The following is a 57,671-nucleotide window of genomic DNA, read 5'->3' on the forward strand; positions in this document are numbered from 1 at the left end:
GATACCTCCAAAGAGATTCTAAGAGAATCCTTAGATCCATCGGATTATTTAAAATTAAACAAGGATAATACGAAAATCCATGTGAAGTTAAAGCTTGCTGAGCTTTTGTTAGAGAAGAAAGAACCTACTACTTCCCAGAATCAATAATAACGCCTTTTACTGCCCACTGATATGTGGTGTATGCCTGATACAGCTCCGAGTATGCGCTTTCCTTCGCTCCCTCTGCCTGCAAATAACCCATCTGGGACTGAAGGTATGTAATTTTACTCAGCATACCCATCTGGAAGGAGCGCTCGGCCTTTCCTTTATCAAGCCCTGCCTTCTCAAATGAAGTAAGAGCGGCTTCATAGGCTGTTTTGGCCTGCTTTAGGTTTTGATAGAAGGACTGCACGGTGACTGCCACATTTTGCTCTCCTTCTGATACACTTGCCTGCTTTTGGGCGATACCCGTGGTGGTTTTATTGGAATTTGTTCGGCGCATATTGATAAGCTCATAATTATTGCCAATGGCCTTTGCTGTATCGGCTTCCAAATTAAGAGAAGCAATCTGCTGCAGATCCAGTTCCGGAAGACCTCCAATCTCAGGTGACGCATCTGCGGAGTAACCGGTCATCAGTCCCAGAGAACGACGAAGGCCATCAACCGTATGATTCAGGCTTAGAAGAGAGGATTGGGCGGAAAGCAGTTCCTTTTTCGCGGACAGCACATCCGTTTGTGTTGCTGTTCCGATCGTAAGGCCTAATTCCTGCGCCTCATAAGCAGAATTACTTAGTTCCGTTGCCTTTTGAAGGAGTGCCTGGTTTGCGACCGCACTGTTGTATCCTATCATAATCTGGTCAGCATAATACTCATATTTCCTTGAAGCCTCGGTGATTCCGGAATTGATGGCTGAATTAGGCTGTTTGAGCTTTTTAATAGTCCTTTGCATCTTATCCGTATTGGACTTGATTCCCTTTACCGTCCCCTCCAGTATCTTATACATAGGGATTCCATTTTCATCTGTCAGACCAGTTGGCTTTAGGGCTTTGGCCTGATCTTCAAGATTCTTTATGTTATCCTTCATCTCTATCCCTGTCAGCTCACCATAAACATATTCAAGATTTTCCACATTAGCATTGATTGAGTTCACCAGATTCTGCAAATCAGGATTATAATATCTTACCAAATTAGAGAGTTCTTCAAATTCAATGGTATTATCATTTAATTGATTCCACTGCTCTGTAGTTATCCCTTCTGGAATCGGTTTTTCTGCCTGACCAGGTCCAACAGCGCCATAGACCGGAAGAACCGATGAAGCAGTAAGCAGTGCGGCCAGACAAATTGGCCAAACTTTTTTATTATTCATCGTATCAGCCTCCTGCCGAAGCCAGCCCACTTATTGCATTATCATAGGTCTGGACTGCCTGGAACAGTGCAAGCTGGGCTTTCTTTAGAGAGATATTCTTCGTGTTGAATGCATTCTTCTGCTTCATATAATCAAGCCTGCTTAAGGTACCTACCTGCTGCTTATGTTCCGCTGTTTCCATGTTCTTACTTTCCAGTTCAAATTCTGCTGCCGCCTGATCATAGGCTGCCTTGGCCTGTTGAACGGATTGATAATTCTTTACAACTTCTGATTTAATGTTCTCCTCATTGCTGGAAACGGTCCGCTTTAACGTCTCTTTCGTTATTTCTGCCACAGCATTAGACAGCTTTCTCTTATTAATCTTAAAGGTATAATTATTTTCCAGCGCTGCATCCTTATCCGTCTCGGGATTCATAGAGGCAATGTGGTCAAAATTGACAGCCGGTATATCCTTTATCTCTGGAGTATCATTATATTTCCACCCCAGCATAACAAGAAGTTTTTGTCTCGTCTCTTCAAGACTGCCGCCAAGCTTCTCTACAGTCGCCTGGGTGCTTTGAACGCTCTCCTTCGCACCAAGAACATCCGATAAGGTAGCCATCCCAGCTCCCTGCTTTACAAGTGCTGACTGATATTGGGCCTCCATATATTCTAAGCTGTCCTTTGCGGATTCCAGCTCTAATTTCTGCTGAAAATATGATATCATTGAGGACTGGGCAGAAGCCACAAGATTGGCTTCCTGCTGATCATTGGTGAGCTGGTCGACTGCTAGATCTTCCGTCATTTTATCGGCAGTTTCATCGGCCTGAGCTGCTGTTACCTGTGCCTGAGCATCTGCCACTGCATCATCGCCTGTGATATTGCTTCTGGCATCAAAGGCTGCATCCCGGTAAGCCTGAGCATAATCATCGCGGGTGACTTTGTCGTCTTTTTTCTTATCATTAATATCAAGCTGATTTTTCTGAACCGTTACATTATATTCACGGATCAGGCCTGCCAGCTCATCATATTCCATCACATTGTCCCTCAGCTTTGCCCACTCCTCAGGAGTTCTTGCAAACTCCGGGCTGCCGGCCCAGGCAGTGGCTGCCGGTCCGGAAAAGGCAAGCACTGCCGAAAGACAGCACGCACTTATCAGTTTCCATTTTCTCATCCTTAATCCTCCTTATTTGGTAATTCTATCATATCACAGTTGTATCCCTGCCTGCAAACCACATTCTTCCATAACTGGTAATGAGGCAGGGACGTATTATTTATGAAGGTACTTTTTTCTCCTTTTTCTTCCGTCTCAAAATAGAATAGAGTACGGGGAGCACCAGAAGAGATAAAAAGGTGGAAGACGCAAGGCCTCCGATGTTAACAAGGGCAAGGCCCTGCATCATCTCTCCATTCTCTCCACCTCTTGCAAGAGGAATCAGAGATAAGATAGCGATCAACGCTGTCATAAGAATAGGGCGGAGTCGTGTAAATCCTGCTTCAATAACAGCACTTCTGGTATCCATGGTTTCATTAAACTGGTTGGCACAATCCACGTAAAGGATACCGGAGTTAAGAACCGTACCGATGAGCACCAGGAAACCAAGAAGCGAGGTCATACTGATGCTTACATTGGTTATGAGCATGAGCCCAAAAGCACCGATAAAGCTGAATGGGATGGTAGCCATAACCATGAGTGAGAAAATTGGTGATTCAAACTGGGCTGCCAATACCACGAATACCAGGAAAATAGCTGTTGCGATGGCAAGGAACAGTCCTCCGAACTCTTCGGACATGGATTCTGCCTCACTGTTCTGACCTCTGGTGATAGTATCGGATAAATATTTATTAACCACCTGATCATCAATTTCCTTGGTGGCCTTTTGTTTGTCTTTTTCTGTCTTAACCTTATCGGTAAAGGACCCGGTTACAGTAACCTGATACTGTTTATTCTTTCTTGAAATGGTAGCAGGGCTGTCTTCGTATCCAACAGAAGCAATGTCTGTGAGAGCCACAGAACCGCCGGTCGCATTGGGCACCATGATTCCCTCTACTTTATCAAGGGTATCATAGGAGTCATCGGGATATTCTACTTTAACGGATATCTCCTGACCATCCCGGTCAAAGTTGGTGGCTTCCACTCCGCTTAACATACTGTTAAGCATTCCGCCTGCAGTCACTGGTGCGATGCCCTCGGCAGCGGCCTTAATGGGGTCTACCTTGATTTTAATAACCGGAGCGGCATTTTCAAGATCAGAATGGACCTTAATAAGCTCTGGGCGAGCCGTAAGCTCGGATACCATCTGATCGGCTGTGCTTTTCAGACGTTCAAGCTGGGCGCCCTTTAAGATAACTTCATAGTCATTTTTCGAACCGCCAGACTCCATGCTGGAAGTTGATTTAAGAGAAACGTTACAGTCAGGAAGCTGACCCATCTCTTTCTTCCATTTGTTAATGATCTGTTTGGTGCTTAGCTTTCTGTCAGATTTCAAGTAAGCGGTCAGGGTTGCATCTGAGGTACTGTTTAAACTGATGGCCGATCCGCCATAGGTTAATGTATATGATTTTAAGTCTTCTTCCTGACTTACAATGGTCTCAATCTTTTGAAGAACCTTATCTACCTCTTCTATCTTAAGACCTGGCTTCACTTTTGTTGTAATGGAAATAGTACCCTGATCCACTTCTGGCATCAGCTCAAAGCCAATCTTTCCTGCCAGCATGAAGGAAGCGACTAAAAGGAGCACGGATACAATGAGAACCATTGCTTTCCTGTTAAGAAGCTTTCCAATTAAATTACGGTAACCGTGCTGAAGGGATTTTATAATACCACCTAATGGAGAGTTGTGTTTTTCCACTGGACGGTATTTGGCATAACAAAGTGGAACAATGGTCATCGCTGAAAGCAGAGAAGCCATCATACAAAATACAATGGTATAGCCAAGTGGCTTAAAGATCTGACCTGTCAGACCAGCAAGGAACACAAGAGGAATGAAAACAACGCACTTTGTAATGGTACCGCCTAAAATGGACTGGAGCACCAGCTTGGTACCCTCCACCGCAGACCCTTCATAATCCTCTTCTTTATGAGCTCTAAAGCAGCTCTCTAATACTACAATGGAATCGTCTACCATCATACCTACACCTAAAACGATGGCGCTCATGGTAATTAAGTTCATGGAAAATCCCATGGCCGACATTAAGATAAGGGCAACCAGTATGGAAACCGGTATAGAGCTTCCGACAATCAGGGAAGCCTTGATATCTCCAAAGAAGAGATAGATGATGACCATGGAAATAATAACGGCAAGGATCATAGTCTCTAATACACTGTATAAAGAAGCTTTGATCTGAGTGCTGGTGTCGTCAATGACCACGATGTCCATATTCTTATGATCTGCTTTTAAGGTTTCAATGGTCTTTTTAACCTGATTGGAAACATCAATGGCACTGCTCTTTTGCTGTTTGTTAATGGATAAAGTAATGGTATCTTTTCCATTATACCGGCCGATGGCATCCTGTTTCTTAACCGTATCGCCGATTTCTGCAATATCTTCCAGATAAATGGTCTTACCATTTCCAGCTACCACCGGAACTTTCTTAAGCTCTTCTGCTGTATTTACATCGACAGATGTACTAACCGCAAGATTTCTGCTTCCGACTCCTGTGGTTCCTGCCGGATAAGTGAAGTCAGCCGCTTGAATGGACTGTACAACGGCATTCATACTTAAGTGATACTGGTTTAACTTTTCCGGATTTAAACGGACCTTGATATAACCTTCCCGTCCACCATTGGTATCAATGCTTGCGATGGAGGAAATCTTTTCAAATTCCGGAACAATATCACTTTTAACAAAGTTATAAAGATTATCCTGTGTGGTATCATTGACCGCCAGAGTCATAACTGGCATGGCGCTGATATCAACCTCCATAATGGTAGGTGCCTTTACATCATCAGGAAGCTTTATGTTATCCATCTTCTTTTTTAAGTCAGAGTATGCCTTATCCATGTCGGTGCCGTACTCGTACTGCAGCATGATGATGGATACATTTTCTTTGGAAGTGGACTGAACATTTTTAATACCCGACAGAGTACCTACTTCATTTTCTATGGGCTTGGTAATTAAATCGTTTACATCCTCAGGGCTGGCCCCCTGATAAACGGTACTGACCGTAAGCATGGGGTAATTCATCTCTGGAAACAGTTCAAGCTTTGAGGAAAACACAGAGGATAAGCCGAATACAAGAAGGCTTATTACCACTAAGACGGTGGTGACGGGGCGCTTTAGCGCAAGTTTCGTTATTCCCATATCTCCGCCCCCTTACTGTGCTGATCCAGAAGTTTCTAATGCGGTTCCCTCTGTCTCGGTTTTGCTTTCAGGTGCGGTTTCTTCTGTTGTCTGATTTTCCTTGCTGCTTCCATCTGATAGGGTCACTAAAGAACCGTCGTATAATTCACTGGTCCAGGTAGCAACTACCTGATCATCAGCACCGATTCCTTCTTTGACCTCCATAAAGCTGTCATCGGCCAAACCTACAGTTACTGCATTCTTTTTCAGTTTTCCATCTGCATATGTATAAATAAATGGGTTTCCGCCTTCATAATAAACACTGTCGACGGGTACGGTCAGAACATTGTCTGCCTTCTGAGACACAACATAGAGCTTAACGGAGGTACCGGTTGCCAGAGTGTTGCCATCTGGTATGGATGCCTTTACTTTAAACAATCCGCTTGCCTGGTCGATCATGGTGCTGACCTCAGTGATGGTTGCTGCGCGGTCAGTTCCGTTCTTTTCCACTTTAATGGTATCACCGGTCTTAAGACCATTTACAATTCGTTCCGGAACATAAAAGTTAACCGCTTTTCCGCCTTCTCCGGAAATGACACAAAGAACTGTGCTTGGAGAAACCATATCATGTGCCTTTACATTAAAGCTCTCCACCTTTCCAGAAATAGGTGCTGTCACCTGGCTGCTTTCCAGCTGAATGTTATAACCAATCTTAGCATTATCATATTGAAGCTTTGCAAGCTGTACTTTATCTACCAGTGATTGATAATCTGCCTCAGCAACATCTCCCGCCTGATAAAGTACGGTCATTCTGTCTAAATTCTTCTTGGCATCCTCATAGCTGACTCTTGCGGTCTCCGCAGTGATCTTAGAGCTTTCTACCTGCTTTGTATCAATGACGCAAAGGAGTTGGCCAGCCGTTACCATATCTCCGGTCTGTACGCCTACATTGGTAATCTCACCGTTTGCAAGTGGTGTAACATAAACAATACTATCCGGTTCAATGGTACCTATCAGTTCGCTGCTTAACTGAATGCTTCTGTTTTCCGGTTTTACCACAGTAACGGCAGGGGGAACTTCTGCTACGATCTCATCCTTATTACCCCCTAGAATTCTTGGAATCAACAGACCTGCCACCGCAACGACTGCGATTACGGCTACGGCGATTGTAATCATCTTCTTCTTTGTCATATTTCACTCCTTCTGTCTCATAATCATTTTAAATTCTGTTTACGAATTCCATATTGTAAAATATCTAATTTTTCCCGGAAAACTTCCTTAATTTTCTCTTTATCTTCCGGATGTACATAATACCATTCCAGGCCTCTGGCCATTTCGAAAAAAATCATGGATATCAGCATGCCAAAGGTCTCTATGCTCTGATCTCTGAAATCAGATTTGTCAATGGATTCATACATGACCATAAGCATGGTAAATTGACCTGGTGACATATCCCGGGATAAATGATTGGTCACTCCATACATCTGAACACTATCTACGATATTCTTAACTAACTGCAGGATAGTCTCCTGTGAATCAAAAACATTTCCATCAAGAAGTGATTCCATGGTCTTCCAGAGATCTCCATGGTTCTTTTTCGCACTTCTCTCCCAGGCGCACTGAAAGTTCTCAGCAGCATCCTCAAATATGTAAGCCAATATATCATGCTTATCTTCAAAATATGTATAAAAGCTTCCCCTTGATATGCCAGCTTCTTTAATGATCTTATTAATAGAAGCTTTTTCAAACGGCACCCGGACAAATTCAGCCATGGCCGCTTGCTTTATGATTTCCTTTTTTTCCTTCGGAAGGTTATAAAATCGTTCCGTAGGCATTTCTTCACCTCACTTTTTCCCTCATCTATATTTGCGCAAAACAATGAGTCCGAATTGCAAAGCAGACTCTTATTCCAAAAAAAGAGTCTGGCACGCCAGACTCCCTTGCTGATGCATCGTCACATCAGTGATAATCTTTCTTAAGCGCAGCATGTGCTTCCAGCCCGTAAGGGCTTTTGTTCCACAGGACTTGTTTCCTATGAAACAAAAAGGTGATAACCTGCCACTTATTATAATGACACGTTGTCACCTTGTCAAGAAAGGTTATATTTATTTAATAAAATTTCTCAATCCTTTACTTTTTCCTGTCCAAAACTTCCTTTAATGCTTCATCGCTGTCCTCGATCCACACATCCTCTTCTTCTTCATTCAGACCAAGAAAGCGGGCAAGGGTCTCGGGTGAGCTGCCGCTGTTCCATTCATCCACATAATCATCAATGGCTTCAAACTCGATCTCACCTGTCAGATATTTTTCCTTAAATGTCATAAAAGCTCTCCTTTCCTTATTCCTGTTCTTTGATATTTTTAGAGACTGTAATTTCCTGATTGTCAATATGTTCCCGCATCGCTTCCTTGGCTTCTTCCACTTTGCGTCTTCTTACTGCTTCCAATATATGATCATGCTCCAGCAACAGAATCTGGCGCTTATCTTCATCCTTAATGTATTCCAGACGGTAGCGGTACATCTGCTCTCTTAAATTGTTGATCATCTGAATCAGTCTGTCATTGCAGGTCCCTTTATAAATGACATCATGATATGCTTCATCCGTTTCCGCAATCTCCATGGGATTTCCGTTTAACACAGCATTTTTAAATTCTTCCTGCCTCTGCTCCAGCTCTTCGACAGCATCCGGCAGCATTCTCTGGCAAGCAAGCTCGATGGCAAGCTCTTCTAAGGATCTTCGTACCTCTAATACGTCCCTTAAGCTCTTCTCAGAGATCTTTGCTACTTCAGCGCCCTTTCTGGGGATCATGAGTACAAGTCCTTCCAGCTCAAGCTTACGGATGGCTTCCCGTATGGGAGTACGGCTGACTCCAAGGCGCTCTGCAAGCTGAATCTCCATCAGACGCTCTCCTGGTGCCAGCTCTCCTTTTAAAATTGCCTGCCGCAGTGTGTTGAACACAACATCACGAAGTGGCAGATACTCATTCATATTGACCTTTAAATCATTGCCCATTGGTAACCTCCTTGGTATTATAAAAATTCGTTAAATAAACCTGCTTTGCCAGGTTCTTGCTCTTTCCATAACGCAGCTCTTCATATGCGTTTTCCGCTGCCCTGGGGCTTGTAAAAATGCCGAACACCGTAGGGCCACTTCCGCTCATCAATGCGTTTACAGCTCCAAGCTCCTTTATTTTTTCCTTAATCTGCGCGATGACAGGATATTCCTTAATGGTAACCGTTTCAAGAATATTTCCAAGGCGCTGGGACACCTGATGGATGTTATGATTCTCGATGGCCTCTATAATCCCGTCAATGTCCGGATGGTCCGAAGCTTCAAGCTTTTCCAGATTAAGATTATCGTAAACAAATTTGGTGGACACCCCTACCGCAGGCTTTGCAATTAACACCTGACATTGGGGCATATCCGGAAGAGGAGTAAGAATCTCACCGATTCCTTCCGATAAAGCGGTTCCCCGAAGCACACAGTAAGGAACATCTGCACCGATTTTTACGCCCCGCTCCATAAGCTCTTCCCTGGTAAGTCCAAGCTGGAACATCTTATTCACTCCAAATAATACGGCAGCCGCGTCGCTGCTGCCCCCTGCCATTCCAGCGGAAACCGGTATGAATTTCTTTAAATTGATCCGAATCCCGTGGGTAACATGAAATTCGTCCATTAAAAGCTTTGCCGCTTTGTATACCAGATTGTTCTCATTGACTGGTAAGTAAAACAGGTTGGTAACGATTTCAATGCCTGGTGTTTCTTTTAAGTAAATATCGATCTTATCATAAAGGCCCACGGTCTGCATGATCATTCGTACATCGTGGTATCCGTCTTCCCTTCTCCGCAAAACATCAAGCCCCAGATTAATTTTTCCATATGCTTTTAATCCCAGATGTCTTATCATAGGCAAACAGCCCTCTCTTTTGTTTCAAATTGTTTTTTTATATTATTTTGTATACAGTATTTAGTATATACCCAAATGAAGAAAAGTACAAGCGTTATTCTTTTAACGTATCATATGATGTTTACACGGTAAAAATTCTCAGTTATAAAGGGGCTGATTCGTTCTGTTTTGGCATTTTCACTATAATGAAAGTCTTTCGTAACCGTTTCTTGTATATCCTGCCCCGTACCATTTTTTCAAGTAATAAATATAAAAAAGACTCCAGCAGATATTCTGCGGAGTCCCTTTCAGTGCTGATTCAATTATAAAAATTCTTCCATTGCCTCTTCCATACGCATTAATGAAGCGGCATAATTTTGAAATGCTCTAGCTGCCTCGGCTTCCTTATTTCCTTTGTAGCAGATCCTGTGTTCCATACTGGCCCATAGATCCATGGACATGGTACGAAGCTGGATTTCCACCGGATAATATTCCATTCCATCCGTATGATAGACCGGTACACCGAACACTATGTGATAGCTTCTATAGCCGTTGGCCTTTGGTTTCCCAATATAGTCGCTCTCTTTTATAATTACAATATCATTCTGTTTTTTTAACAGGTTCACGACTCCATAAATATCTCTTACAAAGAAACAGATCACACGAAGACCTGCAATGTCTGTCAGATAGTTTCTGGCCGAATCGATACTGATTTCATGTCCATTGATTTTAAGTTTATTCTCAATGCTTTCCTTTTGCTTAATTCTGTGCTGGATGTGATGAATGGGATAATTCTGGTACTTCCTTCTGTAATCCTGATTCAGTACATCCACTCTGACCCTTAGGTTCTTAAGGGCATCCTCGTAAGGCTGGACAAAGCATAGGTACTCTTCCTCGGTCATATTCCACCTCCCTGGTAATTCCTTATCACGGAAATTAAGTATAACCTCTTTTTGTGTCTATATGGTGTCCAAACTATGAATTACATATCCTCGGAATCTTCTTTGGGATTTTCGTCACCCTTTCCCATTAAACTGCTGCTGATGGGTTCCTCATCATCCATAAAAAGCGGTCTCATCTCATCGGAATGCTCTTCTTTTTTAGGCATGTACTGCTCAAAAACAGGAGACAGAATGTATGAATTTATAAATGCGAGAAGCGGAAATCCAAACAGCATGAAAATCATGAGGACCGGAGGTATCACAAAGATAAATCCCGTGGCAATCAAGGCTGCGTTGATTACAATCATACCGATGGTACGGAATAAATGACGTAATGACATAAAGAACGCATTAAAAAAGGTTTTCTTTACGGTATTATAAAATCTGGACTGCAATGGAAAAATGTACATGAATACGGCTGCGTATACAATGGTCATAGCCAGGAATACGGTCAGCATTACTGTTTTTAAGGTTCCGGAACCAGTGTATAATCTGGCAAAGAAATACAGATCCACTCCAAGAATGGCACCAATGGCCAGAAGCACCAGCCAGATTGCTGTTGCCTGCTTGAAGTTTTCCTTAAATGATTTGAAAAAGGATTTAATGGTGTAACCGTCATCATCTCTTGCAAGCTTCAGTGTCACATAATATACAGCCGTGGTGGAAGCTCCAATGGTGAAAATCGGTATACTGAATATAAGCCATAAAATATTTAAGAGTATCAAATCTCCGAATTTGCCAATAAAGCGCCACACCGGATTATCATAATTAAAAAAACCTGATAGCATATGTCATTCCCCTTCTCTCTCTAGCGTCAAAAGTCATTATAGCGGATTTACCAATAAAAATCAAACATTCTTAATTATTTCATGGAAAATTTAGAATTATTTTTTAAAAATTCTCTGGTAATATGATATAATCAATAAAGAATTTGGAATATGATAGAAAAAGGAGCACATCATGACCCCCTACGAAGACAAGACCATTAAGGACACCATGCGTGAGGAACGAAGAAAGCTTAAGGATATGAACGGCAAGGACAAGCTCTGGTATATCTGGGAGTATTATAAGATCCCGATCATCAGCGTGGTGGTGGCCCTATTCCTTATCTTTTCCATTGGCTCTGCGGTTTATAACAACCGGTTTGAAACAGCCCTAAACTGTGTAATCTTAAACAGCCAGCTCACAAGCCAGACCACCTCTCCCGACGACTATTTTGATAAAGACTTTCGTCAATACATCAATCTGCCGGAGGATACGAAAATCGAAGTCAATTACTCTATGTCTCTTTCCTTTGACGAGTCAGCCATGAGCGATTTTACCTATGCGGAGCTGGCAAAGCTCTCTGCCATGATTACCAGCAAGGAGCTGGACGTCATGATTGCAAGGAAGGATTCCATTGACCACTTTGGTAAGATGGAAGGCTATATGGATTTAAAAAAGCTTCTCTCCCCGCAGGAGTATGAGAAGGTAAAGGATAAGCTTTATTTCGTAACCGTTGAAGAAACCGGAGAGAAGATGGCTGTGGGCATTGAGATCGACAAAGAGGATTTTGAGAAAAAGACCGGCCTTCTCGTTGATGGACCCATTCTCTCTGTTATGGTAAATTCCACTCATACAGACACAGCCCTTGGCCTGATTCGCTACATGTTCGGGCTGTAAGGGTAAAGCCCAAAGACTTTATAAGCCTTAAAGAGGGCAGATTATTTTCCTGAATCCTTGCATAGATTCTGGGAGATATCTCTTCACCGGCATAGGTGATGATCGCCTTGCACGCTTCTAAGCCATATCCCTTTCTACGAAAGGAAGTAAAGATGTGATATCCCAGCTCCACCGGGGTATCATTTTCTTTTATAAAGGGTAACAATTCTTCCAGACCGGAAAGCTCCATAGGGAAGATTCCAGCCTTTCCCACCAGCCGTCCTGTCTCATTCTCTGTGAGAGCCCATACGCCGTATTCATAAAAGCCGTACTGGCATCTGATATAGTCCTTTAAAGAATCAGGATGACAAAAGATTTCCCCGTTCTTTCCTCCATCGGCTTCATGAGGAATCTCTACGCTGTCTTCTTCTATGAATTCCCTTATGGTCAGCCTGTCTGTCCTTCTAATCTGCAAGGGAAGTCCGTATCTTCTTCTTACCACCTTTTCCAGAAATTCATCGTCTATGTCATCTACCGATTCCACCAGATAGGAAGCAGGGGAGAGAGACTGCCCCTCCTTTTTTCTGTCCCATAAGCCAATAACAGCCCTGCCTTCTGCATAAGCAGAACACAGGGCTTTGGAATCGTCAGACACGGTAATCTTATATTCAGTTCCTTCTATCATAAGTTCCCGTTCCAGAGTCATGGCCTTATACGGTTTCTGGTTCTGGATATTCTTCGCCAAAGGTTTCTGCTGTCATGGACTTAATCTTCTGCTCGCTCATAGGACGGTCGTTATAATCTGTTTTCACGTCAGCAATCTTGTCCACAATATCCATACCCTCAATCACCTTACCAAATCCAGCGTAAGCACCATCTAAATGAGGAGCTGGCTTGTGCATAATAAAGAACTGGGAGCCTGCAGAATCAGGATGCATGGCTCTTGCCATGGAAAGCACGCCTTCTGAATGCTTAAATGCATTGGCAACGCCATTCTGGCTGAATTCACCCTTAATGGAGTAGCCAGGACCACCGGTTCCTGTTCCCTGAGGACAGCCGCCCTGAATCATAAAACCATTGATGACTCTGTGAAAAATCAGGCCGTCATAAAATCCTTTTTTTACCAGACTTAAAAAGTTATTCACTGTGTTAGGTGCGATCTCCGGATAGAGCTCTGCTTTGATTATATCTCCATTTTCCATTGTAATTGTAATCACAGGATTTTTCATATTTTACTTCCTTTCCCGCCCTTAGGCTTACATATGTCTGTATTTTATCAAATCCTTTTGTTTTTGTCCAGTTGTTCATATTTTGTTTAAATTTCATTCAAAAACCTTTTACACAAACATCATGGTTTCTTCATGTTTCCTGGATATAATGACAGTGTAAAGAAAATTGCTAAGAAGATTTTTTTCATAATACGGGCTGGTAGCGAGATACCAGCCCTCCTCCCTTTTTTAGATATATTTTTGCCGAATGCATTGCATGGTTTAGCTTCCTCTAAACCATGCAATGTTTTTTATTGTAATTATAATATTTTGCTAAAGTCTATATTATATTCCGCCCAGATTCATAAGGGCAGGAAGGGTGGATGCATGTTCAAACAGCCCTGCGGTTCCCACCTGAAGATTGTCATAGGTCTTAAAAAAATATTCACAGGTGGCGGTGTTTATAAAGGCCGTATACTTGGTGTAATCATAGTGGCCCCGGCTGCTTATAACTGCTCCTTTTGGTATGGTGACACTCTCCATGACGTGAAAACAGGAAATAACCGCTTCGTTCCGGTTTTCCGGCATGGGAAGAAAGGATTTTAAATAGGCTGTGCGGGCGAACCGGGCTGGAGAGGTATAGCCGCCTGGAAGCACCTGGGTTCCTCCCGCCTGTCCGAAGGGGGTCAGCCGGGTATCTCCCCAATAGACCTCTTCTGTCTGGGCAGGACTTGCTTCCATGTAATTTCTTAAATTTGTCATATGCCAGCTAAAATCCGGGCTGTTTGCTAAAACCCCTATGGTATTTCTATAAACCTCAAGGCCATTCGATGTGATTTCTATTACGATGGAGCTTCCGCTTCGGTCTACCGCGATCCAGTGAAGAGGTGCTACCGTCTTTGTTACCGGGTCCATGGCACCAGTAATCCGCACCTGTTTCAGCTGTCTTTTCAGATCTTCCACATTGGCGCATTTCCCGAGTGCATAGTGGAGAAAATCAAAAGAAGCCACGGTTTCCTCTCTGCCGGTCTGTAAGACCCCATCATAATCCGCATAGCCGGCAAAGTAAAGAGCCCCCATGGCAAGCCCCATTTCATTGACACCATCAAAAAATCCCAGCAAACCTTCAAGCTCCTGACCGATGCCTATGAAGCGGTACCGGTCGCGAAATTTTCCTCCTGTCAGTATGTTGTTCCATTCATACCCCGATGGAATGATGTAAAGATGAGGATCGATATCGTAAGAGAAATCCATATTTCTTCCAAAAAATGTTTCCCCCTGCTTTGATTGCAGGCAAAATGCAGTACACACGGAAAACTACCCCCTTTTTCAATGTTTTTATGTATTGTTATTTGGGAACCTTGACTTCCTTCATGAGAACAATCAGTGCAATGATATTGGGAAGCGCCATAAGCCCGTTCCAAATATCGGAGAATTCCCATACGGTCTCAAGCTTTGCCAGACAGCCAAGGAAAACGGCGCCCAGATAGAGCATGGTGTAAATTTTACCTCTTAATATTCGCTGAAGAATGTAAAGCTTCTTTCTCTTTTTCAGGCTTTCTGCCAGATAACCCGCGGCCTGACGTCCCAGATAGTACCAGGCGATGATGGTGGCAAAAGCAAAGACCAGCATGGCACCGGATACCACATACTGTCCCAATGGTCCAAGTCTTCTGGAAAAGCTGTAGGCCGTGAGGGCAGCTCCGTCATATCCAGACCCAGCCGCATCTCCATCTGTCATGCAAAGAATGACAAAGGCAGTCATGGTACAGATTAAAATGGTATCAAAAAACACTTCAAACATGGCCCACATGCCCTGCTGTTCCGGTGTGGTATCTTCCGCAGCCCCATGAAGCACTGCCATGCTCCCAAGCCCCGCTTCATTGGAAAAAACGCCTCTGGATATGCCATATTGCAGGCTTCTGCTGATTCCATAGCCTGCGGTTCCTGAAAAAATAGAGATCGGCTGAAACGCATCTTTAAAAATACACTGAAAAATATATGGAATTTTATCAAAACAGGACATAATAACCACCATGGAAAACAGCATATAGATTCCAGCGGAAATAGGAATAAGACGCTCTGAAACAAATGCAATTCGGCTGATTCCTCCAAGAATGACTAAAAAGACCATTGCGGTCAGAAAAATCCCCATAGAAACAGAAGGAATGCCAAAGGAATATTCCATAGTCTCTGCAATGGAATTAGACTGTACCATGCTTCCCATTCCAAGAGATACCATGATACAAAGAAAGCTGTAGATCATTCCAAGATAAGGCTTTTTTAAGCCACGCTCTAAATAGACCATGGGACCGCAGACCCAGGCGCCCTTATGATCCCGGTACCGGTAGCGAATCCCCAGCATGGTCTCCGCATAGCCTGTCATCATACCAATGGCTGCAGATACCCACATCCAGAATATGGCGCCAGGTCCTCCGGCGGTAAGAGCCGTTGCAACTCCAACAATATTGCCCGTACCAATGGTAGCTGCCAGAGCGGTACAGGCGGTCTGGAACTTGGTAACCCCTTTTTTCTCATCCTCTTCCTCTCGTATGCTTCCAATGGTCTGCATCCACCAAAAGGGTAGTTTCCTGATTTGAAAAAATCCGGTTTTTATGGTATATGCAATTCCAATGCCAAGAAAGAGAAGGAGAAGCCATGGCCCCCATACCAGTTCATGTATGCGATGTATCATAGGATCATCTCCTGAATGCTTTCCTTAACACATATTCTTTGAAACTGCATAGTATGAAAATTTCCATTGATTTTCATACAAAATAAAACAACGTATGGTATAATCAAGTTATGCGTCATTGTACTTAAAAAATATGCGAGGTGAACAATATGCCCGGTTTTACGACCCATTATCTGCTGGGAGTTAAGGTTTTCAGTGATATGCCTAACAATCCTTTAAAGCGTATCATTTCCAAATACCGCTGGCTTTATCAGCTTGGTCTCCAGGGTCCGGATATGTTTTTTTACAATATTCCCATTCTGCGACACAGGGACTACCGAAACGTCGGCTCCTACATGCACGAAAACCATGTCCATGATTTTTTTGTCACCTGTTTGAGCCACCTCTCTCAGATAGAATCCAGACAGCAGAGAGAACAGGCCATTGCCTATATGAGCGGTTTTTTCTGCCATTACATCGGAGACTCCATCTGCCACCCCTACGTCTATGGCAGAATTGAATATGAGGTAAAAAACTCCACTAATTACCATCACGGCCTTCATGCCATGCTGGAAAATGATATTGATGCTCTTTTACTCATGAAATATAAGAAGAAAAAGCCCTCTCAGTTTAATCAGGCCGCGACCATCTGCTTAAACGGTCAGGAGATGCAGTTTATTTCTAAATTTCTGTCAGGGTGCATCAACGAAACATATTATCCTTTAAATTACCGAAACAACTTTCAGGTGACTCCCCGCATGGTCTCCAGATCCATACTTGCCATGCGCCTTGGCTGCCGGACACTTGCAGATCCCAGCAGCCGGAAGAAAAACAGCATAGAATTTGTGGAGTCTCTATTTTTAAGCAACCCGATTGCATCGAAAAAGCTGGTGACCGATGCTCCGCCGGACCCTGTGGTCACTATGAATTTAAATCATGAGACCTGGTGCAATCCTTGGAACCGGAGGCTGGCTTCCAAGGCTTCCTTCCCCGAATTATTCCATCAGACCATGATCAAATGCAAGGATGTATTCTACCTTCTTAACGAAGAGCTGAGTTCTCCTGTTCCATTAAAGAATTTAGACCATAACCGGCTTTTAAAAGAGCTTGGGAATTATTCTTATCACAGCGGTCTTGCCGTAGATCAGGAATAGCCGGCAAATAGAAGCACACAACAAAAAATGGATTAGAAATTGATTTTTATCAATCTCTAATCCATTTTTATTGTCTTATTTATGTAGTTACTTGGATGGGGCTGCCTGAGTTGTTTCGTCGGTCACGGTTGTCTCGTTTCCTTCTTCTGTCTCTTCTGCGTCTGTATCTTCCTCTTCATCAGCGGCCGTTGTCTCCATGATCTGAGCACCTTCTTTTGGTACGATGGTCTGGTCGGAGCCCTTTGGAATCTGCATGTCCACCAGCCAGTACTGCTTTTCTTTCATGGTGTAATCAGGCATAACAATCAGGTTTAGATCATACTCTTTGAAAAATCCGCCGAAAGATTTATCACTTGATCTTTCATAGGAAAAATCCTGGGTTGCCACTTCATCATTTAAAAATTTAACAGCAGCATTGGCAAACTCAACTGCCTGCTCCGGAGTGGTTCCGTGTTTTACCATTAAAGTCATGTCAATGGTCTTTTTCTCTTTGTCCAGGCTGTAATTTACACTGAGGGCCATGGGATACTGCTCATTGTCTACAAATTCGTCATCAATATCGGTGTTAATCTGGGTCCAATCCAGTTCAATGCCTTTTTGTGTTTCAAAAACCGGCTCTGCCGGACCTCCCGATGCAAGAATATTACTCTTTGTACATCCGGTTAGTAACATGGCTGACATTGCACATATCATGATTGCTTTGTTCTTCATCATAATTTCCTCCTTCTTGAACAAATTACATTATAGCGGATACGCTTATTTTTTTGTAGTAGTTTTGGAAAAAAGTCAGAAAATCTTCACAATTGCATCCAAATTTTACTGGCATGGATTCCTTCATTTTCCTAGAAATCCATGCCAGTCCATATTAATTGCTATTTATTTAAAAAATCTGTATTTCCGTACTGGAATGGGTAGGGTGCCGCATCTCCTCCGGAGGAAGCTTCTTATAATCTCCGTAAATCCAGGTGAGAACCTCATGAAAGCCTTTCGGTGCCATAAGCTTCGTATCCTCAAATTCCAAGTCCACCGTTTCCTCACACCATTCTTTTTGAAGGGTCACATAGAGGTAATCCGGCTGATAATTGCTGTAATAACGAAGTCTGCTGGTTCCCTTCCGGTCTTTGACTGCTGTCATAAGCTGGAGCTTTCTGAGTACCTTCATGGGGATCATTTTCCCTATAAGGGCTAAAATTCCAACGCATATCTTGTTGGTCAGGCTGTATTTGGAATAATCCAGCCGGTAACGATGGCCCATAGCCAGTCCGTAGATGACCGTATGAAGAAGCAGGGTCCATGTGGACGCAGCCTTTTTCTCCGGCAGCTCGTCAATGATGAACAGATCCACCCAAAGATGATTTAGCTTTCCCTCATAGTACTCCATCTCTTTGGTGTCCTCATGGGTCTTGCTGTTCTTATAAAGGATTCTTGGGGTGAAGTCGTAAAATACCTTGCCTCCCCGTAAATCCCCCGGCTCTAAAAGCTCCATGTGTTCCGGCAGCTCTCTGCGGGCTACCTTTAAGAATGCCTCGTAATTGGTTCGGGTAAATGCCACATCTGCATCATCATCCCAGGGAATAAAGCCTTTGTGCCTTACTGCCCCCAGTAACGTCCCTGCATCTAAGAGATACTTGATCCGGTATTTCCGGCAGATGCGGTCAATCTCCTTTAATATGGAAAGATTGGCCTGATGGACCTTTGATAAATCGTATTCTTCCATACTACCTCCATGTTTAAGCTTACTGCCTTACTGCTTCTTTGATGACCTTTGCCATGTAATCAATCATCTCATCGGTCATACCAGGATATACGCCTACCCAGAAGGTATCAGCCATGATACGGTCTGTATTGGTAAGCTCTCCCACGATGCGGAAGCCTTCGTTAGCCTCTCTCATCTGGTCAAAGCATGGGTGTTTTGTTAAGTTTCCTGCAAACAGCATTCTTGTCTGAACTCCCTTTGATTCAATGTACTGAACCACTTTGTTCCGGTCTACCCCTTCTTTACAGGTGATTAAAAAGCCGAACCAGCTTGGTTTTGAATTCGGGCAGGCTTCTGGAAGAATGAGCTTATCAGAAACCTCCTTCACGCCTTCATACAGGCGGTCAAAATTATGGCGTCTGCGTTCCACAAAGGATGGGAATTTATCCAGCTGGGCACAGCCGATGGCTGCCTGCATATCCGTAGTCTTTAAGTTATAGCCAAAATGGGAATATACGTATTTGTGGTCATATCCGACTGGAAGCTGACCGTACTGGCGGTCAAACCGGTGTCCGCATAAATTGTCTGTACCAGACGGGCAGACACAGTCACGTCCCCAGTCGCGGAAGGAACGGATGATCTTGTTTAACAGGGAGTTGCTGGTATAAACAGCTCCGCCCTCTCCCATGGTCATGTGATGAGGAGGATAAAAGCTGGAGGTTCCGATATCTCCAATGGTTCCGGAAAAACGCTCTTCTCCGTCAATGGTATACTTGGTACCAAGAGCGTCACAGTTGTCCTCTACCAGCCATAAGTTATATTTATCGCAGAATGCCTTTACCGCGGAAAGATCATATGGATTTCCCAGGGTATGGGCAATCATGACAGCCTTTGTCTTCTCAGAGCGTGCAGCCTCCAGCATGGTAACATCAATGTTATACTGCGGAATGGTCACATCCACAAACACGGGAACTGCTCCGTACTGAATGGCAGGATTCACTGTGGTGGGGAAGCCTGCTGCCACGGTGATGATCTCATCTCCCCGTTTGATCTGGCGCTCTTTTAAGAGAGGTGAGGTCAGGGTCATAAATGCCAGTAGGTTGGCAGAAGAACCGGAATTTACAAGGGAGCAGAAGCGGACACCTAAGTACTTTGCAAACTTCTTCTCAAATTCATCGGTATAATGGCCTGAGGTGAGCCAGAACTCTAAGGAGCTGTTCACCAGATTTACCATCTCTTTATGGTCATAAACACGGGAAGCATAGGAGATTCTGTCTCCCTCTTCAAATGGTTTTTTCTGATTATGAAAGGTATCGCAATATTCTTTTACAAGCTCTAAGATTTCTTCTCTGGCCTGATTTTCTGTTTTGTTTTCAAACATAATGTTTCCTCCTTTTGTTCTTTATGCAAAGAATTCTTCAATCTGGCGGTCCATGACCTCCAGCATGTCGGCTCCATCCAGATATTCTTTTGCCCACTGGACGGTCTTTTCCACCGCTTCTTTTACTCCGTATCTTGGGGTCCAGCCAAAGACGCTTTTTACTCTGGAACAATCCAGCTTTAAAAAGTTGGCTTCATGAGGGCCACCTTCAAAACGGTTTACCCAGGAGAGTCCATCTCCCCATGCCTGACAGAATAAATCGGTCAGATCACCGGTGGTCACACAATCCTTATCATCAGGTCCTACGTTATAGTATCCCTGATATGTGATATCTTCATACTGCTTCATGGCTATGGTCATATAAATGGCTAACGGTTCCAGCACATGCTGATATGGCCTTGTGGAATGAGGATTTCTTAAGATGATCTCCTGCTTTTTGGAAGCCGCCCGGATACAGTCCGGGATGATGCGGTCATTGGCGAAGTCTCCACCGCCGATGACATTGCCTGCACGGGACGTGGATATGGCTGTTTGTCCCTGGGCAAAGAAGGACTTTGCATAGCTGTGGGTTACCAGTTCTGAGCAGGACTTACTGTTGGAATAGGGATCGTAGCCGTCTAAGGGGTCATTTTCCCTGTATCCATACTCCCACTCTTTATTTTCATACACCTTATCGGTGGTTATATTCAAAAAGGATTTAACCGAAGGGGTCAGGCGCACACATTCTAATATATGAACCGTACCCATAACATTGGTTTCGTAAGTATAAACTGGCTCTTTGTAGGAATCCCGTACAATGGGCTGGGCGGCCAGATGAAACACGATCTCCGGCTTTGTTTCTTCAAATACCTTCTTAAGATGGTCCAGATCCCGGATATCACCGATTACGGAATTCATCTCATAGGAAAGCCCTGCGATGTCAAAAAGACTGGGATCTGTGGGAGGCTCTAAGGAGTATCCGGTTACCACTGCCCCTGCCTTAAGGAGCATACGGCTGAGCCAGGAGCCCTTAAACCCGGTGTGACCGGTGATGAGAACCTTTTTCCCACCATAGAATTCAGAGAATTCCTTCCATTTTAAACTTGTCCAATCTTTCATATTAGTTCTCCCATATCTTCCAGGGTGCCTGGCCGGACTGCCATAAGTCTTCCAGCTTCTTCATCTCCCGCTGCGTGTCCATGCACTGCCAGAAGCCGGTATGATGAAAGCTCATTAACTGGCCTTCTTTTGCAAGCTTCTGTAATGGTTCCTGCTCTAAGACTGTCGTATCATCTTTCAGATAAGAAAATACTTCTGGATTTAAGACCATAAAGCCTCCGTTGATTAAGCTGGCATCTGTTTCCGCCTTTTCCCGGAAGGAGTGGACCATATTATCTTCATTAATATCCAGCACGCCTTTTAGCTGTGCAATGTTAACGGTTGTCATGGTAGCTGTCTTTCCATGGCTCTTGTGGAAGTCAAGAAGGGCATCTAAATCCACATCACACACCCCGTCTCCATACGTGAGCATAAATGGCTCATCGCCGATGTAGGGCTGTATACGCTTGATTCTTCCTCCTGTCATGGTATTTAAACCGGTATCCACCAGAGTAACCTTCCATGGCTCAGAATAATTATTATGTACCTCCATGCTGTTATTGGCAAGATCAAAGGTCACATCTGAGGTATGAAGGAAATAATCTGCAAAAAACTCTTTTACCACATACTGCTTATATCCAAGGCAGATGACAAAATCATGAAACCCGAACTGGGAATAATACTTCATAATATGCCACAAAATCGGTCTCTCCCCAATCTCGATCATTGGCTTTGGCTTTAAATGGCTCTGCTCACTGATCCTGGTTCCAAGACCACCTGCTAATAAAACTACTTTCATGTTCTGATCCTCCTATCTATTCGTACTCCTTATAGGCCTTCCGGTAAAAATGCATGAGCAATTTTACAACCGGCTCCGGCCATATTTTTCTAAACATCTCTGCTTCTTCCCTGGCACGGCTGTTATCGGCAATGCATGCCTTTGTGGTCGCCTCCTGGTGAACCCGGTAAAACATCAAAGGCCGTTCCACACAGACAAAGCGTCCTGGCATTCCTGACAGCTTATATAAGGTATCCCAGTCCAGAGCGAACCGGTAGGGAGACGTAAACAACGGCTCTCCCAGTCTTTCCTTATGATAGGCGCATACCGGACAGCAAATGGAATTTCCAAAGATCAGGGCGCTTCTTTTCACTGCGGACAAATGACTGAAGCCTTTCAGCCGAAGAGGAAGACGGAGGATTCGTTTGATAAATTCTACCGCTTCAAACGTTGCCAGCTTGTTATCCTTAACCACAGCGTAGCCGCTGGTAAACAGGGTCATATCCGGGTACTTCTCTGCATATGCGGTCAATGTTTTTACATAGTCCTTGTGGTAACAGTCATCCTGATGGGCAATGGTGACAAAACGGGAATCCGCCTTATGATAAGCGAAATTCCAATCGTCTCTAATGTTGCTTTCCCCATAACGAATGAACATGGGTATGCCGTACTTCTCGCACAGCTCTTTAATAAAGGAGCTGGGGGTAGAAGTACAAAGCAAAATATCTGATTTTACGGTCTGGGCCTGTAAGGAACGTATGCAGGCTTCCAGATACGGGGAATCCTTATAGGCGCAGATTGCAAATGAATGTGGTGTCATATTTTACCTCTGATAATGCTTGTCTTAGTCTGGGTATGATTATACCATAAAAGATGTAAAACATTCCACCATATTCATTATTTTGAAAGAAATTGCCCCTGCAGGCCAGCTTAAACTTTGCCGGTCCGTGGGGGCAACTGTGTTTCCTTCTTCTTTCTTACCGTTCGATATATGCTTCAATCAGCTTTAAGGTCTGTTCCATACCGTCTACATGGGTCCGTTCGGTTCCGTGAGAAGCATGGACGCCCTGTCCGATTAATGCACCACGAATATCATTTCCGCCCCGGATGGCAGCCCCTACATCAGAGCCGTAATGAGGGAAGATGTCCACTGCAAAATCAATCTTATGCTCTTTCGCCAGAGATATCAGGCAGCTGGTCATCTCATAATCATAAGGTCCTGAAGAATCCTGAGCACAGATGGATACCTTATGCTCACTTCCGGTTAGATCATCTCCCAGGGCTCCCATATCCACGGCAATAAATTCTTCAATATCCTGAGGAATAAAACTTGCCCCAAAGCCAACCTCTTCATAATTGCTGATGACAAGCTTTAAGGTTCTCTTAGGTAATTTACCTGACTGGGAAATATCTTTTAAAACTCCTAAAAGCACGGCCACAGAAGCCTTGTCATCTAAGTGACGTGACTTGATATAGCCGCTTTCCGTATGGACGAACATAGGGTCAAAGCTGATGTAGTCACCAGTGGAAATATCAAGCTTTTTCACATCCTCCCCGCTGTATACCAGTTCATCTAAGCGGACTTCCATATTTTTCGGCTTCCGCTCCAGAGTCTTGGCATTGTCATAGGTGTGGAGAGATGGCTCCTTTGTGAGTATGGTTCCTGTGTAAGTCTTACCAGTTCTTGTATGAACCTTACAGTACATGCCCTCAATGCTTTCCATCATAAATCCGCCTACCAAAACAATGTTAAGCCTTCCTTCCGGTGTAATGGAACGCACCATAGCGCCTAAGGTATCTACATGGGCGGAAAGTCCTAATACTTCCTTTGACTGTCCCGGAACCTCAATAATCAGACCGCCTTTGCGGTTATAGGTGGAAGCGTAGCCAAAACTAAGGGCTTCCTCCTCCACAGCTTTCATCACTTCTTTTGTATAGCCGCTGGGGCTTGGAATGTTTACGATTTTCTCCAGGATATTTGTTACGTATGTCATAGTTTCCATTAGATATGGCCTTCTTTCTTTTGATTTAATTTCTTTCGTACGGCTCTTTCTGTCTATATTACCAGATTTTCTTTCCTATGGCTAGAGAATTGAAGCATCCATGGTTTACAAATCAATCAAATACTTATTTCTACCAGATGAGAGATACAAAACTATCTTTCAAATGATTTCAAATGATTCTTGATGAAAAGGGTTAGGGATAGACCTTTTTCACCATTATCCCATTCCTTTGAACTCACGATCAAAAACACATTCTAAAGGAAAAGGAGATCATAATTATGGCAGATTATAATAATGCAAATTACACATATGCTCAGGTCCTTGCAGGCAATGGCTATTACATGAAGGATGATAAGCTCCGTTACAGTGCAGGTGTAAAGACAATGCAGCAGAAATTAAATGCGGCAGGCTACAACTGCGGAACTCCTGACGGAAAATTCGGCAGCAACACCGATACTGCTGTAAGAAGCTTTCAGAAAGCTAAAGGTCTTACGGTGGATGGAAAGGCTGGTAAAGCAACTCTTAACGCTCTTGACGGAACAAACTCCGGTGGCGGGACTATCTATTGCAGTAACAGTTATTTGAACACCAAGCAAATGACGGTAAACGCTCAGTATATCCTGGATTATCTGCGAAATAAGGGTTGGACCAAAAATGCTATCTGCGGTATGCTTGGTAACATGCAGACGGAAAGTACCATCAACCCAGGTATTTGGCAGAGTCTAAAGGAAAACAACACCAGCGGCGGCTTTGGTCTGGTACAATGGACACCGGCAACAAAGTACATAAACTGGGCCAATAGCAATGGCCTGACGGTTGCCAATATGGATAGTGAATTAAAGCGCATTCTTTACGAAGTAAGCAATGGAGGGCAGTTCTATGCTACAACCACGTACAATATGACATTCTCACAATTCACCCGTTCCACACAAACCGCATATTACCTGGCGTGTGCCTTTTTACACAACTACGAAAGACCACAGAATGCTTCCCAGGATGAAACACGTGGAAACCAGGCAACTTATTGGTATAATACATTATCATAAAAATAGCGTAATGCACTCTCAATAAAAGACGGGGGAAACTGTTTCTGTTCAGTTTCCCCCGTCTTTTATAGGTTCTGTTATTTATTTTCCCAAAGGTTCTGTTTCAGCAGATAGAACTGCTGTATATCACTGTATTTAAGCTGTGCTTCAAAATGATCGCTTCCAGTTGCATGAACAGCAGGCAAACTTAACACAATGCCGTCAGGCTTTAGGAAGAATTTAACATTCCCCTCGATACTAAAGGGGTCTACCGTCTGATATTCCGGTGATTGAAGCTTCAGCATTTCTGGAAAACTGGCTTTATCATAGGAAGTAATGGGGCTCTCAGGAAACATGGCTTTCTCAAAAAATACTGCCTGAAAATCAGCATTGGTCGTATACAAATCTTTAAGATTCAGTTCTTTCATGGAATGCAGATCTACATTCATTGTAATTAAATTGCTGGTGCTATATGCTGCATCGTCAATGGAACTTGGCCCCCAGAAAATAATACTTACCACCTTATTATTGTTAAGTGTAACTTCGGATTGATAATCAATGTTTAATCTGGCATCACTTGAAAAAAGAGATGTATCTATCTGAGCCAGGCTTTGTACTTTATCATAGACCATGGCATTTAAGGCATCATTGTTCGTGAATTGAGGATATTGAATTTCAACTGAACTATTCTTATTTGGCGCTTCTGTATAAACAAGCATTGTAATACTATCATCTTTTGCTTTCGATTCCTCCGTATTACTGATAGACAATGTCTCTTTTGTACTAGTTTCCGTTTCCAATTCCTGTTTTTGCTTCTGTTCCTGCGTTTGTTCCTGCTTCTGCTCTACGGTTACCGTATATGATTCACCATCTGCTTTTTTCCCACAGCCCCCAATAAGGATACAGGAAAAAAATACAAAGCCTAGTAAACCCATTTTCTTTTTCATTGAAGTACCTCCACTTAATTTAATCCATTTATGTATGATCTCTCTATCATAATAATTACTTTCATATCTTATCATATAATGTAATAAATGCGGTATTACTTGTAAGTTTTCCCTTCCTGAATCGACTCTATTTTACATGGTATGAATCCCACCAGATAGAGCTTTGCACATAAAAAATGCGTTTTGAACAGGCCATAACAGCCGTTCAAAACGCATTTTATATATATTTATTAGATTATACTTCGAAAATAAGATCGCCGTAGCTTGGTAAGGGCCAAATATCTTTATCTACGATCATCTCAAGCTTATCAGCAGGTGCACGAAGAGCTGCCATAGCAGGAACTACCTCATCGTGGTATGCGGTTGCCTGCTCTTTGTTCTCTTTGATCGCTGAGCACTTATCTGTGATCTCTACCAGTGCGGATAAGGCTACCTTCATATCAGAAAGGTAAGCGCTCACTTCGATGAGAAGCTCTTCCTGTACGCTGGTGTCTGCATCAGGACATGCTGTCTTTATTTTTCCTAAGGAATCTGCCAGTATGGTAGTGTATTTTACAACGGCAGGAATGAGCTGCTTTCCAGCCATATCAATCATGGTTCTAGCTTCGATGTTGATAGCCTTGGTATATGCTTCATATTCAATCTCAACACGAGACTCTAATTCAGCCTTTGTAAATACCTTGAATTCCTCAAACATCTTAACAGCAGCGTCTGTAGCAAGAGCCGGAATTGCATCGATCATGGACTTTAAGTTTGGAAGTCCTCTCTTTTCTGCTTCTTCTACCCAGGTATCTGAATAACCGTTACCATTGAAGATAATTCTTCTGTGAGAGGCTAACTGTAGCTTGATTAAATCATGAACTGCGGTATCAAAGTCTTCTGCCTTCTCAAGAATGTCTGCTGCTTCTTTAAATGCCTCTGCGGTAATGGTATTTAACACTACGTTTGGAGAGGAAATAGAATCGGAGGAACCAACCATACGGAACTCAAACTTATTGCCTGTAAATGCAAATGGTGAAGTTCTGTTACGGTCTGTTGCATCCTTAGATAAATCTGGTAAGGTTCTAACACCTGTCTTTAAGGTGCCGCCTGCCTTGGAGCGGGTTGCCTCTCCAGTGCTACAAAGCTGGTCAACGACGTCTTCTAACTGCTCGCCGATGAATACGGAGATGATAGCTGGAGGTGCCTCATTGGCTCCCAGTCTGTGATCATTTCCTACATCTGCTGCAGACTCACGAAGGAGGTCAGCGTGTTTGTCAACTGCCTTTAAGATACAGGACAATACCAGTAAGAACTGAATGTTCTCATGTGGTGTCTCGCCTGGATTTAATAAGTTGATACCGTCATCTGAGGTTAAGGACCAGTTGTTGTGCTTACCGGAACCATTCACGCCTGCAAATGGCTTCTCATGAAGAAGACAATTAAGTCCGTGACGTCCTGCTACCTTCTTTAAGGTTTCCATAACCAGCTGGTTATGATCTACGGCAACATTTGCCTGTTCAAAGATTGGTGCCAGCTCGTGCTGTGCAGGAGCTACCTCATTATGCTGTGTCTTTGCCGGTACGCCTAACTTCCAAAGCTCTTCATTCACTTCCTTCATGAAAGCAGCAATTCTTTCGCGAATGGCTCCGAAGTAATGATCTTCCAGCTCCTGTCCTTTTGGAGGCATAGCACCGAATAAGGTACGGCCAGAGTAAATTAAATCTTTTCTCTGTAAATATTTATCGTGATCCACCAGGAAGTACTCCTGCTCCGGTCCAACGGAAGGGGTAACTCTCTTGGCTGTAGTATTTCCAAATAATCTTAAGATTCTTAAAGCCTGCTCATCAACAGCCTCCATGGATCTTAAAAGAGGAGTCTTTTTATCAAGTGCTTCTCCTGTATAGGAACAGAAAGCAGTAGGTACGCAAAGGGTAACACCAATTGCATCTTCTCTTAAGAATGCAGGTGAAGTACAATCCCAGGCAGTATAGCCTCTGGCTTCGAAGGTTGCTCTAAGTCCTCCAGATGGGAATGAGGATGCATCCGGCTCTCCTTTTACCAGTTCTTTTCCGGAGAATTCCATAATGACCTTTCCTTCGGAAGTCGGTGCAGAGATAAAGGAATCATGCTTTTCTGCAGTAATACCGGTAAGCGGCTGGAACCAATGGGTGTAGTGAGTGGCACCTCTCTCAATTGCCCAGTCCTTCATTGCATGTGCAACTACATCAGCAATGGAAGGATCTAACTCTGCGCCATCCTCAATCGTTTTCTTTAACTTCTTAAAAACGGACTTTGGTAAACGCTCTCTCATAACGGTTTCGTTAAATACATTCTTGCCAAACTTTTCGGCTACGTTCACAACTTCACTCATAAATTCTCCATCCTCTCATATGAATTACCACTTAATAAAATTAAGTCAGTTCGCCCTTTTTTAGTCTCCTCAATAACTGAATATGCATAAAAAACAGAAAAGGCGCCCTCCCTTTGCAAGGAGAACGCCATCGTTCTTAATTAAAATAAATCATTTTCCTAAAAAAATCAAGTACTTTTTCAATTATTTTTGAATTAAAAACAATTATGCTTTTCCAACAGAACCAAATAATTCCATCTTCTCTTTTACAGTACCCTTAATTGCCTCTACACCTGGAGCAAGAAGTTTTCTTGGGTCAAAGCCCTTGCCTTCTAAATCCTTACCTGCTTCGATGTACTTACGGGTTGCCTCAGCAAAGGTAAGCTGGCACTCTGTATTAACGTTGATCTTTGCAACGCCAAGGCTGATGGCTTTCTTGATCTGATCTTCCGGAATGCCTGTACCACCGTGAAGAACTAAAGGCATATCGCCTACTTTGTCTTTAATTGCTGCTAAAGTATCAAAGCTTAAACCAGCCCAGTTTGCCGGATATTTTCCGTGAATATTTCCGATTCCTGCTGCCAGCATAGTCACGCCTAAATCAGCTACCTGCTTGCACTCGTCTGGATCTGCACACTCACCCATACCAACAACGCCGTCTTCTTCTCCGCCAATAGAACCAACCTCAGCCTCGATAGACATTCCCTTTTCTGCACAAACCTTTACAAGCTCAGTTGTCTTTTCAACATTCTCAGCAATTGGGTAGTGGGAACCATCGAACATGATGGAAGAAAAACCTGCTTCGATACATTTATAACATCCTTCATAGGAGCCGTGATCTAAATGAAGTGCTACCGGAACTGTAATCTTCATCTCTTCGATCATCGCTTTTACCATAGAAGCTACTGTTTTATAACCAGTCATATATTTTCCAGCACCTTCGGAAACACCGAGGATAACTGGGGATTTTAACTCCTCTGCTGTCTGCAGAACTGCCTTTGTCCACTCAAGGTTGTTGATGTTGAACTGTCCGACTGCATACTTTCCGTCTCTTGCCTTTTCAAGCATCTCTTTCGCTGAAACTAACATATCTCGAACCTCCATCTATTTTTAGTTTTTATTTATTCATTATATACCATTTTGTCCTATTTGGAAAGTTTATTTTAAAAAAGATTGTTTTTTTTATAACAAAGTTACATTTTGCTTTCATACGGTCATTGCTTTATAATGGTATTAGAATAAATACAACATGGGAGAAATGTTATGAATCAGAAGACAGAAGAAGATAGGAACCTGTTTACCAGAAAACAACTGAGAAAGCTGATTTTCCCCCTGGTCATCGAGCAGTTTTTGGCCGTTGCCATGGGTATGACGGATACCCTTATGGTGGCAGTCATCGGAGAAGCTGCCGTATCAGGCGTATCCATTGTTGACACCATTAACATTCTTTTGATCGGTCTCTTTGGTGCCATGGCAGCCGGCGGATCAGTTGTCGCAGCCCAGTACATTGGACGAAAGGATGAAAAGAACGTTGCAAAAGCTGCCGGACAGCTTTTTCTGGCCGTGGGAGGACTTTCTCTCATCCTTATGGCAATCGCCCTGATATTCAACGAGCCGCTTTTGCGCCTTGTCTATGGAAACATCAGTCAGGATGTTATGGATAATGCAAAGGTCTATTTTTTCCTGTCCGCCTTGTCTTACCCGTTCCTTGCCTTTTATAACAGTTCAGCCGCGCTTTTCCGCTCCGTAGGCAATTCCGGAGTATCCATGCGGGTATCTCTCATTGCCAATGTAATGAATATCGTGGGTAACTTTATCTTTATCTTTGGACTCCATATGGGTGTGGCAGGATCCGGAATCTCCACCCTGATTTCAAGAATTTTCTGTGCTGTTATCATGCTGGTTCTGTTAAAAAGGCATGCAGGATTAAGCGTTGACTTCACCCTTAAGGTGGATAAGGGAATGCTTCGAAGAATTCTTAATATCGGTGTACCAAATGGTGTGGAAAACAGTATCTTCCAGCTTGGAAAACTGCTTTTATCAAGCCTGATCTCCAGCTTTGGTACCGTTGCCATCGCCGCCAATGCAGTAGCAAGTACTATCTGCGGTCTGGAGACCATTCCCGCGACTGCCATCGGCATTGCCATGGTCACTGTGGTCGGACAGTGCGTGGGAGCCAGAGAGCTGGATCAGGCAAAGAAATATATGGGCAGACTGTTAAAAATCGCTTATCTCTGTCTCATCGTATTAAATCTCTCGATTATTCCATTTTTAAACGGAATAACGGCGCTGTTCCAGCTTTCCCCGGAAACCAGCGCCTTAGCGGTAAAACTTATGCTCTATCACAGCATCTGCTGCATGTTGATTCATCCACTGGCCTTTTGCCTCACAAACGGCCTGCGTGCCGCTGGAGACGTCCGCTTTACCATGGTGGTATCCATCTGCTCCATGTGGATCTGCCGTATCGTTCTTGCTTATTTCCTAAGCCTTCACCTTGGGCTTGGACTCATGGGCATCTGGATCGCCATGACCATCGACTGGCTGGTCCGCGCCATCTTCTTCTCCAGCCGTGTGCTGGGAGGAAAATGGAAGCGGTTCGCCCTTCGTTCTCTGAATTAATTTAAAAATCCTAAAACAGCTTCTTTCATCTGATCCGCATCGCAAACCGTGGTATGACGTACCTCGGCGGTGCGGATTTCTTCTACTGCCTGAGGAATCGCTATCCCGGATACTTGGGAGAGGTGGTCAATAATCTCAAACTCATCCTTTGTTTCCTGATCTCCTTCTATTGCTTCCAATACACTTCTTGAAAACTTATATGGACTGGCAGTTGAGACGATAACAGTTTTTGTATCATCCTTTGCCTCTTCTTTATAACTATTGTATACCGTCGAGGCGACTCCAGTATGGGTATCGATTAAGTAGCCGGTATCTTCAAACAGCTTTTTAATAGCAGCTTTATTTTCAGCTTCTGACGCAAAGCCTCCTACAAAGCCCTTCATCACATCTCTCATCTCACTTGTTACAGAATAACTGCCGCTTTCCCCCAGAGCCTTCATAAGGTCTGCATTGGCTGTAGCGTCACAGCCTGCACTTAAGTAAATGAGTCTCTCTAAATTGCTGGAAATCAAGATATCCATGGAGGGAGAGGTGGTCAGTATAAAATCCCGGTTTCTGTCATAAGTTCCTGTCTGGAAAAAATCAAAGAGAACTTTATTTTCATTGGACGCACAGATTAAGGTCTTAATGGGTGTTCCCATGACCTTTGCAAAATAAGCCGCCAGAATGTTTCCGAAGTTACCGGTTGGCACGGTTACATTGATTTCTTCCCCTTCTTTAATCTCTTCATTTAAAAGAAGCTTTGCATAGGCATAGACATAGTAAACGATCTGGGGAACCAGTCTTCCGATGTTAATGGAATTGGCAGAGGAAAGCTGATATCCTTTTTCTTCCAGAAGCTTTGCAAACTCTTTGTCATTAAAGATATTCTTTACTCCTGTCTGGGCATCGTCAAAGTTTCCGTGAATGGCAGCCACATGGGTATTCTCCCCTTTTTGTGTCACCATCTGCAGTTCCTGTACCGGACTTACTCCATCCTTTGGATAGAACACAATAATCTCAGTTCCTTCCACATCGGCAAAGCCTGCCATGGCCGCCTTCCCTGTATCGCCGGAGGTAGCGGTAAGAATTACGATTTTGTTTTTTACCTCATTTTTTTTCGCAGCGGTAGTCATCAGATGGGGCAGGATAGAAAGTGCCATATCCTTAAATGCAATGGTACTTCCATGATATAATTCCAGATAATAAGCACCATCTGCTTTGGATAGAGGTGCAATCTCTTCCGTATCAAATTTGCTGTCATAAGCCTGATTGATGCAGCTTTTTAATTCGGCTTCGGTAAAATCCGTAAGGAACAGCTTCATTACTTCATAGGCTGTTTCCTGGTATGTCATGAGGGAAAGCTCCTTCATGGATCTGTCAAGCTTCGGAATAAAGCTTGGCATAAATAAGCCGCCGTCTGCTGCCAGCCCTTTTAAAATTGCCTGGGAAGCCGTTACACCAGCCTCGCCGCCCCGGGTACTTTGATAGGATAATTCCATAGTATCTGATTCCTTTCCTGCTTTGTCATAATTTAGAGTGGATAAAAACCTTGCCAGCATTGTAGCACACTTTATGAAATGGCGCAAGCAAAAAGTATTCTTTATGCGGACATATGTATTTGTTGCAAAGACATATGTCCGAGCTTTCCATTTGCCCCTTTCTATGGTAAGATACTCCCATGGATACAGAAAGGATGAACTTATTTTTATGAAATATGAACATATGCAGAAGGGTATTTTCCTTAGCCGTCCCAACCGTTTTATTGCCAATGTTTTAATATCTAATAAGAACGGACAGGAAGAAACTGTCATCTGCCATGTAAAAAATACAGGACGCTGCAGGGAGCTGTTGATTCCTGGAGTGACCGTGTTAGTCCAGTTTCACCCGGAAGCTGCCCTCCTTGGAAGAAAAACTCAGTATTCCTTAATTGGAGTATGGAAGGAGCGGGAAGACGGTCCACTTCTTATTAATATGGATTCCCAGGCACCAAACCAGGCAGCTTATGAATGGCTTTTGTCTGGAAATGCTTCTCTTCCTTATGGTAAAGAAAATATTGAGACAGCCAAATTGGTTGAAGGGTTACAAAATGTAAAACGGGAGGTCACATACGGACAGTCCCGGTTTGATCTTGCTTTTCAATCTGCTAATCCTGAGTTCTCCGCATTTATGGAGGTAAAAGGGGTGACTTTAGAGGAAGATGGCCTTGCCATGTTTCCCGACGCACCGACTCTTAGAGGTGTAAAACATGTGGAGGAGCTGGTAAAGGCACGTAAAGCAGGTTATGAAGCTTATATTCTTTTTGTCATACAGATGAAAGAAATGACAGGCTTTGAACCAAACAGAAAGACTCACCCGGAATTTGCCAAGGCTTTACTGGAGGCAAAACGGGGAGGTGTTCATATACTTGCTTACGACTGCATTGTAACAGATACCTCTATGACACTGGATAAACCGGTTCCTGTTTTATTAGATGAATAAACAAAAAGTCTGGCTAAGGATCACTCCTTCTCCAGACTTTTTTATGGTACGTTTTTAAAACTTACGGCCCCCGCCTCCCATGGTCCGCCCGGAGGAGGAATGAGTGGTGCTTCTTCCAGAAAAACCACCGCCGGAGCTGCCACCTGAGTTTCCTCCGTTATTTCTTGGTATGATAACATGGGTCACCGTCTTATTAATGAGATTATCGGTCTGCTGGGAATAGCGGAACTGGCTGGCGCCTCGGTAAGCCTTTAAATAATTCCCTGACCGATTTCTCTCCTTTTTCATGGAATACTGCCCAGACACCGTAAGACAGGCAGTTGCCCCGGCAAAAAGTGCAATTCCCAAAGCTGCTGCCGCTTCATACCAGCGGATGCTTCTGTAAATACTGATTTCTCCCGTTTCCTTGTCATAATTATACTGACCTCCAGGAATTCCCGCCCGGTAATACTTCATAACTCCATCTAAAAAGGCCTGGGCACTGGAAGCATATTCCCCCTGACTGGCACTCTCATAAGAGCTGTCTAAAATGGCATTCCAGCGCTGATCCGTTAAAAAACGGTTCATCTTACCCACTGGGAGAATGTACATTTCCCGGTTATCCATATCTATTAAAAACAGAACACCTCTGTAATCAGAGCCAACACCGTAAGATCCATTGATATAATAATCCTCGGCATACTGCTTTGCTGACTTACCATTCGTATCACTTGCGGTCACGATTAAAACATCCATGTTCATTTCTTTTTTCATGGATGTGATCTGGGACTGAAAGCTATCGATTTCTTCTCTGGTAAAAAGCCCTGCATCATCAAAGACCCGCGTTTCATCCCCAAGGGAATTAATGGCCATAAAGCATGAGGAAAATAAGAGAAAAACTACAATAAAAAGGGCTGTTGGCATCCCTTTTCTCATCCACTTCCATGTTACATTCATCATATGAAATACCCCACGATCAGCATAGCAGCAAGCACCGGAATGAAGATCTCTAAAAACAGAAGGAGAAGCTTTCCTTTATCCACCGGCAGCTTTCCACAGACCTTTCCGGTCTGCCCGTTTATGGTAAAATAATACATTGCATTCTTTGCCCGGTCAAAATAAGTAAGAGCCCATACGGGAAGGAGCGCGTATTGCCATTGCTCCTCTGTGAAATCAAAGGATTCATCCTGCACCCTCAAAGTATCATAGGAAGTTATGCTGTTTTTTAAGGAGTCTCTGGCAAAGGACCGTACCTCATCTTTCACTTCACTGGAAAAATCAGTCTCTCCCATATCTCTTCGCTCTGCAACAAAGCCTGATAAGTACCCCATGGTAAATGGCTTCATGACATCGGTATCAAAAGGAAACACTCCTTCTGTCAGCTCTTTGCTGGCCTTTTTTAATGCATTTCGGGGTACGTATTTTATGGGCATAAGCCCCTCTCTTTTTACTTCATAGGTCTGTGTTTCCGTATACCTGTAATTTCCGCTGACCCAGATGCGCAGGCGGTCTGCCCTGGCTGTTAACCGTCCATTGACCCGGCAGCTGTAAAGAAGATAAGGGAAATATACGCCGGAGATCTTTTCGATCTGATCTTCACTGTAAAATGCCTTTGGCGTAAATCTCTTTTTCTTCATCCAGCTTCGAAACATCTCCACTGCCTTTTCCTTTTCAATAGAAAAAGGAATGACATAATCCGGATGGTATTCACCGGAAAGACGGCCGGTCAGAATGACCGGATTGTGACAATAGTAGCAGAAGGTTGCTGCGGTAGTCTCATCGGTCACTACCTCCGCTCCGCAGCTGGGGCAGGAATAAAGGACCGGCTCTCCCGGGTTTTCTCCGGCTCGTTCTGCCTGGTTCTCCTCTTCCTTTGCCGCTTCCTTTGCCTTTTCTTCTTCCTTTGCTTCCTGCTCCGTAAATTCTGAAAGGCAATATTCACAGGCATACGTTTGAAGCTTGGGATTAAATTTTAAGGGGCCGCCGCAGTTCGGGCAATGATAGGTTATGATACCGCTCATGGCTTTGGCTTGCCGCACTGGGAGCAGAAGTTTCCGGTATTGGACTCACCGCATTCGCACTTCCATGGTCCGGCTGGCTTTTTATTTCCGCACTGTGGGCAGAAATTTCCCGTATTAACGCTTCCGCAGCTACAGGTCCAGCCCGCTGCAGCCTGAGTGCCGGAAGGAGTATTATTTCCTGCCTGCTGTTCCTGATTGATCTTCATCTGCTGAAGGTTGGCGCTTGATGCAGCACCCAGGATACCGCCTCCTACATTCATTCCCATGCCCATTCCAAGATAACCCGACATGGAGCCTGCGGAATTGCCTCCTGCTGCCTCCATACCTCTGGCAGCGGCTCCCTGGACGTATCCCTCTCTTACCGACGGATCACCAAGCATGGCTCCCTGGTTTCTCATATGAATTAAGTCCTTGGATTCCTCGTCATAGGTTATGCTTGCAATTCCCACGGACTGAATGGCCATTCCTCTCCTTGCCTTCCACTGTTCGTCAAGAACATCTGACATATACTGTCCAAGCTCTCTTCCCTTTGATGCTACGTAAGAGATTCGTATTCCATCTGCGGACATCTGATTGATGGAGGACTGTAATGCCTCTAAGAACTCAGAGAGATACTGGGTGTTGATATCATCCACTTCCACACTGACAGCGTTTCTTGGTATGACTTCCGCAAAGAATAACAGAGGATCTGTTACCTTAAAGGAATACGTTCCATGAGCACGCAGGAATAATTCTGCATTATAAAACTGGTCGAAATAATTAATGGGATTAGGGGTTCCAAACTTTACCCCTTTTATTTCCTGAAGATTGATAAAAAATACTTTTTGAGCCGTAGGCGTCTTTCCGCCATAACGGACACGGTCAAAGGATTCCTTTAGAGCTTCTTCAAACTGACCATTAAAAAGAGAGGGGAGGGAAGAATTTTTTACAGTAAAATAGCCTGGTTCTCCGGTATAGTCAATCACCTTTCCACCGTCCACTAAAATCATGAACTGATTGGGGTAAACATGAATGACAGAACCATCTGAAACGGTGTTATCTGTTCCCCTTGTATTGGAGCCTTTTCTGATTTTTACTCCGGAAGAAAATACGGTCTGGTCTCCCATATCTCCTGCTTCTATGACTTCAAGCCATTGATCTGCCAGTGAACCGCCTAATGCGGTTGTCAGTGCCTTTACAATTCCCATGTCTGTTCCTCCTCAACTGTTAGATTCCTCTATTATACTATAGGATTGGTAAATACGCCATCAGGCATTCCTCATCATAACAATTTCCTTGGCGTATCCTGATAAGTCATTGGGTGTTTCTAAGTAAAATGGAAGTTCTTTAAGAACCGGATGAGTCACAATCCGCTTTAAGGCCTCGGCTCCGATATAGCCTTCTCCTATTTTTGCATGGCGGTCCTTGTGGGCTCCTAATGGGTTCTGGCTGTCATTTAGGTGAATGGCCTTTAAACGGGAAAGACCGATGACTTCATCAAAATGGTGAAGCACACCATCAAGATCATTTACAATGTCATAGCCACCATCCCACACATGGCAGGTGTCGAGACAGACTCCCATTTGCTGGTTTAACTCCACCCGGTCAAGAATTTCTCTTAATTCCTCAAATTCCCGGCCTACTTCACTTCCCTTACCTGCCATGGTCTCTAACAGGACCGTGGTGTGAAACTCCGGAGTAAGTATCCCATTGAGCATATCTGCAATAAACTGAATTCCTGTTTCAACGCCCTGTCCCACATGGCTTCCCGGATGAAAATTATAGGAATTCCCCGGAGTGTATTCCATTCGCATCAGATCATCCTTCATGGTATCCCTGGCGAGGGTACGGAGATTCTCATCTGCGGAGCAGGCATTTAACGTATAAGGCGCATGAGCCAGAATCCGGCCAATGGCGTTTTCTTCTGCAAAGAGAAGAAAACGTTCCACATCGGCCGGATTCATGGCTTTGGCTTTGGTTCCTCTTGGATTTCTTGTAAAAAACTGAAACGTATTTGCATCAATGGCCTTGGCATCCTTACCCATGGCAAGGTAGCCTTTGGCCGATGATAAATGACATCCTATTGTTAACATAAAACCTCCTGTTACTTGGTGTTTTTCATTCGTTTTCCGTTGGAAGGGCTGATAGCCTTCACCGCAATAAAAAGGAATATAGCTGCCAGGACAAGCTGGATGAAAATGCTTAAAACTACCCAGTGATCCATAATTCCATTTTGAGGGTGAGGACCGAACCAGTTGTTAAGACTCTTTAATACCTGATTATCTCCAGCCTGGGTGTTTATCATTACATAAAATGTTGCCACAGGATTTAATAAAAGAAGATACAGGAATGAACCGGAATTTGCCTGGTCTGCAATGCCGCTGACCGAGGATGCATAGGTATTGACCACATTTAAGCGGGCAATGGATAAGGCAAATATATTGATGGCATAGGTACCGGCCGCAATCATCACCAGCACTCCATAGCTTACTACTGTAGCAATGGTAGAACGCTTAAAAATAGAAGAAAAGCAGATTCCCATGCTTCCGCAAAGAAGAGCCACGGCAAGATAGCATAAAAGCAAAATAAATATATCAGAAGCGGTCACGCCTCCATATACAAATGAGACGGAAAGAAGGGGAAAGCTTGACATGACCATTAAAAACATGGTTCCAAAGGAAGCCATTAATTTTCCCCAGATGATCTCCCATGGCTTCATGGTGGTGGTGAGAAGAAGATCCAGGGTCTGGCGTTCTCTCTCCCCGCTGACACTGGCCGCTGTAAGAGCCGGCATGATGAACATGAGCATGACGAATTCCACCACTGCTACGAAAACGTATATGTTAATAAAGGATGAATACTGAATCTCAGCTGTCATCTTCACCTGTTCCACCACGGAGTACATATTAAGAAGAACTACCAGGGCCAGTATGGAATTAAACAGCACAAGAATGAGGGCCAGACGGAAGCTTCTGGAGCTGACCGTTATTTCCCGTTTATAGACCGGGTTCGTTTTCATGTACAAGCACCGCCTTTTCTTTATCATGATCGGTTATCTGCATGAACAGGGTCTCTAAGCTCCCCTGCTCTCTGTAAAACCCGCGGATCAGAACCTCCGCATCCACAAGCTGTTGTAGGAGAAGGGCCTCATCCTGTTCATCGCCAATGAAATTCACCCGGATATCCTGATCCTTCACGGCTATGGTCTGAACGCAGGGCTGGCTCTTTAAGATGGAAAGAGCCCTTTCTTTATTGCCAAGAACTGCGATGATTAAGGGATTGGTGGCATTGACCCTGTGAAGGATCTCTTCCATGCTTCCTCCCAGTACCATCTTCCCCTGGTCAATGATTCCGATGTCCGTACAAAGCTCTGATAGCTCCGACAGCACGTGGGAGCTTATGAATATGGTCTTTCCCTGATCCTTTAACTCTTTTAAAATCTCCTTGAATTCAAATCGGGTCCTTGGGTCCAGACCGGAAGCAGGCTCGTCAAGAACCAGAAGAAGGGGATCATGGATTAAAGCCCTTGCCAGGCACAGACGCTGCTTCATACCTCTTGATAAGCTGTCTACATAAAAGTTTACCTTGTCTTCCAAGCCCACCTGCTCTAAAAGGGTCATATACCGGTTTCTGGCTTTAAGCCCATCAAGTCCATAGCAGGAAGCAAAAAACTCCATGTATTCGTTGACCCTTAAATTGTCATACACGCCGAAAAAATCAGGCACATAACCAATGCTTAGCTTTAAATCATTTAACCCTCTGGTCACATCGGTACCACGGATGAGGACCTGGCCGCAGTCTGCCGATAAGAGTCCAGTCATGATCTTAATGGTGGTTGTTTTCCCCGCACCGTTTGGCCCCACAAATCCATAAAGGGAACCTTCGGGAATCGTTAGGTCCAAACCATTTAAGGCATGGAACTTACCGAATTTTTTCCATAAATTTTTGATTTCTAACATCATTTATCCCTTCCTGTAACCGTGAGCATTGGCAGTGTTATATACCAGTTCTTTCCTTCCGCATCGTCGCTTACATATTTAACGGTAAGGGTATTGCCCGGTGATAAATAGGGGGTCAGCTCCCCAGCTGTATAGACCAGCTTTCCGGCAGTCATGACATCGTAATTCCCTGTGTCGTGATTGTAAAAATAAATATCCCCCTTAAACAGGTTGATGTAGGAAGCGTTATCATTGTTTGTAAAGTCCGCGGAAGGATTTTCAAAGGACAATTTGTCAATCTCAAGGTCATTTCCCAGGAAATACTCCAGGGCTACCGGATCGACCGCATAGGTTGCGTTGGAATCAGAGTAATACTGCCCGCTGATTACTTTTGGCGGTTTTATCAGTGCCGAATGAGAGACGACTCCATACTTCCTCGTGTTTACATCCAGAGTGGAGGTGAACATGGACATTCCAAAGGTCTCATAGTTTCCTTTGGTAAGGAACTGGCTGTCGGTCTGATTGCTGCTGAAGGCTACAATTCTGGCTTCCTGATTATAGGCCGTGGAATATTTATCCAGATAAAAGCTTAAAATATTGGTTCTTGATAAAGCCAGCATATAATCTGGATTGTCAATATCTGCCTTTGGATACTGATAGCTGCCTGTTACTCTGGCTGATACGTTAAAGGCGTTATTAATGGGATAATTAATGACCGGAGCACCATCTAATTTAACGGTCTCCCCAGGCTTTAATTCCTCTAGCAGAATCATCTTACCGTACATAAGAACTCCCACCTTCTCTACGGGGAAGGGGTATTCATTGGTCACAGTTCCGTAGACCTTTCCGTCTGACAGCGTAATATCACCAAGAAGTCCTCTATGATCCGTATTGGGAGCCCTCTTTTGCAGGGAGAAATATTTGGGTGTAAATGCTGCTGCGTTCTGAACGGAAACCTTTGTGTCGCCATTTCCGTATCCCACTCTTACTTTATAATCTTCATCTCCAAGGAACTTGGGGACAGGAGACATGTCATAGTTGTTGCTCCTTGTAATCGGCAAAATCCTATAAGAAGGGTCCAGTGAAATGGTATAAGCATTGTTATAAGGAGTCCTCATATTAATATAGGTATATTCATCCACATAATCCTTGGTGGAATCCAAAATAGTGGCATAGGTAAAGAAGGTATCCTTAAATCGGGTCTTAATTCCCGTCAAGTATATGACTGAGGTAAAGATAAAGGAAACCACCACTACTGCGGTCCTGTAATATCCTCTTCTCTCCTTCTTTTTCAAATAGAGATAAAGCACGGGTCCCACCAGGATAATATAGCCCAGGATTAATACGATATAAAGAGCAAGCTTTGGAAGCTTATCTACATTGCCTGTATTGAGCATGTTTTGAACGGACCAGAACTGGCCGGAATTTCCGCTATATAGATATGAGGATAAGTTGTTTAACCTGGTATCTCCCAAAATGGTGGTAAAAAGCTTATCCACATAGGAGCGGTGGGTCTCACAAAATGCGGAAATGTCTGCAAAATCATAGGCAGCCACTCCAACGGTACCTTTTCCCTTGGATACGGAGCTAAGGACGGAAAACTGGTCATTGGAAAAAACCCCTGTACCTCCCTTTAAGGAAACATCAGCGCACACAAGATTTAAAAAGGAGTCACCAGGTCCATTGGTGGAATATTCCACCCCCATATCCACAGACCGTTCCGCCGGAGGTGCATATTGCTTCTCCAAAAGGTCCGATTGGAACGCAAAAAGCGTATCATCTGCTCTGGCTCCAGTGCCAAGAAGAAGGGTGCCGCCTTCCTTAACCCACGCCCAAATCGCTGACATCTGCTCTTTGGAAAGCTGTTTGGTATCGTAATCGGTGATAACAAGGACATCAAGAACATCCAGTCCGATTACATGATCCGGCATCTTTTCCGTCTTCATGTTAAAGGTCTTGATACGGACAGAGCTGTAATTGACTCCCACTCCCTCCATATAGGAAAGCTTTTCTGCATTATCCGATAAAATGCCTACAAAGAGTTCTGCTGTTTCCGGAGTGATATTGGTTTTTAATCGTTTTCGAATCAGCTCATTTCCACTTTGATCTAAAAGCTTCACATAGAGGGTGTCTGCCCTCCCCGCGGGAATATCCAGGGATTGATCAAGGATTTCCATCCCTTTTAAGCTTACCGGATAATCATACTGGTAAATATCAAAATCCGATTCCATGGCCTCCACCCGAAGGGTGCCGGAAAATGGGGTGTCCTGGTCGCTTTTTACTGTTACATTCACGGGTACAAAACGTCCGCTTTTTGCATTTCCATCATATCCATAGGAAACATCCATGGAGATTTCCGATTCAGAAACCGCATTAAATTCATTTTCCTGAGAATTGGCATCTGTGGCTACCATGCCGAAAGCAGGCAGCTTCATGCTGCCTGCTATGGTAAGCGCTATGGCAAAAATCAGGGATATCTTCTTGAAATTCATCCTGTATCATCCTATCTTTCCAAAGTTCTCTTTGTTCACATCAAAATCAACCTTAAGCTTAACCGAAAATACAGTGCCGGACAAATCACTGGTTACGTCAATGGATCCGCCGTGCATATCTACAATGTTCTTTGCAATGGCAAGGCCAAGACCTGTTCCTCCTGTATCTGTGGAGCGGGACTGCTCCACCCGGTAGAATTTATTAAAGATCAGAGGCAGTTCGTCTGCTGGAATCACATAACCGTAATTGACCACAGAGACTGTCACCTGCTCTTCGTTGCCATTCACTTTTACCAGAATCCGTTTCCCATCGGCTCCGTATTTGATGGCGTTGTTGATAAGATTGTCAAACAGGCGCGCCAAAAGATTTCCATCCGCTGCGATTACCATAGCGGGGACATTGCTTTGAAGCTCGTAGGATAAGTTCTTATCCACAAAGCTGGGATAAAACTCCTCTAAAAGCTGGCTTAAAAGCTTTATCACATCCACTCTTGATACGTGCATGGACATCTTTCCGTAATTTAGTTTTGTAAATCCGAATAAATCTTCAATCAGCTTTTCCAGCCGTTTTGTCTTTACGTATGCGATTCCTATGTACTTTTTCTGAACCTCAGGATCAAGCTTCGTATCACCGGATAAAAGCTCTAAGTAACCGTTGATGGAAGTAAGAGGAGTCCTTAAATCATGAGCGATGTTGGTAATCAGCTCATTCTTCGTCCGTTCTGCCTCTCTTTCCTTATCCATCAGCTCTTTTAAATCGCCCACCATCTTATTTAAGCTGGCTGCCATTATGGAAAATTCATCATCCCCTTCGATATCTACCGTAATGTTTAGATCTCCTTCGGAAATGCTGTGCATGGCGCTAGATATCTTGGCAATATATCGCATGGATTTTTCCTGTAATAAAAGAAAGGTGACCGTAAAAATACCGATTCCAAAAACAACATAAATAAGAATCACTACGGCATCAAAGGTGGTAAGAAGCTCCACAAAGGCATTGTCCCTGTCTGTATTACGCATATACGAAGCGATGAGGGAAATATTGGTTACAAGAAAAAGTTCTATCAGGATCGTGACCACAGCACTGTAAAAAATGTTGGCTACGACCCTGGCATGAAAACGGCGATTGATATCACTTTTCAATTTTGTATCCTACCCCCCAAACAGTGGTGATGATCTTATTCTGTCTGGTGTCTTCCTTCATCTTGCCGCGCAGACGTCTGATATGTACCATTACGGTGTTGTTGGCTTCATAAACCTTTTCGTTCCAGACCTTTTCAAATATCTCATCGGTACTGAACACCCGGCCCGGATTGGAAGCCAGCAAATATAGAATGTCAAATTCTATGGGAGTCAGTTTAATCTCTTCTCCGTAAACGGTTACCTTATGATTATCCTTATTAATGGTCAGCCCGCGAATGGCAATTTCATTCTTGGCTGCTTCATTTACCGAGCTGTTTGGGTTTAACTGGGTATAGCGGCGAAGCTGTGATTTTACACGTGCCGTAAGCTCCAGCGGATTAAACGGCTTTGTTACGTAATCATCTGCCCCGGTACCAAGGCCAAGTATCTTATCTAAATCAGTGGATTTTGCACTTAGCATGATAATGGGGATATTATTTGTCTCTCGTATCTTCCTGCACATGGAAAGTCCATCCATTCCAGGCATCATGATGTCTAAAAGAACCAGATGAATCTGATGCTTTTCCAGTATCTCAAGGCCCTCCTCTGCGTGGTTTGCCTTATATACTTTATATCCATCACTAACCAGATAGATTTCAACCAGATCTGCAATCTCCTTCTCATCATCCACAACCAGTATGCTTATTGTCTCGGACATGAAAAAATACCTCCCTTGTCGTTATGTAAGCGGCTCTTCTTTTTACACAGAAAAGCCTGCATCCATTCTACCACAAGAAAGGTATCTTTGCCTTACTATTTTCTTACAAAAATCCTATAAAACGGTAATTGACACCTGAATTTTCCAGTTAGCTCTGGCCCTCATTGGGGATAAATACCCGGCTTGCCTGAGGGTTTAATTTCTTAAGCTCAGCCTTGACTAAAAGCTTTGCCTCCTCACAGAAATCCTCCTGGCTGTTTCTCTGGACCCGGCCTCTCCGGTCCGGTTTTTCATAGGTTCCATCGGGTAACAGAATGTGGGATTTTACATTATCCTCTAATTGTATCAAAAGGACCTTGATAATCCTTTCTTTTAAATCCTCATCTTCTACCGGGAACATGATTTCCACTCGTTTATCTAAGTTTCTTGGCATCCAGTCTGCACTTCCCAGGTAAAGCTCCGGGCTTCCATCATTATCAAAATAGAAGATTCTGGCGTGCTCCAGGAAATTTCCGATTATGGAGCGTACCGTAATATTTTCACTTAATCCGGGGACGCCTGCTCTTAAACTGCAGATTCCTCTTACAATGAGCTGAACCTTCACTCCGGCACAGGAAGCCTCATAAAGAGCGGCGATAATATCCTTATCACAAAGAGAATTCATCTTTGCGATGATATGGGCCTGTTTTCCTGCTTTTGCATTCTTTGTTTCCCGGCGGATCATCTTTAAAAACCTGGCTCTCAGCCAGATAGGGGCGACCACCAGTTTATTCCACTGCAAGGGCTCAGAATAACCGGACAGCATATTAAAGACTGCCGTGGCATCCTCTCCAATCTGAGGATTGCAGGTCATTAACCCAAAATCCGTATAAAGCTTTGCTGTGGAATCATTATAGTTTCCCGTTCCCAGATGAACGTACCGTCTGATTCCATCTTCTTCTCTTCGAACTACCAGGGTAATCTTTGAATGGGTCTTTAAGCCTACCAGCCCGTAAATCACGTGACAGCCTGCTTTTTCAAGTTTCTTTGCCCAGTTAATATTATTTTCCTCATCGAAACGAGCTTTTAATTCCACCAGTACAGAAACCTGCTTCCGATTATCAGCGGCCTCTTCCAAAGCAGCTACAATGGGAGAATTTCCGCTGACCCGGTAAAGCGTCTGTTTGATAGCCAGAACTTCAGGGTCTTTTGCCGCTGCCTTTACAAAATTTACGACAGGGTCAAAGGTCTCATATGGATGATGAAGCAAAATATCTCCCTTTCTGATATTGGTAAAGATATCATCCTCATTCATTAATTCCGGCACCTGCTGGGGGACATAGGGAACTGCCTTTAAGTGTTCGAATCCTTTCACTCCATACAGCTTCATTAAAAAGGTAAGATCCAAAGGGCCACTGATTAAAAAGATGTCACTGGAGCTGATGGTAAGCTCCCTTTTTAATATTTTCAAGAGACCTTTATCGATTTTTTCTTCCACCTCAAGGCGGATGGCCTCGCCCCACTGTCTTTTTTTCAACTGCTTTTGAATCTCTTCTAAAAGGTCCACAGCTTCTTCTTCATCAATGGTCAGATCCGCATTTCTCATGACCCGGAAAGGACTGGCTGTGACTACGTTGTAATTTAAGAACAGGCTTCCCATATTCCGCTCGATAATTTGTTCCAGCAGGATTACCTTTTGCTCTTCCCCTTCTTTTTTCGGGAACTTAACAATCCTTGGAAGCACGCTTGGAACCTGGACCATGGCAAATTCCAGTTCTTCTTCCCCGCTCTTTTTCTTAAGAAGCGCTGCAATGTTTAAGGACTTATTCCGAATCAGGGGAAATGGTCTGGAGGAATCCACTGCCATTGGGGTGAGAACCGGATAAACATCACGTTCAAAATAGTTGTCTGCAAAATTTCCTTCTTCTTCATTTAGATCTTCATGATTTACAATGACTTGAATTCCATTTTGCTTTAAAGCTGGAAGTAAGGAGCGGTTATAGGTGGAATATTGGAGAGCTACCAGCTCATGAGTCTTCTCACTGATTTTTTCCAGCTGCTCTCCTGGTTTTAAGCCTGCAATATCAGGCTTTGTATATTTGGCATGGACCATGTCTTTTAAGGAAGCCACACGGACCATGTAGAACTCATCTAAATTGGAGGCTGTGATGCCTAAAAATTTAATTCTTTCAAGCAAAGGAAGGCTCTTATCTCTCGCCTCACCAAGAACCCGGTAATTAAACTCGATCCAGCTCAGCTCCCGGTTAACATAATTATTCGGATTGTTAAATATTTCATTGATGTCTGCCATCAGGTCAACCTCCTCTTCTGCTTTAAGACTGGCCTTATTCCAAAAATCTCTTCAAAGAATTCCGCCTTCTGGCTAAAGGAAACAGATTCCAGGGTAATATCTCCCTCATAGGAAGTGGTCACCAAAAGCTGCCCGTTTTTCACATTCATACGGCTGTCTGACAGCTTTTGTTTATGGCTTCGATCCATGGAATTGGCAAGCCTTAAGATGGCGGTCAGCTTTGCCATGAGAATGGTAATATCCTCTTTGGATAGTTCCCCTTTTGTATTTCGAAACAGCTCTTCATTTAAATGCATCCGGCTGTAATCAAATTCCACTCCGTTATACCGGACCACATTGGCTATGATTTCCCGTTCCATATGGGACAATCCAATAATCTCTGTGGACATAATAATATTATAGGCAGATTCGCTGGGTTTTTTCATGGAAATAAATTTTCCGCAGGCGTGTAAAATAGCTGCAATCTGTAAAAGAAGCCGTTCTCTTTTTCCCATGCCGTGATATTTTTTCATGCTGTCGAAAAGATCCACCACATATTTTTCCATAATAGAGGTATGTGGGCCATGGCATTTGTACCGCTTTGCCATATTTCTGGAGGCGGCTAAAATGTCCTCGGAAAAATCGTGATGAAATTTCACTGCCTTCGTTTCCTCGGCATATTCGGCTGCTATGCTGTCACAAAGACGTATTCCCGGAATCCAGAACATATCTGCTCCCGTGATTTCTAACACGCATTTAAAGATAATGGCGGCAGGAACTAAAAGGGCGGCATATTCTGCATTGACTCCGAACCGTTCCTGAATCCCTTCCACTGACATCTTTAACAGCTTTTCGTAAAATTCCCCATACTCCTCCGCGGTAATCCGTTCCACTGCCTTGCCGCCATTGCTGCCTCTGGAAAGATAGAGTATGCTCTCCCCGATCCCAATCAGACTTTTTATCTGCCGGTCCTTTAAATAAACCTTTCGGAAGGTATAAAGCTCATTATCCACCATCTCTTCAATGAGGGTGTTCTGCATTTTGGCACTGACCTGTACGTCAGCCATCATTTCCCGAATCCGCAGTACTCCAAGCATCAGGTTCTGAGTGGAAACAAGGGCATCCTTATCAAAGAGAGATACCTGCATGCTGCCAAAGCCCACATCAACAATGGCAGTTCCTTTTTCTATGATTTTGCTGAACTCCGCATCTTTTGATGCGATGGCTTTATAGCTGATGAAACGCTGCTCAGAATTGCTTATGATCTGTACCTCTATTCCGGTCCTGACACGGACCTGATCCAGTACGATCTGGCTGTTTTTAGCCTCCCGTAAGGCACTTGTGGCATAAGCACGATACCCAATGACCTTATACGACTGCATGATTCCGGCAAAGTCCCTGATTACGCTGCACATCTCTTCCACCAGCTCATAGCTGATTTTACCATTGTTGTAGGTATCCCTGCCAAGGGCGATAACATGGCGAACATGATCGATCTTATTGATTCCATTTTTGACAGATATCTCATAGATGCCCAGCTCCAGTTCAAACGATCCCACATCGATGGCAGCAAATATCTTGATTGCCATACTTGTCCTCCTTACCGCCCATGTAGCGGGCGTTTATACCTATTTTACTCTATCCCAATGATTATTGTGTTAAATCCAGGTAAAATCTTACAACTTTCTTCAAATTTCTTCCCTTTTTCCTAATATATGAGTGATGAACTGACTGGCCGTTCTTCCAGATAGACCTCCATGCTGAAGTTCCCATATATTTGCCTTGGCATAAAGCTCTTCCGGCTGTATCCCCAGATCATAACGGTCTGCCAGCTCCTTTACGATATTTAGAAATTCTGCTTTGTCCGGAGAGCCATAATAGATGGTAACGCCAAAGCGGGCAACCAAAGAAAGCTTTTCCTGGACGGTGTCATTGTTATGTAATTCATCATCCAGTTGTCTCTTATCGCTGAACTTCTCCCGTATCAGATGGCGGCGGTTGGAGGTGGCATAAATCAACACATTGCCCGGCCTGATTCCAAGTCCTCCTTCGATGATCGCTTTTAGATACTTATATTCCAGCTCCGTATCCTCAAAGGATAAATCGTCCATATAGATGATGAACTTGTAATTCCGGTCCTTTAACTGCTCCTGAAGCTTTGAAAGCATCTGAAACTGGTGTTTGTAGACTTCTATAATTCGGAGGCCTCTGTCATAATATTCATTTAAAATGGCTTTGATGCTTGAGGACTTGCCTGTACCGCTGTCCCCAAATAAAAGTACATTGTTTGCCGCCTTCCCATCTAAAAAAGCTTCTGTATTTTCCACAAGCTTCTGCTTCTGGCGCTCATATCCAATGATGTGAGAGAGGCGTACCGGTTCTATATTGGTGATGGGAAGGATTTTAAGCTCCGCTCCCTCGTCTTCGATTCGAAATGCCTTATTTAAGGCAAACTTTCCCACTCCGAACCCGCGGTAGAAGTCAGTAACTGCTTCTTTAAATTCCTGCACATCTAAAGTGCTTGAAAGTACAGCAGCAAGTGACAGAATCTGATCCCTGGTCTCACTGTCATAAACTCCATTCCCTTCATCTGGAGCCTCATAGCTTTTTAAGGCTGACCAGATACTTAAGCCGGAACTCCCATCTAAAAGGCTTAAATCATACTGAAACAGCTCCCGGAAGATGGAAAAATCATGGACTGCCAGTTCATTTAATGTGCCTTTTATAGGCCCGGTGATTTCACAGGCAGTGCTGTATGGGTTTTCATGGTTTACCAGGCATAATGTTAAAAAGCAATGCCAAAGATTCCCATGAAACCCATAAACAGACGCTATCTGGGTCAGCCGTCCGGCGCAGGCATAGGAATCCGGCATTGCTTTTTGAGACTCCTCTCCTGAATGGGAAATGAGTGCTGCAATCTGGTCAAAAAGTTCTCTAAATTCGAAATTGCGGTAAAGGATCAGTTCCTGGGATTTCATAAATTTCCTCCTCATGTAAAGTTTAAGTCCGGTCTGAATCAGACCGAACTTTAAATGTACTTAATAATTTCCTAAAATTCTTACATTGCGTCCTTCCTCACAAATGCCCTTTAAAGCATTCTGAATGGATGCATGGCTTAAATTCCCTTCAATATCTACAAAGAACCGATACTCCCAGTTTCTGCCCGGGACTGGTCTGGATTCAATCATGAACATATTGACTCCGTTATAGATAAAGTTACTTAAAATATTATAGAGGGAACCGCTTTTATGTGGAAGCTCAAAGCTTAAGCTTATCTTTCCTGCCTCCTCCTGGTATACCGCTTCCCTGGAAAGAATGATAAACCGGGTGGTATTATTTTTGTTGGTGTTTATCTGAGGTCTTAATACCTTAAGCCCATAAAGCTCTCCAGCGGTCTCACTGGCTACGGCTGCCTGGGTAAGGTCTCCTTCTTCAATGACTTTCTTTGCCGCCACTGCTGTATTTTCAACGCTGATCTGTTTCCAGCTACGGTTAGAATTAAGAAATTCCTGGCACTGCATCAATGCCTGAGGGTGAGAAAATACGGTCCTGATATCCTTTTCCTCCGCTCCAGGCAACCCTAAAAGCGCATGATTTACGGTTAAAAAGGTTTCAGCCACAATGTAGTTTTCGTATTTCATTAACAGATCATAATTATCCGTGACAGCACCTGCAGAGGAATTCTCAATGGGAAGTACGGCATAATCAGCATTCCCAAGCTCCACTTCTTTCATGGCGTCATCCCATGTGGATACATGATACAGGCTGGCCCCATTTCCAAAATAATTTAAGGCAGCTCCATGGCTGTAAGCACCTTCCACTCCCTGATATACCACTCTTACTCCGTTTAGCTTTAAATTCTTTACTGGCCGAAAGGAATGATTGGCCTTAAGCCCGTTTTCAGCCATTTGCTTATACTGATAATTCCGGCTGATGGTCATCATCTGGGTGAAAAGCTCTCTGACTGCCTGCTTTAAGAACTCCCCTTCCACCATTCCGGTCACTGAGTCTATCTTCTGCTGTTCCCGCTCTCCGTCATAGACCGGCTTTCCAGTGCCGATCTTAAATTCTGCCACTTCCCTGCACAGCTCCATGCGTTTCTCAAAAAGGGCTACCATCTCCTGGTCAATTCCGTCAAGCTGTTTTCTGATTTCCTGCAAGTCTAAATTCTTCATAGGTCTTATTTTCCCTTTATCCGTTGTATGATGATTCCTGGCTGCTCACTTGTCCCAACTGTTCCTTAATCATATCCTTAATCCGCTTTTCGGCATAGGCTCCCGGAAACTTACGAAGCTCAGGCTCCAGCTCCTTTAAATAGAAAGGCTCGCCAAATGTAATGGTCACCTTAGACGGCCGGATAAAAGGAAGGTGCTGTTCAAAGACCTCCGCAGTTCCGGTCATTGCTACGGGGATCACTGGACAGCCGCTTTTCTCAGCTATTTTAAGACTTCCTTCCTTAAAGGACAGAAGTTCCGTGGGATCTTCATTTTTGTTTCTGGTTCCTTCGGGAAAGATCCATACCGATACACCATGTTTCACTTGTTCGATTCCTGTAAGAATGGTTTTTAAGCCTTCTTTCAAATTCTTCCGGTCAAGAAATAAACAGTTCACATATTTCATCCAGGTTGAGAGGAGTGGTATTTTTTCCATCTCCTTTTTGGCTACGAAACCCATAAGGCCCGGAACCGTTACATAGCCCACCAGAATATCAAAATAGCTTCTGTGATTTCCCACATAGAGAACGGCACGGTCCGTTGGAATATTTTCTTTTCCATTAACAGTAACCTTCACACCTGCCATAAAGAGAAGTGCTTTAAAAACTCCCCGCACCACTGCGATACTCTGCTCATCTCTTAAGCGGGGATTCTTCTTTCCTGTCATCCATTCAAAAAGGATTACCGGAATACTGAAAATCAAAAATAATATGACTGTTGCTGCTACTAAAATAAAACGTATCATAGATCTCGTCCTCCATTTCATCTATTATATAAAATGGTGACTTTAATTACAATACTACCTCCATCTCTTTTTTGTGATTTGTTCAAACAACAGTCCTGTGAAAAACCAAAGAGGTGCAAAATCCAGACGGATCAGCCCGTCAATGTTAGTGCTCCGCCCCGTATAATCCCAAGGACAGATTCCTGTGCTCCTTAAGAATGTCCCTGCGATATATTCGGCTAAAAAAATAAGAACCATATAAAGGAATCCATGCCGGATCGCCAGATCTGCAGGCCTTGCAGAAAGTCTCTGCCCCGGGCTCACCCACTGGTCAATGATACCTCCAATTGGCCCAAGGAGTGCTCCTAAGCCGTAAATTGGAAACATTAACAGAGAAGTCTGTCCCATGAGCCGCCAGTCATGGCGTAATAAAGATTCCGTCGAGGTAAAAATAACCTCCAGGCACCAGCCTGTCATTCCGCATTTGCAGAAGTTAATGGGTAATTGTTTGATATCGATTTTTGTTAGTGTCTTCATAATCTTCATTATGCGCCGGTTCTTTTAAAATTATGTTCGGCGAAAAATGAATTCTATAAAAGAGGAGACAAAAGTCTGCTGCCCTGTTCCTTAATCCGGATAACGATACTTCTTTCTCCATAACTCTCTCTTGTGATTTCCTTGCACACCTTAAGATCTTCTATAAACAGTGCCTCCAGCTCCTTCGTTGTCTCTTCATCATAAATGACTGCATTGACTTCAAAATTAAGCTCAAAGCTTCTGATATCCATATTAGCCGTCCCAAAGGAGCTGACCTTTCCATCGGTCATCACCCCTTTTGCATGAAGGAAGCCATTTTCATACGTATAGCATTTGGCTCCTGCCGAAAGGAGGTCCCCTACATAGGAATAAGAAGCCCAGTAAACAAATGGATGGTCTGGTTTGCAGGGTATCATAAGTCTTACATCAACCCCGGATCTGGCTGCAATGATCAAAGCAGAAAGTACCGCATCATCGGGAACAAAGTAGGGAGTCTGAATATAAATATGATCCTTTGCCTTTGAAAACAGCCGGATGTAATTATCCCGAATCTGTCTGTTTCCTGCATCAGGGCCGCTGGCTATGATTTGAATTCCAAGCTTCTTCTTTTCCCGGCTTAGATCAACCACACCAAGGCATTCTAAGCAGTTACCGTCATCACTTTCACAAAAATACCTCATGTGCTTAAACAGATTTTCCCCTGCTGCATAATTCCAGTCCAGGGCAAACCGAATCTGAAGGCTTAAAACAGAACCGCCGCTTAGCTTTAAATGAGTATCCCGCCAATAGCCGAATTTAGAATCCTTGGAAATATATTCCCGCCCGATGTTAAAGCCTCCCACATAGCCAACTCTGTTATCTATAATTACGATTTTCCTGTGATTTCTATAGTTGACCCGAAGCTGCAGACGACCCAAAATGGGAGGGAAAAAGATTCCCACTTTAACGCCATTATCCTTAAGGACTTTCCATTTGGATTTTCCCATAAAACGGCCGCCCATTCCGTCGCATAGGATTCGAACCTCAACCCCTGCCTTTGCCCGCTCAATGAGAATAGGAATGATGGAATCAAACACCTCATCATCCTTTATGATATAATATTGCAGGTGAATAAATTGGGTAGCCTGGGAAAGCTCCATTCTTAAATCACTGAATTTTTCTTCTCCGTCTGTAAATATGGTGACCTCATTGTCCACGGTAAGAACGGAACCAGAGGTTTCTAAGTTATAATACACCAAATCCGAATAATCACGGGATAAGGAGGTTACCAGACTCATATCATTGTTTCTTAAAAATTCTTCCTGATTCTTTATGGAATACCGCATTCGATCCTCTATCTCTTTTACACGGAACATCTTATTCTTTCGCATATCCTGCCCCAAAAGAAGATAAAAAAGAATCCCAAATACGGGAATAAAATAAAGGGCAAGAAGCCACGTCCAGACGGCCTTTGGGTCTCTGCGCTGAAAAAAGACAATAATGATGGAAAGAACCAGATTAATATAGATTAAATGCGTCATCATCCACTTCCACACTTCCACTGCCTGCATTCCTATGGTCTGCATGAAAATCCCTCCTGTCTAAATGGTTTTTTCCAAAAAGGGCCACCGCATCAGCGACGACCCAAAGCCATTCCCTTTCGGGAAATATCCCAGTTTATATAAATTGATTTTTCTCTCTATTATAATGATAATCTATGGAATTTAAAGTATGGATAATATCCTCTTCCTTAATTCCAAGACTCTGACAGCAATCCTTTAGCGAGGGATAAAAGTCTCTTAACTGAGTGTTCATATAGCTTAATAAGATAACCGGGTCCTTTGGTATATTAGTCATGAATTTTCTCCTGCCTCTTAATTATATATGATTTTAGCATAGTTATCCTTACTTTTCAATAAATGGCCTGTACGAATGGAAAAAGAAGTGCTACAATCTTGTTCAGAATCTTGCAGGAGGTAATCTCAATGAAAAAAATACTAATGCTGGGCACAGGTGGGACCATAGCCTGTAAGCGTGGCGATTCCGGACTAAAACCCCTTTTAACTTCCAATGAGCTGCTCTCATACGTTCCGGATGCCAAAGAATTCTGCCAGGCCGACAGCCTGCAAATTTTAAATATCGACAGTACCAATATGCAGCCCAAACACTGGCTCATTATCTCGAAAGCCATTGAAACCCATTACGAGGACTACGACGGCTTTGTCATCTGCCACGGCACTGACACCATGGCTTATACCGCGGCTGCTTTGTCTTATATGATTCAGAATTCTCATAAGCCCATTGTGATTACCGGTGCGCAAAAACCCATAGATATGGAAAATACAGATGCCCGCACCAACCTTTTCGACAGCCTCCGTTTTGCAAGCGATGACAGAGCCCATGGGGTGACCATCGTTTTTGACGGCAAAGCCATAGCCGGGACCAGAGGTAAAAAGGTGAGAACCAAAAGCTATAACGCTTTCTCAAGCATCAATTTTCCGTATATTGCGACCATTCAGGATGGCCATGTTATATTTTACCTTGATGACAAAAAAACATACTCCGGCAAGCTCCATTTTTTTCATGATTTGAATCCAAATGTGGCTCTTATGAAGCTGATCCCTTCCATGGGCGCCCATGTCCTTGATTATATGGCGGAACATTATGATGCCGTTATCATTGAATCCTTTGGTGTCGGCGGTCTTCCCTCCTATGATTCCGGTGATTTTTATAATGCCATTGAAAAATGGATCTCTCTTGGGAAAACAGTGGTCATGACCACCCAGGTGACCAATGAAGGCAGCAATATGTCCGTATACGAGGTGGGACATTCCATAAAGAAGGAATTCGGGCTTTTAGAAGCTTATGATATGACTCTGGAAGCAACGGTTACTAAGCTTATGTGGATTCTTGGCCAGACGGAGGACCAGAAGAAGATTCGTGAAATGTTCTACCAGACGGTTAACAGGGATATTCTTTGGAAGTCTTAAGCGGTTGAGAGAAAATGAGGTTTTCTTTTAATGAGATGGCTGTTATTTAATATATCTATAAATATGATTTATAATAGATTGCAGGCTGCTGCGTAGTGCACCGAACATTGCAATTGCATGTGTCTCTACATTCGCATGTGCATAGCAAGCATATAGTATGACATAAAGGGGCTGACCATAGAATTTGTGTGTATGTGTTTGTGTTTGTGCATGTTTTTGTGCATGTCCATGTTTTTGTGCATGTCCATGTGTTTGTGCATGTGTTTATGCATATACATATGCGGGACACATGCGTGCGCACGTCTTCCCATGTTTTCATATGAATGACATAGATATAAAATTACCCCTATACAGGACTTTTATAATGATTGGTCCTATATAGGGGTAAAATTTTATGGGAGAAGTTTGACTATTCCAAGTAGGCTATTAGCTTGCTGCCATCCTCAGAGGCGTCAACTACGATGAGATCACCTGCTTTTATCTCGTCACCAAGAATTATTTTAGCTGCCAGTGTCTCCACGTGCTTTTGGAGATACCGTTTTAATGGACGGGCACCGTATGCTGGATCATATCCCTGATCGACTACGATATTTTTTGCAGGATCTGTAAGTTCAATTTTTAGTTCACGATCCTGTAACCGTTTATTTAAATCCATCATGAGCAGATCAATGATTCCGGTAATATTTTCCTTGCTCAAAGGCTTAAATAGAATGATCTCATCCAGACGGTTTAAGAACTCGGGACGGAAATGACCTCTTAGCTCATTCATTACCATTGCTTCTGCATTTCCCATGATTTCTCCATTTTCATCAATTCCGGAAAGCAGGTACTGGGATCCGATATTGGAAGTCATGATGATAATGGTGTTCTTAAAGTCCACAGTCTTTCCTGTAGAATCTGTAATCCGGCCATCGTCTAATACCTGTAAAAGCACATTGAATACATCAGGATGAGCCTTTTCCACCTCATCAAACAATACCACAGAATACGGTTTTCTGCGCACAGCTTCCGTCAGCTGGCCTCCCTCATCATAGCCTACATATCCAGGAGGAGCTCCAATTAAACGGGATACGGAGTGCTTTTCCATATATTCGCTCATATCAATTCTGACGATGTTATTTTCATCATCAAATAAGCTCTCAGCCAATGCCTTTGCAAGCTCTGTCTTACCAACTCCCGTGGGTCCTAAAAACAGGAAAGAACCAATGGGCTTAGTGGGATCTTTTATTCCAGCCTTGGAACGGATGATTGCCTCCGTCACTTTAATCACGGCCTCTTCCTGGCCGATGACACGTTTATGAAGCTCATTATCCAGATGAAGCGTCTTGTTTCTCTCACTTTCCGTCAACCTGGATACTGGAATCCCAGTCCATTTGGATACGATTCTTGAAATCTCTTCTTCCGTCACATTTTCATGAACAAGACTGAGGTCCTGATTTTTTACCCGTTCCTCTTCCTCTTCCAAAGCTTTTTGAAGCTGTGGGAGCTTTCCATACTGAAGCTCTGCAGCCCGATTTAGATCATATTTTTGCTGGGCATCCTGAATCTCCCGGTTTAAGCTCTCTATCTCTTCTCTTAAAGAGGACAAACGATCTACGGAAGCCTTTTCATTTTCCCACTGGGCCTTCTGAGATGCAAATTCATCATGAAGCTCGGCAAGTTCTTTCTGAAGCTCCGATAAACGGTCCTGGCTTAAGCGGTCGGTTTCTTTTTTCAGAGCTGCCTCCTCGATTTCCATCTGCATGATTCTTCTGGATAACTGATCAAGCTCTGCAGGCATGGAATCAAGCTCTGTCTTAATCATGGCACAGGCTTCATCCACCAGGTCAATGGCCTTATCCGGTAAAAACCGCTCACTGATATACCGGTCGGACAAGGTAGCAGCTGAAACAAGGGCTGAGTCTGTGATCTTTACCCCATGGTAGACCTCATACCTTTCTTTTAACCCTCTTAAGATAGAAATGGTATCCTCGACCGTAGGCTCATCTACTGTGACCGGCTGGAACCGCCGCTCCAGAGCCGGATCCTTTTCAACGTACTGACGGTATTCATCAAGGGTCGTAGCACCTATACAATGCAGCTCTCCTCTTGCCAGCATTGGCTTTAACATATTTCCTGCATCCATAGAGCCTTCTGTTTTACCGGCTCCCACAATGGTGTGAAGCTCATCAATAAAGAGAACAATCTGTCCATCGCTCTTTTTCACTTCGTCAAGTACAGCCTTTAGACGCTCCTCAAATTCACCTCTGTATTTAGCACCTGCAAGCAAAGCACCCATATCCAGTGCAAACAGTTTTTTATCCTTTAAGCCTTCCGGCACATCACCCCGGACAATTCTCTGGGCAAGCCCCTCTACCACTGCAGTCTTACCAACTCCAGGCTCACCAATAAGAACTGGATTATTTTTTGTCTTTCTTGATAAAATACGGACTACATTTCGAATCTCGCTGTCCCTGCCTATGACAGGATCCAGCTTCTGGTCCCTGGCTCGCTCTACCATGTCATAGCCATATTTATTTAGGGTATCATAGGTAGATTCCGGATTATCACTCACTACCCGCTGGTTTCCCCTGACAGTGGAAAGTGCCTGTAAAAAGCTTTCCCTTGTAATTCCGTAGCTTCTTAACAGCTCTTTCACAGCCCTTGATGGTTGCTTTAAAATGGCAAGGAATAAATGTTCTACAGAGACATATTCATCTCCCATTCCCTTTGCCTCATCCTCGGCACTGATTAAAACCTTATTTAAGTCATTGCTGATATAGAGCTGACCTCCGCTTACTTTAGGAAGCTTTTGAATCGCTTGAACCGTCTCATTTAAAAACTGTTCTTTTTGTATGTTCATTTTCGTAATAAGCTTTAAGATCAGGCTGTCTTCAATGGTAAGTAAGCTGTAGAGCAAATGCTCCTGCTCGATTTGCTGGTTTCCATATTCGTAGGCAAGCTTCTCGCAGCTTTGCACGGCTTCCATGGATTTTTGTGTAAATTTATTAATGTTCATAATAGCTTCCTCCTCTTTCCCGACATAAATAGAAGCATTGTTTTTTGTTCTATATGTAATATAACAAACCATTTTTAAGGTGTCAAGATATTTTCCGTAAAATTCGAAAGGATTTCAGTCGAAAACCTTACGGTTCACTAACCTGCATTGTATTTTATACTATCATCACTTATAATCGTAAATAATAATTCAATTATTACGAAAGTCAGGAGGTTACTGTCCTTATGAAAACAATTCAACGCCAGCTTATTATGCGCTCCATTGTGGCAATGACCGCCCTA

The 57,671-nt window shown here is 43.5% G+C and carries 51 protein-coding genes (2 of these 51 running past the window's edge); 8 read left to right on the forward strand and 43 right to left on the reverse strand.

The features are described from left to right. Positions 1-147, forward strand: the end of a protein-coding gene (gene spoIIR, locus T546_RS0112620) for a stage II sporulation protein R (protein ID WP_026891915.1). The gene continues 504 nt to the left of window position 1, outside the view; the window shows 147 of its 651 coding nt (coding positions 505-651); its start codon lies off the left edge, out of view; its stop codon occupies positions 145-147. On the opposite strand, the gene T546_RS0112625 is transcribed toward spoIIR, so the two are convergent. The 10 genes from T546_RS0112625 to T546_RS0112670 form a co-directional block, all read right to left on the reverse strand. Continuing rightward, complete coding sequence (locus T546_RS0112625) at positions 128-1,345, reverse strand: TolC family protein (protein WP_026891916.1); 1,218 nt, start codon at positions 1,343-1,345, stop codon at positions 128-130. The genes spoIIR and T546_RS0112625 overlap by 20 nt on opposite strands. A 4-nt stretch (positions 1,346-1,349) precedes the next feature. Then, the gene (locus tag T546_RS0112630; RefSeq protein WP_026891917.1) at positions 1,350-2,498 is read right to left on the reverse strand and encodes a TolC family protein; all 1,149 of its coding nucleotides are present in this window, start codon (positions 2,496-2,498) and stop codon (positions 1,350-1,352) included. Positions 2,499-2,598: 100 nt separating this feature from the next. Next, the gene (locus T546_RS0112635; RefSeq protein WP_026891918.1) at positions 2,599-5,628 is read right to left on the reverse strand and encodes an efflux RND transporter permease subunit; all 3,030 of its coding nucleotides are present in this window, start codon (positions 5,626-5,628) and stop codon (positions 2,599-2,601) included. A 12-nt stretch (positions 5,629-5,640) separates the two neighbouring features. After that, positions 5,641-6,798 carry an efflux RND transporter periplasmic adaptor subunit gene (locus T546_RS0112640; protein ID WP_026891919.1) on the reverse strand — a complete coding sequence of 386 codons (1,158 nt, stop codon included), beginning with the start codon at positions 6,796-6,798 and terminating at the stop codon, positions 5,641-5,643. A 23-nt stretch (positions 6,799-6,821) separates the two neighbouring features. After that, entirely contained in the window at positions 6,822-7,442 is a 621-nt protein-coding gene (locus T546_RS0112645) for a TetR/AcrR family transcriptional regulator (RefSeq protein ID WP_026891920.1), read from the reverse strand. 295 nt (positions 7,443-7,737) lie between these two features. Further along, complete coding sequence (locus tag T546_RS0112650) at positions 7,738-7,929, reverse strand: hypothetical protein (RefSeq protein ID WP_026891921.1); 192 nt, start codon at positions 7,927-7,929, stop codon at positions 7,738-7,740. A 16-nt stretch (positions 7,930-7,945) separates the two neighbouring features. Next, entirely contained in the window at positions 7,946-8,620 is a 675-nt protein-coding gene (locus T546_RS0112655; protein ID WP_026891922.1) for a GntR family transcriptional regulator, read from the reverse strand. After that, positions 8,610-9,515, reverse strand: a complete 906-nt coding sequence (ispE, locus tag T546_RS0112660; protein WP_024834831.1) for a 4-(cytidine 5'-diphospho)-2-C-methyl-D-erythritol kinase — start codon at positions 9,513-9,515, stop codon at positions 8,610-8,612. The genes T546_RS0112655 and ispE overlap by 11 nt, the downstream gene beginning before the upstream one ends. A gap of 302 nt (positions 9,516-9,817) precedes the next feature. Continuing rightward, positions 9,818-10,396, reverse strand: a complete 579-nt coding sequence (locus T546_RS0112665) for a GTP pyrophosphokinase (protein WP_026891923.1) — start codon at positions 10,394-10,396, stop codon at positions 9,818-9,820. 80 nt (positions 10,397-10,476) lie between these two features. Continuing rightward, positions 10,477-11,223 carry a YesL family protein gene (locus T546_RS0112670; protein ID WP_026891924.1) on the reverse strand — a complete coding sequence of 249 codons (747 nt, stop codon included), beginning with the start codon at positions 11,221-11,223 and terminating at the stop codon, positions 10,477-10,479. A 172-nt stretch (positions 11,224-11,395) separates the two neighbouring features. On the opposite strand from T546_RS0112670, the gene T546_RS0112675 reads away from it, so the two are divergent. Then, positions 11,396-12,097, forward strand: coding sequence for a hypothetical protein (locus T546_RS0112675; RefSeq protein ID WP_026891925.1), 702 nt, complete (start codon positions 11,396-11,398; stop codon positions 12,095-12,097). Here the strand turns inward: T546_RS0112675 and T546_RS0112680 are convergent. From T546_RS0112680 to T546_RS0112695, 4 genes are all read right to left on the reverse strand, one after another. Further along, entirely contained in the window at positions 12,033-12,821 is a 789-nt protein-coding gene (locus T546_RS0112680) for a GNAT family N-acetyltransferase (RefSeq protein ID WP_051629802.1), read from the reverse strand. The genes T546_RS0112675 and T546_RS0112680 overlap by 65 nt on opposite strands. Next, positions 12,787-13,305, reverse strand: coding sequence for a peptidylprolyl isomerase (locus tag T546_RS0112685; RefSeq protein WP_026891927.1), 519 nt, complete (start codon positions 13,303-13,305; stop codon positions 12,787-12,789). Before T546_RS0112685 ends, T546_RS0112680 begins: the two co-directional genes overlap by 35 nt. A gap of 324 nt (positions 13,306-13,629) precedes the next feature. Next, positions 13,630-14,595, reverse strand: a complete 966-nt coding sequence (locus T546_RS0112690; RefSeq protein ID WP_026891928.1) for a linear amide C-N hydrolase — start codon at positions 14,593-14,595, stop codon at positions 13,630-13,632. Between the two features lie 37 nt (positions 14,596-14,632). Continuing rightward, on the reverse strand, positions 14,633-15,979 hold the full coding sequence (locus T546_RS0112695) for an alanine/glycine:cation symporter family protein (RefSeq protein WP_026891929.1): 1,347 nt from the start codon (positions 15,977-15,979) through the stop codon (positions 14,633-14,635). A 149-nt stretch (positions 15,980-16,128) separates the two neighbouring features. Between T546_RS0112695 and T546_RS0112700 the strand changes: the two genes are divergently transcribed. After that, a complete protein-coding gene (locus T546_RS0112700; protein WP_026891930.1) occupies positions 16,129-17,112 on the forward strand; it encodes a zinc dependent phospholipase C family protein in 984 nt (327 codons plus the stop codon). Positions 17,113-17,199: 87 nt separating this feature from the next. Here T546_RS0112700 and T546_RS23490 read toward each other — a convergent pair whose 3' ends face one another. The 7 genes from T546_RS23490 to T546_RS0112735 all read right to left on the reverse strand — a co-directional run bounded on the left by T546_RS23490 (position 17,200) and on the right by T546_RS0112735 (position 24,047). Further along, positions 17,200-17,826, reverse strand: a complete 627-nt coding sequence (locus tag T546_RS23490) for a hypothetical protein (protein ID WP_051629803.1) — start codon at positions 17,824-17,826, stop codon at positions 17,200-17,202. A gap of 166 nt (positions 17,827-17,992) precedes the next feature. After that, positions 17,993-18,829 (reverse strand): LicD family protein, encoded by an 837-nt coding sequence (locus tag T546_RS0112710; RefSeq protein ID WP_026891931.1) that lies wholly within the window; start codon positions 18,827-18,829, stop codon positions 17,993-17,995. Between the two features lie 19 nt (positions 18,830-18,848). After that, positions 18,849-20,192 (reverse strand): lipopolysaccharide biosynthesis protein RfbH, encoded by a 1,344-nt coding sequence (rfbH, locus tag T546_RS0112715; RefSeq protein WP_026891932.1) that lies wholly within the window; start codon positions 20,190-20,192, stop codon positions 18,849-18,851. Between the two features lie 18 nt (positions 20,193-20,210). Continuing rightward, positions 20,211-21,287, reverse strand: coding sequence for a CDP-glucose 4,6-dehydratase (gene rfbG / locus T546_RS0112720; RefSeq protein ID WP_026891933.1), 1,077 nt, complete (start codon positions 21,285-21,287; stop codon positions 20,211-20,213). A 1-nt stretch (position 21,288) separates the two neighbouring features. Then, a complete protein-coding gene (gene rfbF / locus T546_RS0112725) occupies positions 21,289-22,065 on the reverse strand; it encodes a glucose-1-phosphate cytidylyltransferase (RefSeq protein WP_026891934.1) in 777 nt (258 codons plus the stop codon). A 16-nt stretch (positions 22,066-22,081) separates the two neighbouring features. Continuing rightward, positions 22,082-22,864, reverse strand: coding sequence for a glycosyltransferase family 2 protein (locus T546_RS0112730; RefSeq protein ID WP_026891935.1), 783 nt, complete (start codon positions 22,862-22,864; stop codon positions 22,082-22,084). Positions 22,865-23,021: 157 nt separating this feature from the next. After that, the gene (locus tag T546_RS0112735) at positions 23,022-24,047 is read right to left on the reverse strand and encodes a M42 family metallopeptidase (protein WP_026891936.1); all 1,026 of its coding nucleotides are present in this window, start codon (positions 24,045-24,047) and stop codon (positions 23,022-23,024) included. A gap of 278 nt (positions 24,048-24,325) precedes the next feature. Between T546_RS0112735 and T546_RS24655 the strand changes: the two genes are divergently transcribed. Then, positions 24,326-25,093, forward strand: coding sequence for a phage tail tip lysozyme (locus T546_RS24655; protein ID WP_051629805.1), 768 nt, complete (start codon positions 24,326-24,328; stop codon positions 25,091-25,093). A gap of 77 nt (positions 25,094-25,170) precedes the next feature. Here the strand turns inward: T546_RS24655 and T546_RS0112745 are convergent, their stop codons facing one another. The 3 genes from T546_RS0112745 to fba all read right to left on the reverse strand — a co-directional run bounded on the left by T546_RS0112745 (position 25,171) and on the right by fba (position 29,440). Then, on the reverse strand, positions 25,171-26,019 hold the full coding sequence (locus T546_RS0112745; protein ID WP_026891937.1) for a hypothetical protein: 849 nt from the start codon (positions 26,017-26,019) through the stop codon (positions 25,171-25,173). Positions 26,020-26,254: 235 nt separating this feature from the next. Next, a complete protein-coding gene (locus T546_RS0112750; RefSeq protein WP_026891938.1) occupies positions 26,255-28,372 on the reverse strand; it encodes a glutamine synthetase III family protein in 2,118 nt (705 codons plus the stop codon). A 204-nt stretch (positions 28,373-28,576) separates the two neighbouring features. Next, a complete protein-coding gene (gene fba / locus T546_RS0112755) occupies positions 28,577-29,440 on the reverse strand; it encodes a class II fructose-1,6-bisphosphate aldolase (RefSeq protein ID WP_026891939.1) in 864 nt (287 codons plus the stop codon). 174 nt (positions 29,441-29,614) lie between these two features. Between fba and T546_RS0112760 the strand changes: the two genes are divergently transcribed. Further along, on the forward strand, positions 29,615-30,970 hold the full coding sequence (locus T546_RS0112760; protein WP_026891940.1) for an MATE family efflux transporter: 1,356 nt from the start codon (positions 29,615-29,617) through the stop codon (positions 30,968-30,970). On the opposite strand, the gene thrC is transcribed toward T546_RS0112760, so the two are convergent. Further along, positions 30,967-32,451, reverse strand: coding sequence for a threonine synthase (thrC, locus tag T546_RS0112765; protein WP_026891941.1), 1,485 nt, complete (start codon positions 32,449-32,451; stop codon positions 30,967-30,969). The genes T546_RS0112760 and thrC overlap by 4 nt on opposite strands. A gap of 208 nt (positions 32,452-32,659) precedes the next feature. Here thrC and sfsA point away from each other — a divergent pair, with 208 nt between their 5' ends. Further along, entirely contained in the window at positions 32,660-33,430 is a 771-nt protein-coding gene (gene sfsA / locus T546_RS0112770) for a DNA/RNA nuclease SfsA (RefSeq protein WP_026891942.1), read from the forward strand. Positions 33,431-33,484: 54 nt separating this feature from the next. On the opposite strand, the gene T546_RS0112775 is transcribed toward sfsA, so the two are convergent. The 17 genes from T546_RS0112775 to T546_RS0112855 all read right to left on the reverse strand — a co-directional run bounded on the left by T546_RS0112775 (position 33,485) and on the right by T546_RS0112855 (position 53,259). Then, positions 33,485-34,369, reverse strand: a complete 885-nt coding sequence (locus T546_RS0112775; protein WP_026891943.1) for a TPM domain-containing protein — start codon at positions 34,367-34,369, stop codon at positions 33,485-33,487. Next, positions 34,366-35,430, reverse strand: coding sequence for a hypothetical protein (locus tag T546_RS0112780; RefSeq protein ID WP_026891944.1), 1,065 nt, complete (start codon positions 35,428-35,430; stop codon positions 34,366-34,368). The genes T546_RS0112775 and T546_RS0112780 overlap by 4 nt, the downstream gene beginning before the upstream one ends. Beyond that, positions 35,427-36,617: an SPFH domain-containing protein gene (locus T546_RS0112785; RefSeq protein WP_026891945.1), complete on the reverse strand. Its 1,191-nt coding sequence runs from the start codon at positions 36,615-36,617 to the stop codon at positions 35,427-35,429. The genes T546_RS0112780 and T546_RS0112785 overlap by 4 nt, the downstream gene beginning before the upstream one ends. A gap of 60 nt (positions 36,618-36,677) precedes the next feature. Further along, on the reverse strand, positions 36,678-37,502 hold the full coding sequence (locus tag T546_RS0112790; protein ID WP_026891946.1) for a deoxyribonuclease IV: 825 nt from the start codon (positions 37,500-37,502) through the stop codon (positions 36,678-36,680). Positions 37,503-37,513: 11 nt separating this feature from the next. Beyond that, positions 37,514-38,428, reverse strand: a complete 915-nt coding sequence (locus T546_RS0112795) for an ABC transporter permease (RefSeq protein ID WP_026891947.1) — start codon at positions 38,426-38,428, stop codon at positions 37,514-37,516. Further along, on the reverse strand, positions 38,406-39,368 hold the full coding sequence (locus T546_RS0112800; RefSeq protein ID WP_024834806.1) for an ABC transporter ATP-binding protein: 963 nt from the start codon (positions 39,366-39,368) through the stop codon (positions 38,406-38,408). The genes T546_RS0112795 and T546_RS0112800 overlap by 23 nt, the downstream gene beginning before the upstream one ends. Beyond that, positions 39,368-41,839 (reverse strand): hypothetical protein, encoded by a 2,472-nt coding sequence (locus tag T546_RS0112805; RefSeq protein ID WP_026891948.1) that lies wholly within the window; start codon positions 41,837-41,839, stop codon positions 39,368-39,370. The genes T546_RS0112800 and T546_RS0112805 overlap by 1 nt, the downstream gene beginning before the upstream one ends. A 6-nt stretch (positions 41,840-41,845) precedes the next feature. Then, positions 41,846-42,982, reverse strand: coding sequence for a sensor histidine kinase (locus tag T546_RS0112810; RefSeq protein WP_026891949.1), 1,137 nt, complete (start codon positions 42,980-42,982; stop codon positions 41,846-41,848). Then, entirely contained in the window at positions 42,972-43,679 is a 708-nt protein-coding gene (locus T546_RS0112815) for a response regulator transcription factor (RefSeq protein WP_024834803.1), read from the reverse strand. The genes T546_RS0112810 and T546_RS0112815 overlap by 11 nt, the downstream gene beginning before the upstream one ends. Before the next feature lie 148 nt (positions 43,680-43,827). Continuing rightward, the gene (locus tag T546_RS0112820; RefSeq protein ID WP_026891950.1) at positions 43,828-45,969 is read right to left on the reverse strand and encodes an RNA degradosome polyphosphate kinase; all 2,142 of its coding nucleotides are present in this window, start codon (positions 45,967-45,969) and stop codon (positions 43,828-43,830) included. Next, the gene (locus T546_RS0112825) at positions 45,969-47,537 is read right to left on the reverse strand and encodes a Ppx/GppA phosphatase family protein (protein ID WP_026891951.1); all 1,569 of its coding nucleotides are present in this window, start codon (positions 47,535-47,537) and stop codon (positions 45,969-45,971) included. The genes T546_RS0112820 and T546_RS0112825 overlap by 1 nt, the downstream gene beginning before the upstream one ends. A 99-nt stretch (positions 47,538-47,636) precedes the next feature. Next, positions 47,637-48,926 carry an ATP-binding protein gene (locus tag T546_RS0112830; protein WP_026891952.1) on the reverse strand — a complete coding sequence of 430 codons (1,290 nt, stop codon included), beginning with the start codon at positions 48,924-48,926 and terminating at the stop codon, positions 47,637-47,639. Between the two features lie 60 nt (positions 48,927-48,986). Then, entirely contained in the window at positions 48,987-50,123 is a 1,137-nt protein-coding gene (pheA, locus tag T546_RS0112835) for a prephenate dehydratase (protein WP_026891953.1), read from the reverse strand. 16 nt (positions 50,124-50,139) lie between these two features. Further along, positions 50,140-50,907 carry a lysophospholipid acyltransferase family protein gene (locus T546_RS0112840; RefSeq protein ID WP_026891954.1) on the reverse strand — a complete coding sequence of 256 codons (768 nt, stop codon included), beginning with the start codon at positions 50,905-50,907 and terminating at the stop codon, positions 50,140-50,142. A gap of 54 nt (positions 50,908-50,961) precedes the next feature. Continuing rightward, positions 50,962-51,432, reverse strand: coding sequence for a putative ABC transporter permease (locus T546_RS0112845; RefSeq protein ID WP_026891955.1), 471 nt, complete (start codon positions 51,430-51,432; stop codon positions 50,962-50,964). 44 nt (positions 51,433-51,476) lie between these two features. Beyond that, entirely contained in the window at positions 51,477-52,988 is a 1,512-nt protein-coding gene (gene cls / locus T546_RS0112850) for a cardiolipin synthase (protein WP_026891956.1), read from the reverse strand. Between the two features lie 91 nt (positions 52,989-53,079). Continuing rightward, positions 53,080-53,259: a DUF4250 domain-containing protein gene (locus T546_RS0112855; protein WP_026891957.1), complete on the reverse strand. Its 180-nt coding sequence runs from the start codon at positions 53,257-53,259 to the stop codon at positions 53,080-53,082. 128 nt (positions 53,260-53,387) lie between these two features. Here T546_RS0112855 and T546_RS0112860 point away from each other — a divergent pair, with 128 nt between their 5' ends. Beyond that, a complete protein-coding gene (locus tag T546_RS0112860) occupies positions 53,388-54,392 on the forward strand; it encodes an asparaginase (protein ID WP_026891958.1) in 1,005 nt (334 codons plus the stop codon). A 409-nt stretch (positions 54,393-54,801) separates the two neighbouring features. Here T546_RS0112860 and clpB read toward each other — a convergent pair whose 3' ends face one another. Further along, complete coding sequence (clpB, locus tag T546_RS0112865) at positions 54,802-57,390, reverse strand: ATP-dependent chaperone ClpB (RefSeq protein ID WP_026891959.1); 2,589 nt, start codon at positions 57,388-57,390, stop codon at positions 54,802-54,804. Between the two features lie 224 nt (positions 57,391-57,614). Between clpB and T546_RS0112870 the strand changes: the two genes are divergently transcribed. Beyond that, positions 57,615-57,671 carry the start of a glucan-binding protein gene (locus T546_RS0112870; protein ID WP_026891960.1) on the forward strand. 480 nt of this gene lie beyond the right edge of the window, so only the first 57 of its 537 coding nucleotides appear in the window; its start codon is at positions 57,615-57,617; its stop codon lies off the right edge, out of view.

The sequence above is a fragment of the [Clostridium] aerotolerans DSM 5434 genome, assembly GCF_000687555.1.
Classification (GTDB): domain Bacteria; phylum Bacillota; class Clostridia; order Lachnospirales; family Lachnospiraceae; genus Lacrimispora; species Lacrimispora aerotolerans.

Coding starts and splice junctions, on each gene's coding strand:
- T546_RS0112625 (WP_026891916.1), bottom strand. CDS start 1,345: ATGAATAATAAAAAAGTTTGGCCAATTTGTCTGGCCGCACTGCTTACT.
- T546_RS0112630 (WP_026891917.1), bottom strand. CDS start 2,498: ATGAGAAAATGGAAACTGATAAGTGCGTGCTGTCTTTCGGCAGTGCTT.
- T546_RS0112635 (WP_026891918.1), bottom strand. CDS start 5,628: ATGGGAATAACGAAACTTGCGCTAAAGCGCCCCGTCACCACCGTCTTA.
- T546_RS0112640 (WP_026891919.1), bottom strand. CDS start 6,798: ATGACAAAGAAGAAGATGATTACAATCGCCGTAGCCGTAATCGCAGTC.
- T546_RS0112645 (WP_026891920.1), bottom strand. CDS start 7,442: ATGCCTACGGAACGATTTTATAACCTTCCGAAGGAAAAAAAGGAAATC.
- T546_RS0112650 (WP_026891921.1), bottom strand. CDS start 7,929: ATGACATTTAAGGAAAAATATCTGACAGGTGAGATCGAGTTTGAAGCC.
- T546_RS0112655 (WP_026891922.1), bottom strand. CDS start 8,620: ATGGGCAATGATTTAAAGGTCAATATGAATGAGTATCTGCCACTTCGT.
- ispE (WP_024834831.1), bottom strand. CDS start 9,515: ATGATAAGACATCTGGGATTAAAAGCATATGGAAAAATTAATCTGGGG.
- T546_RS0112665 (WP_026891923.1), bottom strand. CDS start 10,396: ATGACCGAGGAAGAGTACCTATGCTTTGTCCAGCCTTACGAGGATGCC.
- T546_RS0112670 (WP_026891924.1), bottom strand. CDS start 11,223: ATGCTATCAGGTTTTTTTAATTATGATAATCCGGTGTGGCGCTTTATT.
- T546_RS0112675 (WP_026891925.1), top strand. CDS start 11,396: ATGACCCCCTACGAAGACAAGACCATTAAGGACACCATGCGTGAGGAA.
- T546_RS0112685 (WP_026891927.1), bottom strand. CDS start 13,305: ATGAAAAATCCTGTGATTACAATTACAATGGAAAATGGAGATATAATC.
- T546_RS0112695 (WP_026891929.1), bottom strand. CDS start 15,979: ATGATACATCGCATACATGAACTGGTATGGGGGCCATGGCTTCTCCTT.
- T546_RS0112700 (WP_026891930.1), top strand. CDS start 16,129: ATGCCCGGTTTTACGACCCATTATCTGCTGGGAGTTAAGGTTTTCAGT.
- T546_RS23490 (WP_051629803.1), bottom strand. CDS start 17,826: ATGATGAAGAACAAAGCAATCATGATATGTGCAATGTCAGCCATGTTA.
- T546_RS0112710 (WP_026891931.1), bottom strand. CDS start 18,829: ATGGAAGAATACGATTTATCAAAGGTCCATCAGGCCAATCTTTCCATA.
- rfbG (WP_026891933.1), bottom strand. CDS start 21,287: ATGAAAGATTGGACAAGTTTAAAATGGAAGGAATTCTCTGAATTCTAT.
- rfbF (WP_026891934.1), bottom strand. CDS start 22,065: ATGAAAGTAGTTTTATTAGCAGGTGGTCTTGGAACCAGGATCAGTGAG.
- T546_RS0112730 (WP_026891935.1), bottom strand. CDS start 22,864: ATGACACCACATTCATTTGCAATCTGCGCCTATAAGGATTCCCCGTAT.
- T546_RS0112735 (WP_026891936.1), bottom strand. CDS start 24,047: ATGGAAACTATGACATACGTAACAAATATCCTGGAGAAAATCGTAAAC.
- T546_RS24655 (WP_051629805.1), top strand. CDS start 24,326: ATGGCAGATTATAATAATGCAAATTACACATATGCTCAGGTCCTTGCA.
- T546_RS0112745 (WP_026891937.1), bottom strand. CDS start 26,019: ATGAAAAAGAAAATGGGTTTACTAGGCTTTGTATTTTTTTCCTGTATC.
- T546_RS0112750 (WP_026891938.1), bottom strand. CDS start 28,372: ATGAGTGAAGTTGTGAACGTAGCCGAAAAGTTTGGCAAGAATGTATTT.
- fba (WP_026891939.1), bottom strand. CDS start 29,440: ATGTTAGTTTCAGCGAAAGAGATGCTTGAAAAGGCAAGAGACGGAAAG.
- T546_RS0112760 (WP_026891940.1), top strand. CDS start 29,615: ATGAATCAGAAGACAGAAGAAGATAGGAACCTGTTTACCAGAAAACAA.
- thrC (WP_026891941.1), bottom strand. CDS start 32,451: ATGGAATTATCCTATCAAAGTACCCGGGGCGGCGAGGCTGGTGTAACG.
- sfsA (WP_026891942.1), top strand. CDS start 32,660: ATGAAATATGAACATATGCAGAAGGGTATTTTCCTTAGCCGTCCCAAC.
- T546_RS0112775 (WP_026891943.1), bottom strand. CDS start 34,369: ATGATGAATGTAACATGGAAGTGGATGAGAAAAGGGATGCCAACAGCC.
- T546_RS0112780 (WP_026891944.1), bottom strand. CDS start 35,430: ATGAGCGGTATCATAACCTATCATTGCCCGAACTGCGGCGGCCCCTTA.
- T546_RS0112785 (WP_026891945.1), bottom strand. CDS start 36,617: ATGGGAATTGTAAAGGCACTGACAACCGCATTAGGCGGTTCACTGGCA.
- T546_RS0112790 (WP_026891946.1), bottom strand. CDS start 37,502: ATGTTAACAATAGGATGTCATTTATCATCGGCCAAAGGCTACCTTGCC.
- T546_RS0112795 (WP_026891947.1), bottom strand. CDS start 38,428: ATGAAAACGAACCCGGTCTATAAACGGGAAATAACGGTCAGCTCCAGA.
- T546_RS0112800 (WP_024834806.1), bottom strand. CDS start 39,368: ATGTTAGAAATCAAAAATTTATGGAAAAAATTCGGTAAGTTCCATGCC.
- T546_RS0112805 (WP_026891948.1), bottom strand. CDS start 41,839: ATGAATTTCAAGAAGATATCCCTGATTTTTGCCATAGCGCTTACCATA.
- T546_RS0112815 (WP_024834803.1), bottom strand. CDS start 43,679: ATGTCCGAGACAATAAGCATACTGGTTGTGGATGATGAGAAGGAGATT.
- T546_RS0112820 (WP_026891950.1), bottom strand. CDS start 45,969: ATGGCAGACATCAATGAAATATTTAACAATCCGAATAATTATGTTAAC.
- T546_RS0112825 (WP_026891951.1), bottom strand. CDS start 47,537: ATGGCAATCAAGATATTTGCTGCCATCGATGTGGGATCGTTTGAACTG.
- T546_RS0112830 (WP_026891952.1), bottom strand. CDS start 48,926: ATGAAATCCCAGGAACTGATCCTTTACCGCAATTTCGAATTTAGAGAA.
- pheA (WP_026891953.1), bottom strand. CDS start 50,123: ATGAAGAATTTAGACTTGCAGGAAATCAGAAAACAGCTTGACGGAATT.
- T546_RS0112840 (WP_026891954.1), bottom strand. CDS start 50,907: ATGATACGTTTTATTTTAGTAGCAGCAACAGTCATATTATTTTTGATT.
- T546_RS0112845 (WP_026891955.1), bottom strand. CDS start 51,432: ATGAAGATTATGAAGACACTAACAAAAATCGATATCAAACAATTACCC.
- cls (WP_026891956.1), bottom strand. CDS start 52,988: ATGCAGACCATAGGAATGCAGGCAGTGGAAGTGTGGAAGTGGATGATG.
- T546_RS0112855 (WP_026891957.1), bottom strand. CDS start 53,259: ATGACTAATATACCAAAGGACCCGGTTATCTTATTAAGCTATATGAAC.
- T546_RS0112860 (WP_026891958.1), top strand. CDS start 53,388: ATGAAAAAAATACTAATGCTGGGCACAGGTGGGACCATAGCCTGTAAG.
- clpB (WP_026891959.1), bottom strand. CDS start 57,390: ATGAACATTAATAAATTTACACAAAAATCCATGGAAGCCGTGCAAAGC.